Source organism: Pseudomonas sp. CIP-10 (assembly GCF_020911845.1).
Classification (GTDB): Bacteria; Pseudomonadota; Gammaproteobacteria; order Pseudomonadales; family Pseudomonadaceae; genus Aquipseudomonas; species Aquipseudomonas alloputida.
On record NZ_CP087160.1, the window covers coordinates 1,589,199 to 1,646,538 of the forward strand.

The 57,340-nt window shown below is 61.3% G+C and carries 51 protein-coding genes and 6 tRNA genes (2 of these 57 only partly in view); 39 read left to right on the forward strand and 18 right to left on the reverse strand.

From position 1 onward, the window contains the following. Positions 1–1,083, forward strand: the end of a protein-coding gene (gene ydiJ / locus LMH93_RS07210; protein WP_230064954.1) for a D-2-hydroxyglutarate dehydrogenase YdiJ. Its footprint begins 1,938 nt before the window's first position; 1,083 of the gene's 3,021 nt are visible here — the last part of the coding sequence; its start codon lies beyond the left edge, outside the window; the stop codon is at positions 1,081–1,083. A gap of 132 nt (positions 1,084–1,215) precedes the next feature. Here ydiJ and LMH93_RS07215 read toward each other — a convergent pair whose 3' ends face one another. The 6 genes from LMH93_RS07215 to phhA all read right to left on the reverse strand — a co-directional run bounded on the left by LMH93_RS07215 (position 1,216) and on the right by phhA (position 9,958). Then, positions 1,216–2,418, reverse strand: coding sequence for an MFS transporter (locus tag LMH93_RS07215; protein ID WP_003254535.1), 1,203 nt, complete (start codon positions 2,416–2,418; stop codon positions 1,216–1,218). Positions 2,419–2,508: 90 nt separating this feature from the next. Beyond that, on the reverse strand, positions 2,509–6,708 hold the full coding sequence (locus LMH93_RS07220) for a deaminase domain-containing protein (RefSeq protein ID WP_230064955.1): 4,200 nt from the start codon (positions 6,706–6,708) through the stop codon (positions 2,509–2,511). 157 nt (positions 6,709–6,865) lie between these two features. Further along, a complete protein-coding gene (locus tag LMH93_RS29640) occupies positions 6,866–6,994 on the reverse strand; it encodes a hypothetical protein (protein WP_003254533.1) in 129 nt (42 codons plus the stop codon). 258 nt (positions 6,995–7,252) lie between these two features. Continuing rightward, a complete protein-coding gene (locus tag LMH93_RS07225) occupies positions 7,253–8,671 on the reverse strand; it encodes an IS1182 family transposase (RefSeq protein WP_181726247.1) in 1,419 nt (472 codons plus the stop codon). Positions 8,672–8,773: 102 nt separating this feature from the next. After that, positions 8,774–9,130, reverse strand: a complete 357-nt coding sequence (locus tag LMH93_RS07230) for a 4a-hydroxytetrahydrobiopterin dehydratase (RefSeq protein ID WP_003254532.1) — start codon at positions 9,128–9,130, stop codon at positions 8,774–8,776. A gap of 39 nt (positions 9,131–9,169) precedes the next feature. Next, positions 9,170–9,958, reverse strand: a complete 789-nt coding sequence (phhA, locus tag LMH93_RS07235; protein WP_003254528.1) for a phenylalanine 4-monooxygenase — start codon at positions 9,956–9,958, stop codon at positions 9,170–9,172. Between the two features lie 257 nt (positions 9,959–10,215). On the opposite strand from phhA, the gene LMH93_RS07240 reads away from it, so the two are divergent. Further along, positions 10,216–11,775: a sigma-54-dependent transcriptional regulator gene (locus LMH93_RS07240; RefSeq protein ID WP_012051576.1), complete on the forward strand. Its 1,560-nt coding sequence runs from the start codon at positions 10,216–10,218 to the stop codon at positions 11,773–11,775. A gap of 152 nt (positions 11,776–11,927) precedes the next feature. Here the strand turns inward: LMH93_RS07240 and LMH93_RS07245 are convergent, their stop codons facing one another. Further along, complete coding sequence (locus LMH93_RS07245; protein ID WP_003254526.1) at positions 11,928–12,182, reverse strand: DUF2790 domain-containing protein; 255 nt, start codon at positions 12,180–12,182, stop codon at positions 11,928–11,930. A gap of 397 nt (positions 12,183–12,579) precedes the next feature. Between LMH93_RS07245 and acs the strand changes: the two genes are divergently transcribed. From acs to mgtE, 22 genes are all read left to right on the forward strand, one after another. Further along, a complete protein-coding gene (acs, locus tag LMH93_RS07250; protein WP_003254525.1) occupies positions 12,580–14,541 on the forward strand; it encodes an acetate--CoA ligase in 1,962 nt (653 codons plus the stop codon). 536 nt (positions 14,542–15,077) lie between these two features. Next, positions 15,078–15,863 carry an ABC transporter substrate-binding protein gene (locus LMH93_RS07255; RefSeq protein WP_003254524.1) on the forward strand — a complete coding sequence of 262 codons (786 nt, stop codon included), beginning with the start codon at positions 15,078–15,080 and terminating at the stop codon, positions 15,861–15,863. Positions 15,864–15,951: 88 nt separating this feature from the next. Then, positions 15,952–16,641: an ABC transporter permease gene (locus LMH93_RS07260; protein ID WP_003254523.1), complete on the forward strand. Its 690-nt coding sequence runs from the start codon at positions 15,952–15,954 to the stop codon at positions 16,639–16,641. Further along, positions 16,638–17,336: an ABC transporter permease gene (locus LMH93_RS07265; RefSeq protein ID WP_003254520.1), complete on the forward strand. Its 699-nt coding sequence runs from the start codon at positions 16,638–16,640 to the stop codon at positions 17,334–17,336. Before LMH93_RS07260 ends, LMH93_RS07265 begins: the two co-directional genes overlap by 4 nt. Before the next feature lie 22 nt (positions 17,337–17,358). After that, positions 17,359–18,123, forward strand: coding sequence for an ABC transporter ATP-binding protein (locus LMH93_RS07270; protein WP_003254518.1), 765 nt, complete (start codon positions 17,359–17,361; stop codon positions 18,121–18,123). Positions 18,124–18,221: 98 nt separating this feature from the next. Further along, complete coding sequence (gene argR / locus LMH93_RS07275; protein WP_014861200.1) at positions 18,222–19,202, forward strand: transcriptional regulator ArgR; 981 nt, start codon at positions 18,222–18,224, stop codon at positions 19,200–19,202. Positions 19,203–19,767: 565 nt separating this feature from the next. Beyond that, positions 19,768–20,988: an aspartate aminotransferase family protein gene (locus tag LMH93_RS07280; RefSeq protein WP_003254516.1), complete on the forward strand. Its 1,221-nt coding sequence runs from the start codon at positions 19,768–19,770 to the stop codon at positions 20,986–20,988. 147 nt (positions 20,989–21,135) lie between these two features. Next, the gene (aruF, locus tag LMH93_RS07285; RefSeq protein ID WP_012051578.1) at positions 21,136–22,155 is read left to right on the forward strand and encodes an arginine/ornithine succinyltransferase subunit alpha; all 1,020 of its coding nucleotides are present in this window, start codon (positions 21,136–21,138) and stop codon (positions 22,153–22,155) included. A 78-nt stretch (positions 22,156–22,233) separates the two neighbouring features. Next, positions 22,234–23,262, forward strand: a complete 1,029-nt coding sequence (astA, locus tag LMH93_RS07290) for an arginine N-succinyltransferase (protein WP_003254513.1) — start codon at positions 22,234–22,236, stop codon at positions 23,260–23,262. Beyond that, entirely contained in the window at positions 23,263–24,726 is a 1,464-nt protein-coding gene (astD, locus tag LMH93_RS07295) for a succinylglutamate-semialdehyde dehydrogenase (protein WP_004577069.1), read from the forward strand. 23 nt (positions 24,727–24,749) lie between these two features. Beyond that, entirely contained in the window at positions 24,750–26,099 is a 1,350-nt protein-coding gene (astB, locus tag LMH93_RS07300) for an N-succinylarginine dihydrolase (RefSeq protein WP_230064956.1), read from the forward strand. Between the two features lie 14 nt (positions 26,100–26,113). After that, positions 26,114–26,404: a topoisomerase II gene (locus tag LMH93_RS07305; RefSeq protein ID WP_003254508.1), complete on the forward strand. Its 291-nt coding sequence runs from the start codon at positions 26,114–26,116 to the stop codon at positions 26,402–26,404. Positions 26,405–26,414: 10 nt separating this feature from the next. Then, a complete protein-coding gene (gene astE / locus LMH93_RS07310; RefSeq protein WP_003254507.1) occupies positions 26,415–27,422 on the forward strand; it encodes a succinylglutamate desuccinylase in 1,008 nt (335 codons plus the stop codon). Between the two features lie 384 nt (positions 27,423–27,806). Next, positions 27,807–30,431 (forward strand): alanine--tRNA ligase, encoded by a 2,625-nt coding sequence (gene alaS, locus LMH93_RS07315; RefSeq protein WP_230064957.1) that lies wholly within the window; start codon positions 27,807–27,809, stop codon positions 30,429–30,431. A gap of 102 nt (positions 30,432–30,533) precedes the next feature. Continuing rightward, positions 30,534–31,769, forward strand: coding sequence for an aspartate kinase (locus tag LMH93_RS07320; protein WP_003254504.1), 1,236 nt, complete (start codon positions 30,534–30,536; stop codon positions 31,767–31,769). Positions 31,770–31,935: 166 nt separating this feature from the next. After that, positions 31,936–32,124, forward strand: coding sequence for a carbon storage regulator CsrA (gene csrA, locus LMH93_RS07325; RefSeq protein WP_003254503.1), 189 nt, complete (start codon positions 31,936–31,938; stop codon positions 32,122–32,124). A gap of 72 nt (positions 32,125–32,196) precedes the next feature. Then, positions 32,197–32,287: transfer RNA gene (locus LMH93_RS07330), tRNA-Ser, on the forward strand. A 106-nt stretch (positions 32,288–32,393) separates the two neighbouring features. After that, positions 32,394–32,470, forward strand: a tRNA-Arg gene (locus tag LMH93_RS07335). Between the two features lie 71 nt (positions 32,471–32,541). After that, positions 32,542–32,618, forward strand: a tRNA-Arg gene (locus LMH93_RS07340). 74 nt (positions 32,619–32,692) lie between these two features. Further along, positions 32,693–32,769, forward strand: a tRNA-Arg gene (locus LMH93_RS07345). A 73-nt stretch (positions 32,770–32,842) separates the two neighbouring features. Next, positions 32,843–32,919: transfer RNA gene (locus tag LMH93_RS07350), tRNA-Arg, on the forward strand. 396 nt (positions 32,920–33,315) lie between these two features. Then, positions 33,316–34,758 (forward strand): magnesium transporter, encoded by a 1,443-nt coding sequence (gene mgtE, locus LMH93_RS07355; RefSeq protein ID WP_003254500.1) that lies wholly within the window; start codon positions 33,316–33,318, stop codon positions 34,756–34,758. 106 nt (positions 34,759–34,864) lie between these two features. Here mgtE and LMH93_RS07360 read toward each other — a convergent pair whose 3' ends face one another. Next, complete coding sequence (locus tag LMH93_RS07360; RefSeq protein WP_003254499.1) at positions 34,865–35,191, reverse strand: Arc family DNA-binding protein; 327 nt, start codon at positions 35,189–35,191, stop codon at positions 34,865–34,867. 69 nt (positions 35,192–35,260) lie between these two features. Here LMH93_RS07360 and LMH93_RS07365 point away from each other — a divergent pair, with 69 nt between their 5' ends. From LMH93_RS07365 to LMH93_RS07375, 3 genes are all read left to right on the forward strand, one after another. Further along, positions 35,261–35,464, forward strand: coding sequence for a hypothetical protein (locus LMH93_RS07365; protein ID WP_014755754.1), 204 nt, complete (start codon positions 35,261–35,263; stop codon positions 35,462–35,464). A 71-nt stretch (positions 35,465–35,535) separates the two neighbouring features. Continuing rightward, positions 35,536–36,129: a phosphonate metabolism protein/1,5-bisphosphokinase (PRPP-forming) PhnN gene (gene phnN, locus LMH93_RS07370; protein ID WP_054888707.1), complete on the forward strand. Its 594-nt coding sequence runs from the start codon at positions 35,536–35,538 to the stop codon at positions 36,127–36,129. Positions 36,130–36,240: 111 nt separating this feature from the next. Continuing rightward, positions 36,241–36,317 (forward strand) — tRNA-Arg (locus tag LMH93_RS07375). An 82-nt stretch (positions 36,318–36,399) separates the two neighbouring features. Here the strand turns inward: LMH93_RS07375 and LMH93_RS07380 are convergent. Continuing rightward, complete coding sequence (locus tag LMH93_RS07380; RefSeq protein ID WP_019750715.1) at positions 36,400–37,782, reverse strand: amino acid permease; 1,383 nt, start codon at positions 37,780–37,782, stop codon at positions 36,400–36,402. Between the two features lie 312 nt (positions 37,783–38,094). Then, on the reverse strand, positions 38,095–38,622 hold the full coding sequence (locus tag LMH93_RS07385; protein WP_326839529.1) for a hypothetical protein: 528 nt from the start codon (positions 38,620–38,622) through the stop codon (positions 38,095–38,097). Between the two features lie 215 nt (positions 38,623–38,837). On the opposite strand from LMH93_RS07385, the gene LMH93_RS07390 reads away from it, so the two are divergent. Further along, positions 38,838–39,836: a sensor domain-containing diguanylate cyclase gene (locus tag LMH93_RS07390; RefSeq protein WP_014861695.1), complete on the forward strand. Its 999-nt coding sequence runs from the start codon at positions 38,838–38,840 to the stop codon at positions 39,834–39,836. Between the two features lie 272 nt (positions 39,837–40,108). On the opposite strand, the gene lpdA is transcribed toward LMH93_RS07390, so the two are convergent. The 4 genes from lpdA to LMH93_RS07410 are packed head-to-tail and all read right to left on the reverse strand — an operon-like array spanning position 40,109 to position 45,055. Continuing rightward, complete coding sequence (lpdA, locus tag LMH93_RS07395) at positions 40,109–41,488, reverse strand: dihydrolipoyl dehydrogenase (protein ID WP_047604201.1); 1,380 nt, start codon at positions 41,486–41,488, stop codon at positions 40,109–40,111. Positions 41,489–41,490: 2 nt separating this feature from the next. After that, entirely contained in the window at positions 41,491–42,762 is a 1,272-nt protein-coding gene (locus LMH93_RS07400; RefSeq protein WP_230064959.1) for a dihydrolipoamide acetyltransferase family protein, read from the reverse strand. Beyond that, positions 42,763–43,821: an alpha-ketoacid dehydrogenase subunit beta gene (locus LMH93_RS07405; protein ID WP_012051588.1), complete on the reverse strand. Its 1,059-nt coding sequence runs from the start codon at positions 43,819–43,821 to the stop codon at positions 42,763–42,765. It lies immediately after the preceding gene. Position 43,822: 1 nt separating this feature from the next. After that, on the reverse strand, positions 43,823–45,055 hold the full coding sequence (locus LMH93_RS07410; RefSeq protein ID WP_003254486.1) for a 3-methyl-2-oxobutanoate dehydrogenase (2-methylpropanoyl-transferring) subunit alpha: 1,233 nt from the start codon (positions 45,053–45,055) through the stop codon (positions 43,823–43,825). A gap of 198 nt (positions 45,056–45,253) precedes the next feature. Here LMH93_RS07410 and bkdR point away from each other — a divergent pair, with 198 nt between their 5' ends. The 3 genes from bkdR to LMH93_RS07425 all read left to right on the forward strand — a co-directional run bounded on the left by bkdR (position 45,254) and on the right by LMH93_RS07425 (position 48,709). Next, the gene (gene bkdR / locus LMH93_RS07415) at positions 45,254–45,739 is read left to right on the forward strand and encodes a Bkd operon transcriptional regulator BkdR (protein WP_003254485.1); all 486 of its coding nucleotides are present in this window, start codon (positions 45,254–45,256) and stop codon (positions 45,737–45,739) included. Positions 45,740–45,995: 256 nt separating this feature from the next. Continuing rightward, on the forward strand, positions 45,996–47,237 hold the full coding sequence (locus LMH93_RS07420; RefSeq protein WP_230065349.1) for a glutamine synthetase family protein: 1,242 nt from the start codon (positions 45,996–45,998) through the stop codon (positions 47,235–47,237). 131 nt (positions 47,238–47,368) lie between these two features. Then, positions 47,369–48,709, forward strand: coding sequence for an MFS transporter (locus LMH93_RS07425; RefSeq protein WP_064614948.1), 1,341 nt, complete (start codon positions 47,369–47,371; stop codon positions 48,707–48,709). Positions 48,710–48,802: 93 nt separating this feature from the next. Here LMH93_RS07425 and LMH93_RS07430 read toward each other — a convergent pair whose 3' ends face one another. The 4 genes from LMH93_RS07430 to flgA form a co-directional block, all read right to left on the reverse strand. Then, positions 48,803–49,546, reverse strand: a complete 744-nt coding sequence (locus LMH93_RS07430; protein WP_003254481.1) for a flagellar brake protein — start codon at positions 49,544–49,546, stop codon at positions 48,803–48,805. 79 nt (positions 49,547–49,625) lie between these two features. Beyond that, a complete protein-coding gene (locus tag LMH93_RS07435) occupies positions 49,626–50,093 on the reverse strand; it encodes a flagella synthesis protein FlgN (RefSeq protein WP_003254480.1) in 468 nt (155 codons plus the stop codon). A 49-nt stretch (positions 50,094–50,142) separates the two neighbouring features. Then, positions 50,143–50,457, reverse strand: coding sequence for a flagellar biosynthesis anti-sigma factor FlgM (gene flgM / locus LMH93_RS07440; protein ID WP_003254479.1), 315 nt, complete (start codon positions 50,455–50,457; stop codon positions 50,143–50,145). Positions 50,458–50,621: 164 nt separating this feature from the next. Beyond that, positions 50,622–51,374, reverse strand: a complete 753-nt coding sequence (gene flgA, locus LMH93_RS07445; RefSeq protein ID WP_003254477.1) for a flagellar basal body P-ring formation chaperone FlgA — start codon at positions 51,372–51,374, stop codon at positions 50,622–50,624. A 77-nt stretch (positions 51,375–51,451) separates the two neighbouring features. Here flgA and LMH93_RS07450 point away from each other — a divergent pair, with 77 nt between their 5' ends. The 8 genes from LMH93_RS07450 to flgF form a co-directional block, all read left to right on the forward strand. After that, positions 51,452–52,381 carry a chemotaxis protein CheV gene (locus LMH93_RS07450; protein ID WP_003254476.1) on the forward strand — a complete coding sequence of 310 codons (930 nt, stop codon included), beginning with the start codon at positions 51,452–51,454 and terminating at the stop codon, positions 52,379–52,381. A gap of 51 nt (positions 52,382–52,432) precedes the next feature. Then, positions 52,433–53,260: a protein-glutamate O-methyltransferase CheR gene (cheR, locus tag LMH93_RS07455; RefSeq protein WP_003254473.1), complete on the forward strand. Its 828-nt coding sequence runs from the start codon at positions 52,433–52,435 to the stop codon at positions 53,258–53,260. 472 nt (positions 53,261–53,732) lie between these two features. Further along, positions 53,733–54,143, forward strand: coding sequence for a flagellar basal body rod protein FlgB (flgB, locus tag LMH93_RS07460; protein ID WP_012051595.1), 411 nt, complete (start codon positions 53,733–53,735; stop codon positions 54,141–54,143). Between the two features lie 2 nt (positions 54,144–54,145). Then, positions 54,146–54,589, forward strand: a complete 444-nt coding sequence (gene flgC, locus LMH93_RS07465; RefSeq protein ID WP_003254469.1) for a flagellar basal body rod protein FlgC — start codon at positions 54,146–54,148, stop codon at positions 54,587–54,589. A gap of 12 nt (positions 54,590–54,601) precedes the next feature. Then, entirely contained in the window at positions 54,602–55,303 is a 702-nt protein-coding gene (flgD, locus tag LMH93_RS07470; RefSeq protein WP_003254468.1) for a flagellar hook assembly protein FlgD, read from the forward strand. A gap of 28 nt (positions 55,304–55,331) precedes the next feature. Next, positions 55,332–56,654 (forward strand): flagellar hook protein FlgE, encoded by a 1,323-nt coding sequence (flgE, locus tag LMH93_RS07475; RefSeq protein ID WP_064614947.1) that lies wholly within the window; start codon positions 55,332–55,334, stop codon positions 56,652–56,654. Between the two features lie 70 nt (positions 56,655–56,724). Continuing rightward, positions 56,725–56,916, forward strand: a complete 192-nt coding sequence (locus LMH93_RS07480) for a hypothetical protein (RefSeq protein WP_003254464.1) — start codon at positions 56,725–56,727, stop codon at positions 56,914–56,916. A 160-nt stretch (positions 56,917–57,076) separates the two neighbouring features. Next, positions 57,077–57,340 carry the beginning of a flagellar basal-body rod protein FlgF gene (gene flgF / locus LMH93_RS07485; RefSeq protein WP_003254463.1) on the forward strand. It continues 477 nt past the right edge of the window, so only the first 264 of its 741 coding nucleotides appear in the window; its start codon is at positions 57,077–57,079; its stop codon lies off the right edge, out of view.

The window sequence follows — 57,340 nt, forward strand, 5'->3', positions numbered from 1 at the left end:
CGCAACCAGGGCCAGGAAGACTTCTCCCATGAAGTGTACGACGCCATGGCTGGCTGCCTGGCGTGCAAGTCGTGCGCCGGGCAGTGCCCGATCAAGGTCAATGTGCCGGACTTCCGCTCGCGCTTCCTCGAGCTGTACCACGGTCGCTACCAGCGCCCGCTGCGTGACTACCTGATCGGCTCGCTCGAGTTCACCATCCCCTACCTGGCGCACGCACCGGGGCTGTACAACGCGGTGATGGGTTCGAAGTGGGTGAGCCAACTGCTGGCCGACAAGGTGGGCATGGTCGACAGCCCGCTGATCAGCCGCTTCAACTTCCAGGCTACCCTGACCCGTTGCCGCGTTGGCATGGCCACGGTGCCGGCCCTGCGCGAGCTGACCCCGGCCCAGCGCGAGCGCAGCATCGTGCTGGTGCAGGACGCCTTCACCCGCTACTTCGAAACACCGCTGCTGTCGGCCTTCATCGACCTTGCCCACCGCCTGGGTCACCGGGTATTCCTGGCGCCGTACAGCGCCAACGGCAAGCCGTTGCACGTACAGGGTTTCCTTGGCGCGTTTGCCAAGGCAGCGATCCGCAACGCCACGCAGCTCAAGGCCCTGGCCGATTGCGGTGTGCCGCTGGTGGGGCTGGACCCGGCGATGACGCTGGTGTATCGCCAGGAGTACCAGAAGGTGCCAGGCCTGGAGGGTTGCCCGCAGGTGCTGCTGCCGCAGGAATGGTTGATGGATGTGCTGCCCGAGCAGGCGCCTACCGCACCGGGCAGCTTCCGCCTGATGGCGCACTGCACCGAGAAGACCAACGTGCCGGCCAGCACCCGGCAGTGGGAGCAGGTGTTCGCCCGTCTGGGGCTGAAGCTGGTGACCGAGGCCACGGGTTGCTGCGGCATGTCCGGTACCTATGGGCACGAAGCTCGCAACCAGGAAACGTCTCGGACCATATTCGAGCAGAGCTGGGCGACCAAGCTGGACAAGGACGGGGAGCCGCTGGCGACCGGTTATTCGTGCCGTAGCCAGGTCAAGCGCATGACCGAGCGGAAGATGCGTCACCCGCTTGAGGTGGTGTTGCAGTACGCTCAGCGCTAAGTTTGAGGCCTTTTGGGGCTGCTTTGCAGCCCTTCGCGGGTGAACCCGCTCCTACGGGGGGATCGTGCACGCCAGGCTGGCGCGTCAACCCTGCAGGGGCGGGGTGGGCCGCGAAGAGGCCGGCACCGGCTTTCAGGCTGCTGTTGTACGGTCCCTGTCCCGACGCCCCTGGCGGTACAAATAGAGGCTCAATACCAACCCACACGCTGCCGCAGCCGCCGCGAACAGAAACATCGAAGCGAAGCCGAACCCCGCCGCCACCGCACCGACCAATGGCCCGGTCACCCCCAGTGACAAGTCGATGAACAGCGAATACGCCCCCACCGCTGCCCCGCGGTTAGCTGCCGACACTTGGTTCACCGCCTCCACGCCCAATGCCGGAAACACCAGCGAGAAACCAAACCCACTCAGTGCAGCCCCCGCCAAGGCCAGTTCGGCGTTGGGTGCCAGCCACAGCATCAACAGCCCAAGCGTTTCCACCGACAGGCAGGCGATCGCCACCCTGAAGCCACCGATGCGATTGATCAGGTTGCCAAAGAGCAGCCGTGCGCTGATGAAACTGGCGCCGAACAGGCTCAGGGTCAGCGCCGCATTGGCCCAGCCACGGCTTGCGTAGTAAAGGGTGATGAAGGTGGCGATGGTGCCAAAGCCGATCGAGCCCAGGGCAAGCCCTGAGCCATGCGGGAATACCTTGCCCAGCACCCGCAGGAACGGCAGGCGTACACCGCTGACGATGGGGGCGGCCTGCTTGGGCCAGGCCAGTAGCAAACCGAGTATGCACAGCAGGATGATGCTCACACCCATGCTCCACAGCCCGAGGCCTTTGACCATCAGCACGCCCAGTGGGGCGCCGATGGCCAGCGCACCGTAGCTGGCGATGCCGTTCCAGGAGATGACCTTGGCCGTGTTTGCGGCACCCACCCGGCCAATGCCCCAGCCGATCGCACCCGAGCCTACCAGGCTTTCGGCGCTGCCCAGCACCAGGCGACCGACCAGCAGGCAAGCCAGGCTCAGCCAAGGTAGGTGAGTGAGGAAGGCGCAGGCCAGCATGAATACCCCGCTGAGCCCGCAGCCAGCCAGGCCGTACATGACCGCCTTCTTGCTGCCGTGGTTGTCGATGATACGGCTGGCGCCAGGGCGGCTGAGCAGCGTCGCGAGGTACTGCACGCTGATCACCAGGCCGGCGACCACGGCACTGAAACCCAGGTCGTTGTGCACATAGCCGGGCAGCACGGCCAGGGGGATGCCGATGTTCAGGTAGCCGATGAAGGTGAACAGGACGATGGAGACGACTTGCCCAGTGACGGCAAGGGATGTGGGACTGCGTGCTGGCATTGGGGACCCGTTGCTGCGGTAAGGATGGCAGTGTGTGCCGCCATCTTAACCACAGCAAGGGTGTTTGCGGGCGAAGCTGTCAGGCTGTAGTCAGTTGGTGTAATCGAGCATCCAGGTCACACTGAACTCGGCTTGCGGGTAATCCAGCCGCAAGCGCGGCAGGACGAAGCCGCCACAGGAGCGACAGGCGTCGAGCATTGTGAAGACATCGATACGCTCGACCTCGGTGTGGCGGTGAAGCAGTCTGCGGTTCAGCGCGCTGGCGATGTGTCGTTCGGCATCGAGATGTCGCTTATGGACGCGCGTCCACAGGAAATCTGCGCGCCGCAGGATTGGCAGCTCGGTAAACCGCGGGTCTGGTGGGAAAAACTGGTTAACCTGGCGTGCATCGACGTAGTCCACTGCCGGTGTGAGGCGGGGCGTCGGGATAATATGCAATGCGCGCCGGCCAGGGCTGCCTGACAGGGCGAAGAACACCACGCGGCTATGGTCCCTTAGCGTGACACTGGCAAAGGCCAGGTTGACTGGATACAGGTGCTGACGCAAGGCGGCCATCGCGTTGTCGTCCAGCGACTGTGCACCTGCTGTCGGTGTGTAAGGGTGAGTGGCGCCGCGCGCGGGTAGCAGATCGTCCAGTATGCCTAGCATGTGTTGGCGGTCTGCGGCGCTGGTGCCGTGGAATTGCCTCCAGATCGGGATTATCTCCCGGTTCAATGCTGCGATGCCGCGACTGGCGGGGCCCGCCAAAGCGTCCTGGGCCGCGCTCTGCGTGAGGATGTTGCGCGCGTATTCCGGGAGCAGGCGCGACTCCATGGCTTCGATGAACTGCAGGAATCGCGAGGGGTGGCGGAGTTGCCATGTTCGCCCTTGTTCTATCCAGTCGCGCAGCAATCTGACCACGTTATCGACATCGCGCTGCAGGTTGGGGCGCTCGGCGACGATGCGGTAGGTTTCGCTGATTTCCAGGTACCGCTCGATGGCCTCGTGGTCGGTGATTCTCTCGAACCTGCGACGCAGCCCTCTGGGCGGATGTGGCAGCGAAGCTGGCAGTGCCGGGGCATCCAGCAGCCTTGTCTGCCACGCCCAGGGCTGATGAGGGGCTCCATAAAAAACTCCCAGATCGGCCTCGACGATCAACCACTGCTCACCGCGCCAGTCGATCAATGCGCCGCGCAGGGTGCGGCGGTCGGGGATGGTCCGTGCCAGCCCGCCCAGGCGCACGGGAGGGCAGTAGTCGGTAATCTGCCTGACTTGCTCGATCGGCATGTCCGCAGGCAAGCCAAAGCGTAGTTCAGGCGATGGGTCGACCACGATGCGCCTGTGGTACACGGGAGGCGAGATGACGCCAAGGCGTAACTGGGTTTCTTCGACGGGCAAGGCTTTCAATCGCCTGGGGTGATTAGGGGCGTGTACGACGACCTTGCCCTCGCGCACCATGACCTGCGCCCAGATGTCGAAGCGTGTGTGCTGGGGGCGATAACGAATCGGTACCGGCTCGATCCGCACGGTTTGGAAGGCGTGACTGACGTGTTGTCCGAATACGGGTGTGCCGGCGTCATTGGGCAAGGGCGAGAAGTTCAGGGCTATTTGCGCTTCGCCGCCGGTGTAAGGCGGCGGCACCTCGGTGGGTGGCTGGCCGAGTAGCGGCTCATGCGCAACCCGACGTAGCAGCCCCGAGGTGTTCGGTGTTTGAAGGCGATAGGCGGCGCCATGAATGATTGCATCGACCGTGGCATTGTCGCGGGGGATCAGTGTGGCTGTTTCGGGTAGCTCGCGTGGCACCGGACCATGGCTGTCGGGTATCTGGTCAAGTAGCACGGCATCGGGCGTCTGGCCCGGCAGTACCCTTCGCTGCGTCATGAGTTCCCGGGATTCGGGGGCGACCGTCGTCAGTTCGGGCGCGCTGCGCCAGCGCTTGGGCGGGGTAAGGCGCTCGCTGAAGTCGGGCGTGACGGGGATGCTGCTCCAGCGTCGGGCGGCGCGCGCGGCGTTCAGGCGTGCGGTGTTGGCGCTTTGGCCCAGCACGCCGGGAAGCTTGGCCAATGGTTTGAAGGCCCGTCCACCAAGCGTGACTGCCGCGCCTTTCAGCGCGGCGATGTCCAGGACACAAGCCAGTGCATCGCTGCCATCCTCTGGGTTCAGGCAACTCAAGCCCGGTATCAGGTTGGAAAACAACCGTTGCAAGTAGCGCCCAGTGCTCACGGACTGGCGCCTGGCCAGGAATTGTTCATGCGGGGTAGCGCCTTTGCCCAGTGCATGCAAAGCATCCCGATTGCCCAAGGCGATATCGCTGGCGTAATGCCTGGCCAGTGAGTCGAGGCGATCTTGCGTGGGGGCGATGAGCACTTGTCGCAAGGCGGGAAAGTCGGCAGCGATCCACGGCAGTTGTGATTGGTTGTATTCGCTGTAGAGCAGCGTCAATTGCTCGGCCAGGCGCGTCGGCGCTGTGTGGGCAATGAAGTGCGCTTGCCAGTGCAGCCGTTCGGGGAACAGCTCGTAAAGCCAATCGCCCTCTGTGCCCGGGGCATGTACGACGAAACCCTGGGTGGCCGTCTGCATGTGCCAGTCCGCTCTGGGGCTGGAGCCGTACTCAGGTCGGTTATCGTGGCCCACGTAGATCGGCCAGGTCACGGCATAGGCGGTCCAGGGGCCATCACGCAGGCGGTCCTTGATATCTTCCGGCAGGTGGCTCAAGCAGCGGTGCAGGATAGCTTGATAGACGTTGGTGGCACGCTGTTCCCAAGCGCCGAAGGCCACTTCATACCAGGCGGTCACGTCCGGCAGGCGGGGATTGCTTCGGTAGCCTGCGCCATGGTCAAGGTACATCAGCAGGTGCACTTGGCCATCCGCGTTGCGCGACTCGGGCGCTATCCGGCTCTGGAGCAACTGACGACGCGCCTCCTCGAAGCGGTCCGGGAGATCGTTGAGGCTTTCAACGTCCCTGACCGCCAGGTAGCGATGCAACGCCAATTGCCATTGCTGGTGCGACCAGGGCGGGGGGAGTTCGAATGATCCGCGCAAGGGGGCCCACACCGCCAGCGTCTGGCGCAGTGCTTCTTCGGGAGCAGGGTCATCCTCGTGCAGGGCCTGGCGCATGACCTGTTCTGCGTTGTCGAAGGTCATCGGTTGCTGGCGGGCGCTGAGTATCAGGGCTCCCTGGCGGATGCTGGCCCAGCGCAGGTCGGGCTCGAAGCTGAAATCGGCCGGGTAGCCACTGAGCAGTAGTTCGGGCGCGAAGCGGCGCATCAGCAGTTCACCGGCCAGTTGCGCAATCGCCGGGGTGCAGGCGAGACGGATTTGCACACTGTTGATCAGGTCAAGGCGGATTTCCTCGACGGGGAGCGTGGCATTGTCCGGGCTGAACAGCTCGAAAGCCATGATCAGCCCCGGCTGGCGGTCATCGGGTGGGTACAACACGTCGATCAAGGTTTGTTCGGCCAAGGCCAAGTGATCGGAGCTGGCATCCCATTCTGCCGAGGCGGCCAGTTCGCCGGCCCATCGGGTGAACATGGACGAATGCAGCACGGCGTCGAGCGCTTGAGCGGCTGGCGCATTCAATGCCGGGCCTGGGAGAAACGCCTTTCCATTTTGATCAGGGGTTATGCCTGCCTCCCGTTCGCGGGCAGTGGGCGGGCGGTAACGCCTGCCTTGTGCATAGACTGTCGCACCGAGGGCGTTGAACAGGTGGACGGCAAGGTGAACACCGGCTGGAGGCTTCAGCAGGTGTCTGGCCAGTGTGTGGAGGTCCAGGTAGTTGTCCAGCACCAGTGGACGGGAGGCCGATCGTGGGGGCTGGGGGGGAGTTGGCAAACTGGGGTACAGCAGCAAGGCGGCCGCTACGAAGCAGTCACGCTGGGTCAGGCATACCCGGCGAGCCCAGAGTGCCTGGGCAAGGCTGCAACTGGCATAGGGCCATGGATTGGGCAGGCCTTCGTTCAACCCGGCGATCAGTGAGGCATCGGTTGCCGTGATCACGATATGGGCCAGTTTTGCCTGAAAGGTCGCCACCAGGTTCGCCTCCACTTGGCTGCCGACGGGGCGTCGCAGGATACGGTTGAAGTGCTCATGCGCCGGTTCACGGGCGAACGCTTCGGTCAGCTGCTGGCGCAGGTCATGATCGCTCAGGTCGACGGGGAACAGGTCTGTGAAGCCCAGTGCCTGGTTGAAATGTTCGTGCAGCGATGTGGCCAGGTCCATTGGACCGGACAGGTCGCTGTGCAGGCGCACGCTTTCGGCGTCCAGGGTGTCTATACGGGCGAGTAGGTCGGCGGCGTCAGTGATGGATGACATGGCTCTGCCTCTTTGCGGTAGGAGGCACGAGTCTGTGTAGGGCAGGGGCGGGGCAGGTGGTAGTGGGTTGTTACAACGTTGATTTTAGACGGTGTGAAAACGTGATGACGGGGGTAGCCCGCAGGTCAGCCGTTTTCACACAGTCGGGGATGCGCAGTTATTCCTGGTCAGCGCTGGATTGATCGTCACCATCCTGCTCGGCGGCAGCTGCCGGTTCGGCGTGAACGGTCACGGATGGCTCTTCTGGGTTCAGGCTTGGGAAGGGAAGATTCGGGATTTCATGCATCTCGTCGTTCCTCGCAAGTGTGAGTGAAAAGTCTGCGCCAGGCGCGTTCGTAGCTTCAAAAAGCTCGGGCAGGATACACAAGTCTGGATGACAGTTTGGTTTTTTTCCCGGTCGTTTGTCGGTTTTGCGGGCGAACAGCGCACATATGCCCCATGAAAAAAGGGGCCTCTGCAGATTGTGTGAAAACACACTGATAGGTCCTAGACCAAACGCCCCGACTTGTTCGGGGCGTTTGTTTTTGTGCTGAAAAAAGGCTCCTCAGCCCATCAACTGCATCATTTTCTTGGTACCCAGTACGCTGATCGCCCGCTTGAGGTTGTATGCGGTCACGGCCAAGGCCATTTCGGCTCTCGTCCCTTCGAGTTGCCGTAGCAAGAACCGTCCGTTCCCAAATAGCCATTGTTTGAGATTACCAAACGGGTGCTCCACGATGGATCTGCGTCGTTCCATCATCTCTGGATGCAGTTGCATCCGCTTCGTCATTCGTTCAAAGGCTTCTTCTTGTGCGTGACGCGAGACGTAGCGGCGCTTGGCCGTCGTACATTGGGCTTTCAGCGCACATCCAGCGCAGTCGCTGATTGCTGCCTGGTAGATCCGGTCGCCTTTGTAACGCTGCTTCAGGGTTAGCCACTGGCCTGCTGGACATTGGTACCGATCGTGGTCAGAGTCGTAGGTAAAGTCTTGGCGTTCGAACAATGCCTCTCCGCCTGGGTTCGAGGTTCGGTTTGGCGGCACGTAAGCGGTAATGGAGGCTTCCTCACACGCCTGGAACTGTTGGCCGTTTGAGTAGCCCATGTCCGCAGTCACGGTCAGAGCGTCTTGCCCAAGTTCGGCTTTGGCTGCTTTAGCCATGGGTTCGAGCTGCTTACGGTCATCACCCTCTTGCGTCACCTCGTGATGCAAAATCAGGCAGTGTTCTGCGTCGACGGCAGTCTGCACGTTATAGGCAACACGCGCCCCCTTGGGCGTGCGCATCATCCGGGCATCGTTTTCGTGCGTGTTGAACTGCTCCAGCCCCATCGATTTCATCAAGGCTTGGCAACTGCGATTGTCTTGCTGCTTGGCCTCAAGTTTCGCCAGGGCCGCCTTGATCGCAGTGCGATCTATCACTTGCTCGCCCTCAGACTTGTCTGCGGCATCCAGGTCCGCCAGGTATTGGGCAATCCGCTTCTCCAGCTTCTCGTCCTGACGCTTGAGCTGGTTCAAGTTCAGGTGGCGTCGCGCGGAAGCGACTGCCTGAAACTTGCTCCCGTCGATGGCAACCAAGTCACCGGCAATCAAACCGGCAGCTCGGCAGAACTGTACAAAGGCTCGGCATGTCGCGACGAACGCAGCTTTGTTGTTCTTGCGGAAGTCGGCGATGGTTTTGAAGTCGGGTTTGAGCCGATTGATCAGCCACATCACTTCGATGTTGCGCTGGCATTCGGCTTCCAGGCGCCGGGACGAGCGAATGCGCTGGAAGTAACCATAAAGGTAGAGCTTTAGGTGATCGGCGGGGTCGTACGCGGGGCGCCCGGTGGCCTTGGGCTGAGTTTTCTCAAAGCCGAGTTGACCCAGATCCAGCTTGGCGACATACAGATCAATGACCCGTACGAGGTGATCTTCAGGGATCAATTCCTCCAACGAGACCGGGAACAGGCTGGTCTGGCTGCGGGACTCTCCTTGTATGTAGGCCATAACGAAAAATGCTCCATATCTTTCGATACGGAGCATTCTCTTAAAGGGCCGGGCAGATTGCTAGGTTTTCACACAATCTGTCTGGCCCCTTCTTTCTGGTGATTACTTCCGGCCTTCAGCCGTTTCCGCCACCTTGTCAGTGCGTGCGCACATGATGAAGTCGTTGCGGTGCAGGCCTTTGATCGAGTGGCTCCACCAGGTCACGGTGACCTTGCCCCATTCAGTCAGCAGCCCTGGGTGGTGGCCTTCGGCTTCGGCAATTTCGCCCACGGCATTGGTGAACGCCAGGGCGTGCTTGAAGTTCTTGAACAGGAACACGCGCTCCAGCTCCATGTGGCCGTCACGTACTTCGATGTTCCAGTCCGGGATTTCGCGGATCAGCTCGGCCAGCTCTTCGTCGGTGACTTTCGGTGCGTCGGCGCGGCAGGCTTCGCAATGGGCTTGGTTCAAGGCATTCATGAGGTGTTTTCCGGTTCGAGTTGTTATCGGCAAGGTCGCTCAGGCAGCGACCTTGGGTGGAAATTTCGGGGCGTGCAGACCCAGCTGCATGGCTTTATGGACCATGCCCATGATGTCCTCGTGGGCCAGGTCGAACAGGCGCTTCATGTTCGGCAGCACGAAATACACCGGTTGCAGAATGTCGATGCGGTAGGGCGTACGCATGGCCTCGATCGGGTCGAAGGCTTGGTGCTCAGGCTCGTCAGACAGACTGTAGACGGTCTCTTTCGGCGACGAGAGGATGCCGCCACCATAGATTTTGCGGCCTTGCGCGGTTTCCATCAGGCCAAACTCGATGGTCATCCAGTACAAGCGCGCCAGGTACACACGTTGTTCCTTGGTCGCGGCGAGGCCGAGCTTGCCGTAGGTGTGGGTGAACTCGGCGAACCAGGGATTGGTCAGCAGCGGGCAGTGGCCGAAGATCTCGTGGAAGATATCCGGCTCTTGCAGGTAGTCCAGCTCTTCCGGGGTGCGGATGAAAGTGGCGACCGGAAAGCGCTTGCTGGCCAGCAATTCGAAGAAGGTCTGGAAGGGGATCAGCGCCGGTACCCGGGCAACCTGCCAGCCGGTGGTGGCACCCAGCACCTTGTTGATCTCGCCCAATTGCGGAATGCGGTCATGCGGCAATTTCAGCTGGTCGATGCCGTCCAGGTATTCCTGGCACGCACGGCCTTCGATCACTTTCAGCTGGCGGGTGATCAGGGTGTTCCACACCGCATGCTCTTGCTGCGGGTAATCGATAAAACCATGCGCATCGGGCTCGCGTGCCACGTATTGCGTCTGTTTCATGAGGCTCTCCTGGTGAGGGCTTTTCTTGTTATGTGCAGGACATGCCTAAAGGAATATCCCTTCGCCAGCGGTTTTGCACGGGGGTGGGCCTCGGCCGCGAAGGATGCTGACGTGGGTTTTCGTAACGATAATTTTACAAAACTCGGCAAGTGTCGGAAAATTCGAGGCATCTGGTTGATAGAAACCCGGTTTTTGTCAGCTTATCTTTACGACTTTTCCGCGCGGTGTTGAAAAACATCAGCGCTTCGAGAGCCCTCATGCGTATCAAAGTCCATTGCCAGAACCGCATTGGCATCCTGCGCGACATCCTCAACCTGCTGGTGGAGTACGGCATCAACGTGCTGCGCGGTGAGGTTGGCGGTGACCATGGCAACGCCATCTACCTGCACTGCCCGAACCTGATCAACCTGCAATTTCAGGCCCTGCGGCCGAAGTTCGAGGCGATTGCCGGGGTGTTCGGCGTAAAGCGTGTGGGCCTGATGCCCAGCGAACGCCGGCACATGGAGCTGAATGCGTTGCTGGGGGCGCTGGACTTCCCGGTGCTGTCGATCGACATGGGCGGCAGCATCGTTGCGGCCAACCGTGCTGCCGCGCAGTTGCTTGGCGTGCGGGTTGATGAGGTGCCGGGCATGCCGCTGGCGCGCTACGTAGAAGACTTCGATCTACCGGAGCTGGTGCGGGCCAACAAGTCGCGCATCAACGGCTTGCGCATCAAAGTCAAAGGCGATGTGTTCCTGGCCGATATCGCACCGCTGCAGTCCGAGCACGATGACAGCGAAGCGCTGGCCGGCGCGGTGCTTACCCTGCACCGCGCCGACCGAATCGGCGAGCGTATCTACAATGTGCGCAAGCAAGAGCTGCGTGGCTTCGACAGCATCTTCCAGAGCTCGCGGGTGATGGCTGCCGTGGTGCGTGAAGCGCGGCGCATGGCGCCGCTGGATGCACCGTTGCTGATCGAGGGCGAAACCGGTACCGGCAAGGAGTTGCTGGCGCGTGCCTGCCACCTGGCCAGCCCGCGTGGACAGTCGCCGTTGATGGCGCTCAACTGCGCCGGGTTGCCCGAGTCGATGGCCGAGACCGAGCTGTTCGGTTACGGCCCAGGGGCATTCGAAGGGGCACGGGCCGAAGGCAAGCTGGGGCTGCTGGAGTTGACTGCAGGCGGCACGCTGTTCCTTGACGGGGTAGGGGAGATGAGCCCGCGCCTGCAGGTAAAGCTGCTGCGCTTTCTGCAGGACGGCTGCTTCCGTCGGGTAGGTAGCGATGAAGAGGTCTACCTGGATGTGCGGGTGATTTGTGCAACCCAGGTGGATTTGTCCGAGTTGTGTGCCCGTGGCGAGTTTCGCCAGGACCTGTATCACCGGCTCAATGTACTGTCGCTGCACATTCCGCCTTTGCGCGAATGCATGGATGGTCTGGAGGGGTTGGTGCAGCATTTTCTCGATCAGGCCAGTCGACAGATTGGCTGTGCCATGCCGCGCCTGGCACCGGCGGCAATGGACAAACTTGGGCAGTACCACTGGCCAGGTAATGTAAGGCAGTTGGAAAACGTTTTGTTCCAGGCGGTTTCGTTATGTGACGGCGGCGTGGTTAAAAGCGAGCATATCCGCTTGCCGGATTATGGCGTGCGGCAACCGTTGGGTGAGTTTTCGCTAGAAGGGGATCTTTCGCAGATAGTAGGGCGCTTTGAAAAGGCGGTGCTGGAAAGTTTGATAGGTGAGTTTCCCAGTAGTCGGGCCTTGGGCAAAAGACTGGGTGTTTCGCACACGACAATTGCCAACAAGTTGAGGGATTACTCGCTTAACAAGTCGGCGGATTAGTTGTTGGGCAAAGAACCTGGGACTGCGTTGCAGTCCTTTCGCGACACAAGGCCGCTCCCACAAGTAATACGCTGTGCTCTGGCTGAGCGCATTACCTGTGGGTGCGGCCTTGTGTCGCGATAGGGGGCCGCAGGGCCCCCGATTCCAAGGTATCAGCCGTTAGAGCAGCCGTTCCCCATCACGCGGTATTCGAGAATGTGCTTCTGGCCCTGGGAGTCCTCGTAGGTCATGCGGGCGGGCACGACTTCGCACACATTGGGCACTTCGCTCATGGAAATGACGCGAGCAATGTCCAGGTGCTGCGAGTAACTGTACTGTTCAACCGGAATCTGCTCGGCATCTTTGGCTTCGCCGGCCATTGCCGCGCCGCAAAGACTGCCAAGTACCAATACCAGTAAAGCTTTCATTTTCTATTTACCTGTCTAAGGTCGTGAGGGGGCACGCGGCGCTTATGGCGCCGCGAGTACAGCGAGTGTTAACTATCGGGATTAGAGGGGGATTAACGTTTGCCTTCGTGGGGGCTGTTACCAGTTGTTAATCGCCTTGCCGTTGCTGGCGAGGTGAATTTTATGGCGGTGGCCAATGCTGAAACAGTGGGTGTTTTGATAAAGTGTTTTGACAGAATCTGTAACAATCCTGTGGCAAACCCCTCGTTTTTTCGTCGGCAAGGCTGTAATGCCCGCGCCAGAGCGTTTTGCCGGAACGGGTGTACCAAATTACTACCAACGTCGAATGGCTTTTGTCGCTCTGGTACAGTTACAAACGGTTCCATACAAAAACAACTATTACACCGAGGTAACACAGATGAGTGCGGCTCCACTGTATCCCGTTCGTCCCGAGGTTGCGGCCACTACCCTGACCGACGAGGCCACCTACAAGGCCATGTACCAGCAATCGGTGATCAACCCGGACGGCTTCTGGCGCGAGCAGGCCCAGCGTATCGACTGGATCAAGCCGTTCACCAAGGTCAAGCAGACCTCCTTCGACGACCACCATGTCGATATCAAATGGTTCGCCGACGGCACTCTGAACGTTTCCTCCAACTGCCTGGACCGCCACCTTGAAGAGCGCGGTGACCAGTTGGCCATCATCTGGGAGGGTGACGACCCTTCCGAGCACCGCAACATCACTTACCGCGAGTTGCACGAGCAGGTCTGCAAGTTCGCCAACGCCCTGCGTGGCCAGGATGTGCACCGCGGTGACGTGGTCACCATCTATATGCCGATGATCCCCGAAGCGGTGGTCGCCATGCTGGCCTGTGCACGCATTGGTGCGATTCACTCGGTGGTGTTCGGCGGCTTCTCGCCCGAGGCGCTGGCTGGCCGTATCATCGACTGCAAGTCCAAGGTGGTGATCACGGCCGACGAAGGCGTGCGTGGTGGCCGCCGCACACCGCTCAAGGCCAACGTCGACCTGGCGCTGACCAACCCTGAAACCAGCAGCGTGCAGAAAATCATCGTGTGCAAGCGCACCGGTGGCGACATTGCCTGGCACCAGCACCGCGACATCTGGTACGAAGACCTGATGAAAGTCGCCTCCAGCCACTGCGCACCCAAGGAAATGGGCGCTGAAGAGGCGCTGTTCATCCTTTATACCTCCGGCTCCACCGGCAAGCCGAAGGGCGTGCTGCACACCACGGGCGGTTACCTGGTTTACGCCGCGCTGACCCATGAACGCGTATTCGATTACCGCCCGGGCGAGGTGTACTGGTGCACCGCCGACGTCGGTTGGGTCACAGGCCACAGCTATATCGTCTACGGCCCGCTGGCCAACGGCGCTACCACCTTGCTGTTCGAGGGCGTGCCGAACTACCCGGACATTACCCGCGTATCGAAGATCGTCGACAAGCACAAGGTCAACATCCTCTACACAGCGCCAACTGCCATTCGCGCCATGATGGCTGAAGGGCAGGCAGCTGTTGAGGGCGCCGACGGTTCAAGCCTGCGTCTGCTGGGGTCGGTGGGTGAGCCGATCAACCCTGAGGCCTGGAACTGGTACTACAAGACCGTCGGCAAGGAGCGTTGCCCGATCGTCGACACCTGGTGGCAGACCGAGACCGGCGGCATCCTGATCAGCCCGCTGCCTGGCGCCACCGGCCTCAAGCCGGGTTCGGCAACCCGTCCGTTCTTCGGTGTGGTGCCTGCCCTGGTCGATAACCTGGGCAACCTGATCGACGGTGCTGCCGAAGGCAACCTGGTAATCCTCGACTCCTGGCCGGGTCAGTCGCGTTCGCTGTACGGCGACCATGACCGCTTCGTCGACACCTACTTCAAGACCTTCCGTGGCATGTACTTCACCGGCGACGGTGCGCGCCGCGACGAGGACGGCTACTACTGGATCACCGGCCGTGTGGATGACGTGCTCAACGTGTCCGGCCACCGCATGGGTACTGCCGAGATCGAAAGCGCCATGGTTGCGCATTCGAAGGTTGCCGAGGCCGCAGTGGTTGGCGTGCCGCATGACATCAAAGGGCAGGGCATTTATGTGTATGTCACCCTCAATGCCGGCATCGAGGCCAGCGAGCAATTGCGCCTGGAGCTGAAGAACTGGGTACGCAAGGAGATTGGCCCGATTGCCTCGCCGGATGTGATCCAGTGGGCGCCAGGGCTGCCGAAGACCCGCTCGGGCAAGATCATGCGCCGCATCCTGCGCAAGATTGCGACCGGTGAATACGACGCCCTGGGCGATATCTCGACCTTGGCCGACCCAGGTGTGGTGCAGCACCTGATCGATACCCACAAGGCGATGAACCTGGCTTCGGCCTAATTCCCTCCCCGGCAATACCCCCTGTAGGAGCGGGCTTGCCCGCGAATGCGTCAGTTCAGGCTAAGCTGTCTCCTGACCTCATGCATTCGCGGGCAAGCCCGCTCTTGCATTGTTACCCGACAATCATCGGTTACTGTTCTGTCACCGGCCCCGCACAGGTTCGGGGCGCCAGGAAACAATTCCGGCCCGTTTCGGTGCATCGGGGACAGCATTTTGTGCATCAAGGCACGCTGCACTTGCCGTCGTACAAGGGTTTGCCAATAATAGGCCCAGGAATTGCTAGGTCTATAGGTTCTATTTCATGCGCCATTGCATATTCTGCACTGGCTGTCAACATCGCCCGCGGCGGTTTCAAGCGCTTCTATAAGTAGTTGTCGCTTTGAAGAAATATCGACTACCGGGCTGTCGTTAAAATGCCACTCACTCGCTCGTGGTATGCGGCCTTGGTCGAACCCTGCGCGGCTCGCGTTGTACTCATTCGCATATCGGGCAGCCGTTACCTGCCTTGTATTGCCCCGTACCGATGGAGTTACCTGATGAAGAAGCTCGCACTGCTTGGCGCCCTGGCGCTGTCTGTGTTTTCCCTGGTGTCGCAGGCTGCTGAAAAACCGCTGAAAATCGGCATCGAAGCGGCCTACCCACCCTTCGCCTTCAAGCAACCTGACGGCAGCATTGCCGGCTTTGACTACGATATCGGCAACGCGCTGTGCGAAGAGATGAAAACCAAGTGTACCTGGGTCGAGCAGGAGTTCGACGGCCTGATCCCGGCGCTGAAAGTGCGCAAGATCGACGCCATCCTGTCGTCCATGTCGATCACCGATGACCGCAAGAAGTCGGTCGACTTCACCAAGCGCTACTACCTGACTCCGGCGCGCCTGGTCATGAAGGACGGCACCACCGTCAGCGACAGCCTGGACGAACTGAAAGGCAAGAAGATCGGTGTGCAGCGCGGCTCCATTCACGACCGCTTCGCCAAGGAAGTGCTGGGCGCCAAAGGTGCCACCGTGGTGCCTTATGGCACCCAGAACGAAATCTACCTGGACGTCGCAGCTGGCCGCCTCGACGGCACCGTGGCTGATGCCACCCTGCTGGAAGACGGCTTCCTCAAGACTGACGCCGGCAAGGGCTTCGCGTTCGTAGGCCCGGCCTTCACCGACGCCAAGTACTTCGGTGACGGTATCGGTATTGCCGTACGCAAGGGTGACAAGGCCAATGTCGACCGCATCAACGCGGCGATCGACGCCATCCGTGCCAACGGCAAGTACAAAGAAATCGAAAGCAAGTACTTCAATTTCGACATCTACGGTCCAGACTCGAAGTAAGACGTCGGGTTTCACCTGTGCAATGGTGCAAACAGCAGAGGCTCTGAGGTTTGCACCATTTTTCATTCTCTAGGTCGAGGACCTCATCATGTTGAAAGGCTACGGGGCAGTCATCCTCGACGGGGCGTGGCTGACGCTACAGCTCGCCCTGTCGTCGATGGCCTTGGCCATCGTGCTCGGCCTGATCGGTGTGGCGCTGCGTTTGTCGCCAGTGCGCTGGCTGGCCTGGCTGGGCGATCTGTATTCCACGGTGATCCGTGGTATTCCGGACCTGGTCCTGATCCTGCTGATCTTCTACGGCGGGCAAGACATCATCAACCGGGTGGCGCCGCTGCTCGGCTATGAAGACTATATCGATCTGAATCCGCTGATTGCGGGTATCGGTACCCTGGGCTTCATCTTTGGCGCCTACCTCTCGGAAACCTTCCGCGGTGCCTTCCTGGGCATTCCCAAAGGCCAGGCCGAGGCGGGCGTGGCGTATGGCATGAGCCCCCGCCAAGTGTTCTTCCGCATCCAGGTGCCGCAAATGATTCGCCTGGCCATTCCGGGCTTCACCAACAACTGGCTGGTGCTGACCAAGGCCACTGCGCTGATTTCGGTCGTCGGCCTGCAGGACATGATGTTCAAGGCCAAGCAGGCGGCTGACGCCACCCGCGAACCCTTCACCTTCTTCCTGGCAGTGGCGGCGCTGTACCTGGTGCTGACCAGTGTTTCGCTGCTGGCCCTGAAGTATCTGGAGCGCCGCTACTCGGTGGGCGTCAAGGTGGCTGAACTATGATCTTCGACTATAACGTCGTCTGGGAAGCGCTGCCGATGTACTTCGGCGGTTTGCTGACCACCCTGAAACTGCTGGCGATTTCGCTTTTCTTCGGTCTGTTGGCAGCCATTCCGCTGGGCCTGATGCGGGTATCCAGGCAGCCGGTGGTCAACCTTGCTGCATGGCTGTACACCTACGTCATCCGTGGCACGCCGATGCTGGTGCAGCTGTTCCTGATCTACTACGGCCTGGCCCAGTTCGAGGCGGTGCGCGAGAGTATCTTCTGGCCGCTGCTGTCCAGCGCCACCTTCTGCGCCTGCCTGGCGTTCGGCATCAATACCAGTGCCTACACGGCCGAAATCATTGCCGGCAGCCTCAAGGCGACGCCGCATGGCGAGATCGAAGCTGCCAAGGCCATGGGGATGTCGCGCATGAAAATGTACCGCCGCATCCTGCTGCCTTCGGCACTGCGTCGGGCACTGCCGCAGTACAGCAATGAAGTGATCATGATGCTGCAGACCACCAGCCTGGCGTCGATCGTCACCCTGATCGACATCACCGGTGCTGCGCGCACGGTCAATGCCCAGTACTACCTGCCTTTCGAGGCCTATATCACGGCGGGCGTGTTCTACCTGTGCCTGACCTTCATCCTGGTGCGCCTGTTCAAGATGGCCGAACGCCGCTGGCTCGGCTACCTGGCGCCGCGCAAGCACTGACCGCTTTGTGAGAATCGACAGCATGTACAAACTCGAAGTCCAAGACCTGCACAAGCGCTACGGCAGCCACGAAGTGCTCAAGGGCGTGTCACTGGCGGCCAAGGCCGGCGACGTCATCAGCATCATCGGCTCCAGCGGTTCGGGCAAGTCGACCTTCCTGCGCTGCATCAACCTGCTGGAGCAGCCGCACGCCGGCAAGATCCTGCTCAACAACGAAGAGCTGAAGCTGGTGGCCGGCAAGGATGGTGCGTTGAAGGCCGCCGACCCGCGTCAATTGCAGCGTATGCGCTCACGCCTGTCGATGGTGTTCCAGCACTTCAACCTGTGGTCGCACATGACTGCGCTTGAGAACATCATCGAAGCGCCAGTGCACGTGCTGGGCGTGAACAAGAAGGAAGCCCTGGAAAAGGCCGAGCACTACCTGGCCAAGGTGGGGGTTGCCCATCGCAAGGATGCCTTCCCCGGGCATATGTCGGGGGGGGAGCAACAACGTGTGGCAATTGCCCGGGCATTGGCCATGGAGCCGGAGGTCATGCTGTTCGACGAGCCGACCTCGGCGCTCGACCCTGAGCTGGTGGGTGATGTGCTGAAGGTGATGCAGGCGCTGGCCCAGGAAGGTCGGACCATGGTGGTGGTGACCCACGAAATGGGCTTTGCCCGCGAGGTGTCCAACCAGCTGGTGTTTCTGCACAAAGGCCTGGTGGAAGAAACCGGCTGCCCGCGTGAAGTGCTGGCCAATCCGCAGTCGGAGCGCCTGCAGCAGTTCCTCTCCGGCAGCCTGAAGTAAAAGCTGCATTTTTGCACCAGAATAGGGCATGCTGCGCGGCGAGCGCAGCCTGACCCGGCGCACAGACTCGAACGACCTCAGGTTTCGGACCGTACCCTATGACCACCCAGCGAATCGGTTTTCTCATCTGGCCCAGCACCAGGCCTTTGACCCTGGCGTTGGCCGAGGAAGTGTTGCTGGTGGCGCAGCGGGTGCATCCGGATGTGGTCTACGAGTTGGTCTTCCTGCAGGCCGAGCCTGCGCAGGACGGCGCCTGGCGGCTGCCGGGCGAGCCGTGGACCGGCCGCCTGGAGGGTTGCCACAAGCTCTTTCTGCTGGCCGACGAGCCGCCTGCGGCGATGGGGGCTGCCTTTTCAGCGGCGCTCAAGCAACTGGCGCGCAGTGGTTGCCTGATCGGTGGCTTGTCGGCCGGTGTGTATCCGCTGGCCATGCTGGGCCTGCTCGATGGGTACCGGGCAGCTGTGCACTGGCGCTGGCAGGATGACTTTGCCGAACGCTTCCCCAAGGTCATTGCCACCAGCCACCTGTTCGACTGGGATCGTGACCGTCTGACCGCCTGCGGCGGTATGGCCGTGACCGACCTGCTGCTGGCGGTACTGGCGCGCGATCACGGGGCGGAGCTGGCCGGGGCGGTGTCGGAAGAGCTGGTGGTAGAACGCATCCGCGAGGGTGGCGAGCGCCAGCGTATTCCGCTGCAGAACCGCCTGGGCTCGAGTCACCCCAAGCTGACTCAGGCCGTGTTGCTGATGGAAGCCAACATCGAAGAGCCGCTGACCACCGACGAAATCGCCCAGCATGTGTGCGTGTCACGTCGGCAGTTGGAGCGTATCTTCAAGCAGTACCTGAACCGTGTGCCCAGCCAGTACTACCTGGAGTTGCGGTTGAACAAGGCGCGGCAGATGCTGATGCAGACCAGCAAGTCGATCATCCAGATCGGGCTGTCCTGTGGCTTCTCCTCGGGGCCGCATTTTTCCAGTGCCTACCGTAACTTCTTTGGTGCAACGCCGCGGGAAGACCGGAACCAGCGTCGCAGCAGCAGCCCGTTCGAATTGAGCTCGGCGCCGGCTGAAAAGGGCTGAGATTTCGGTTGGGTTCGGGGTGTATGCCTTGGGGTTGGTGTTGGGGCGCAAATCGAGCGCCGCCCACATGGCGCTTCGCGGGTAAACCCGCTCCTACGCTTGTTTCGGGCCAGTTATGCCTGTGGCATTTGCGCGCGAACGCCTTGGCGCACACCTCGATATCCCGTCGAACAAACAAGGCGGTCGCGCGCGCCAGGCGCAGGAGGGACTGGCCCGAAACAAACGTAGGAGCGGGTTTACCCGCGAAGCGCCGCGCGGGCGGCGCTCGATCTCCCCGTCAACACATTAACATCGCCGTACATCCTGCCCCCCTCACAATCCTGTGTGAACACCCGTACATCCCGCCCCCTCACAAACCTGTGTGAACACCCGTTCACCCAGCCCCCTCTCTCCCGTACACTGCGCGATTGCGACAGTGTTTGTCGCATTGCCGAAAGCCTTGTCAAAACTGGGTTTTGCGCTGTAACAAGTTGTCGCTTGGCCGCAAGGACAGGCGCGGATCAGTCCTTACAATCCCCCCATCGCTCGCCACTTCCAGGCCAGCGTTCCTCTTCAGGAGACTCAGATGTCCGTTGAGCAAGCCCCGGTGCAACGTGCCGATTTCGACCAGGTGATGGTCCCCAACTATTCTCCGGCGGCCTTCATTCCTGTGCGAGGCGAGGGTTCCCGCGTCTGGGACCAGTCGGGTCGCGAGTTGATCGACTTTGCCGGCGGCATCGCGGTCAATGCCCTGGGCCACTGCCACCCGGCACTGGTCAAGGCCCTGACTGAACAGGCCAACACCCTCTGGCACGTCTCCAACGTGTTCACCAACGAGCCGGCCCTGCGCCTGGCCCACAAGCTGGTGGACGCCACCTTTGCCGACCGCGCGTTCTTCTGCAACTCCGGCGCCGAGTCCAACGAGGCCGCTTTCAAGCTGGCCCGTCGTGTGGCTCATGACCGCTTCGGTCCGCAAAAGCACGAAATCATCGCCACCGTGAACAGCTTCCACGGTCGCACCCTGTTTACCGTCAGCGTGGGTGGCCAGCCGAAGTACTCCGATGGCTTTGGCCCGAAGATCACCGGTATCAGCCATGTGCCGTACAACGACCTGGAAGCGTTGAAGGCACAGATTTCCGACAAGACCTGCGCCGTGGTGATCGAGCCGATCCAGGGCGAGAGCGGCGTGGTGCCGGCCGACAAGGCCTACCTGGAAGGCGCGCGCAAGCTGTGTGACGAGCACAATGCGCTGCTGATCTTCGACGAAGTGCAGACTGGCGTGGGCCGTACCGGCTCGCTGTATGCCTACCAGCACTACGGCGTGACCCCGGACATTCTGACCAGTGCCAAGAGCCTGGGCGGCGGCTTCCCGATTGGCGCCATGCTGACCACCACCGAGCTGGCCAAGCACCTGGCCGTTGGCACCCACGGCACCACCTATGGCGGCAACCCGCTGGGCTGCGCCGTTGCCTGCGCGGTGCTGGATGTGGTCAATACCCCGGAAACCCTGGCCGGTATCAAGGCTAAGCACGAGCGCTTCAAAACCCGCCTGGAACAGATCGGCCAGCAGTACAACCTGTTCAGCCAGGTGCGTGGCGTCGGCTTGCTGCTGGGCTGTGTCTTGACCGAGGCCTGGCAAGGCAAGGCCAAGGACGTGCTCAATGCTGCCGAGAAAGAAGGCGTGATGGTGCTGCAGGCCGGCCCGGACGTGGTCCGCTTCGCGCCAAGCCTGGTGGTTGAAGACGCTGACATCGACGAAGGCCTGGACCGCTTCGAACGCGCTGTGGCCACACTGACCAAAGGCTGATCTGCCAGCGGTCCTTTCGCCGGTCCCGGCGCAGCCTCAACCCGAGGCTACGCCGGGCCGGCGATACCCGATTCCAGTGCAGGTGCCTGGGTGCCTGCCGTTTTTCCGTGCCGACGTGAATGGCCCGTATTCCAAAGGAGTGACACCATGCTGGTGATGCGCCCCGCGCAAATGGCTGATCTGAACGACGTGCAGCGCATGGCTGCAGACAGCCCCATTGGTGTCACCTCGCTGCCGGACGACACTGCTCGTCTGGGCGACAAGATTGCCGCCTCTGAGACATCCTTCGCCGCCGAGGTCAGCTTCAACGGTGAAGAGAGTTACTTTTTCGTGCTCGAAGACAGTGAAACAGGCAAGTTGGCCGGCTGCTCGGCCATCGTCGCTTCGGCCGGGTACTCCGAGCCGTTCTACAGTTTTCGTAACGAAACATTCGTGCACGCCTCACGCGAGCTGAAGATACACAACAAGATCCATGTGCTGTCGCTGTGCCACGATCTGACCGGCAACAGCCTGCTGACCAGTTTCTATGTGGCGCCGGAGTTGGTGAACAGTGGCTGGGCCGAGCTCAACTCGCGCGGCCGACTGCTGTTCATGGCTGCGCACCCGGAGCGCTTTGCCGATTCGGTGGTGACCGAAATCGTCGGCTTCAGCGACGAGCAGGGTGAATCGCCGTTCTGGGATGCCATCGGCCGCAACTTCTTCGACCTCAACTATGCCGACGCCGAGCGCCTGTGCGGCCTGAAGAGCCGTACCTTTCTCGCCGAGCTGATGCCCCACTACCCGATCTACGTGCCGTTGTTGCCAGACCTGGCGCAGGAAGCCATGGGCCAGGTACATCCGCGGGCGCAGATCACCTTCGACATACTCATGCGCGAAGGCTTCGAGACCGAGCACTACATCGACATCTTCGACGGCGGCCCGACCCTGCATGCGCGCACCTCTGGCATCCGCTCGATCGCCCAGAGCCGGGTGGTGCCGGTGAAGATCGAAGAGGCCCCGGCCAAAGGCGGTCGCCCGTACCTGGTGTGCAACGGCCTGTTGCAGGACTACCGCGCGGTGTTGCTGGACCTGGACTGGGTGCCTGGCAAGCCGGTCAGCCTGAGCGTGGCAGCAGCCGACGCGCTGGGCGTGGGCGAGGGCGCCAGCGTGCGCCTGGTCGCGGTTTGAGGTCTGGCAACAGACGTTTCGGGATTGATGCGTTAGCAGAGTTTCGCGCCGGCCGATGCCGCCGCACAAGGAGATAGCATGATCGTTCGTCCTGTACGCAGCAGCGATTTGCCTGCGTTGATCGAATTGGCACGCAGCACCGGCACCACCGGGCTGACCACGCTGCCGGCCAACGAAGAGCGCCTGGGGCATCGCGTTGGTTGGGCGGAAAAAAGCTTTCGTGGCGAAGCCGAGCGTGGCGACACCGATTACCTGTTCGTGCTGGAAAACGACGAAGGTCTGGTGGTGGGTATCAGTGCCATCGCCGGCGCCGTCGGCCTGCGTGAGCCTTGGTACAACTACCGGGTCGGCCTGACTGTCAGCGCCTCGCAGGAGCTGAAGATCTACCGCGAAATCCCGACGCTGTTCCTGGCCAACGACCTGACCGGCAACTCCGAGCTGTGCTCGCTGTTCCTGCGTAGCGACTACCGCTCGGGCCTCAATGGCCGCCTGCTGTCGCGTGCGCGCATGCTGTTCATTGCCGAGTTCCCCGAGCTGTTCGGCAAGAAGATCATTGCCGAAATGCGCGGCATGTCTGACGAGCAGGGCCGTTCGCCGTTCTGGGAAAGCCTGGGCCGGCATTTTTTCAAGATGGAGTTCAGCCAGGCCGACTACCTCACCGGCGTGGGCAACAAGTCGTTCATCGCCGAACTGATGCCCAAGTTCCCGCTGTACACCTGCTTCCTGTCCGAAGCGGCGCGCAGTGTGATCGGCCGTGTGCACAAAGACACCGAGCCGGCGCTGGCCATGCTCAAGCAGGAAGGCTTCAACTACCAGGGCTACGTCGACATCTTCGATGCCGGCCCGGCCATCGAGTGTGACACTGCCAAGATCCGCGCCGTGCGCGAGAGCCAGACCCTGGTGCTGGCGGTAGGTACGCCAGGCGATGACGCGACCCCTTTCATCATCCACAACCGCAAGCGCGACGATTGCCGCATCACTGCTGCACCTGCACGGTTGGCCGCCGGCACCCTGGTGGTCGACCCGTTGACCGCCAAGCGCCTGCGCATGGGCGTCGGCGACAATGTCCGCGCGGTGCCGCTGTCGGCCAGCCGGGAGGCCCAGTAAATGACCACGCATTACATCGCAGGCAATTGGCAGGCCGGCCAGGGTGAAACCCTGCAGTCGCTCAACCCGGTGACCCAGGCCGTGATCTGGCAAGGGCAGGGCGCTGACGCCAGCCAGGTCGACGCTGCCGTGCAGGCCGCGCGGCAGGCCTTTCCGGCCTGGGCGCAATTGAGCCTGGAGGCACGTATCGATGTGCTGGAGAAGTTTGCCGCCCAGCTGAAAGTGCATGCCGAAGCCATGGCCCAGTGCATTGGCGAGGAAACCGGGAAGCCGCTGTGGGAATCTGCGACTGAAGTCACCAGTATGATCAACAAGGTGGCGATTTCAGTACAGAGCTACCGCGAGCGCACCGGCGAAAAGAGTGGTCCGCTGGCCGATGCCACGGCTGTTCTGCGGCACAAGCCTCACGGCGTCGTGGCGGTGTTCGGCCCTTACAATTTCCCCGGGCACCTGCCCAATGGCCATATCGTGCCGGCGCTGCTGGCAGGCAACTGCGTGGTGTTCAAGCCCAGCGAGCTCACCCCCAAGGTCGCTGAGCTTACCGTCAACTGCTGGATTGCTGCCGGCCTGCCGGCGGGTGTGCTGAACCTGGTGCAGGGCGCACGTGAAACCGGTGTGGCGCTGGCCGCCAACCCAGGTATCGATGGCCTGTTCTTCACCGGCTCCAGCCGCACCGGCAACTTGCTGCATCAACAGTTCGCAGGCCGCCCAGACAAGATCCTGGCCCTGGAAATGGGGGGTAACAACCCGCTGGTGGTGGACGAGGTCAAGGACCTCGATGCGGCGGTGTATACCATTGTCCAGTCGGCGTTCATTTCCGCCGGCCAGCGTTGCACCTGCGCGCGGCGCCTGCTGGTGCCGCAAGGCGCCTGGGGTGATGCGCTGATCGCGCGCCTGGTCGAAGTGTGCAAAACCATCACGGTGGGGGCGTTCGATGAACAGCCGGCGCCTTTCATGGGGTCGGTGATTTCGCTGCAGGCGGCTCGGGCGCTGCTTGCCGCCCAGGTTGAACTGGCCGCCAAAGGTGGCGTGAAACTGCTGGAAATGACTCAGCCGCAGGCCGATGCTGCACTGCTGACCCCGGGCATTGTCGATGTCACCGCCGTGGCTGACCGCCCGGACGAAGAGTTTTTCGGCCCGCTGTTGCAGGTGATCCGCTACGCCGACTTCGATGCTGCCATCGATGAAGCCAATAACACCCAGTATGGCCTGGCCGCCGGCTTGCTGTCTGATTCGCGGGCCCGCTACCAGTACTTCTGGTTGCGCAGTCGCGCTGGCATCGTCAACTGGAACAAACAGCTGACGGGGGCTGCCAGCAGCGCGCCGTTCGGTGGTGTGGGTGCCAGTGGCAACCATCGCGCCAGCGCCTATTACGCGGCCGACTACTGCGCTTACCCCGTGGCTTCGCTGGAGACCGCCAGCCTTGCCTTGCCGGCGACCCTGACGCCGGGCGTCACCCTATAACAACAGGTCACGGAGCCTAGCCGATGAAATCCTATGAAGTGAATTTTGATGGCCTGGTGGGGCCTACCCACAACTATGGCGGCCTGTCTTACGGTAACGTGGCTTCGCAGAGCAACAGCCAGCAGGCGTCCAACCCGCGTGAGGCCGCGCGCCAGGGCCTGGCGAAGATGAAAGCGCTGGCCGACATGGGCTTCAAGCAGGGTGTTCTGGCGCCACAAGAGCGCCCGGACGTGGCGGCGCTGCGCCGCCTGGGGTTCAGTGGTAGCGATGCCGACGTTATCCAGCGCGCCGCCCGCGAGGCCATGCCGTTGCTGGTGGCCAGTTGCTCGGCCTCGAGCATGTGGGTGGCCAACGCCGCGACAGTCAGCCCGAGTGCCGACACTGCTGACGGTCGCGTGCACTTCACTGCCGCCAACCTCAACTGCAAATATCACCGCAGCATCGAACACCCGACCACCAGCCGCGTGCTGGGCGCCATGTTCAACAACGAGAAACACTTTGCCCACCACGCTGCGCTGCCTGCCGTGGCACAGTTCGGTGACGAGGGCGCGGCCAACCACACGCGCTTCTGCCGCGCCTATGGCGAGGCTGGCGTGGAGTTTTTTGTCTACGGCCGCAGTGCCTTCGACAGCCGTTACCCCGCGCCACAGAAGTACCCGGCCCGACAAACTCTGGAGGCCTCGCAAGCTGTGGCCCGGCTGCACGGCCTGAGCGATGACGGTGTGGTCTACGCTCAACAGAACCCGGCGGTGATCGACCAGGGTGTGTTCCACAATGATGTGATTTCGGTCGGTAACGGCGAGGTGCTGTTCTACCACGAGGACGCGTTTCTCGAGACCGACGCGGTACTTGGGCAACTGCGAGCTAAACTGGCCAGCAAGGGTGGCAACTTCCAGGCCATCTGCGTGCCCAAGGCCGCGGTGGCGGTGGAGGACGCGGTGCGTTCCTACCTGTTCAACAGCCAGCTGCTCAGCCGCGACGATGGTTCCATGCTGCTGGTCGTGCCGGAAGAGTGCCGCAACAACGAGCGGGTCTGGGCCTATCTGGGCCAGCTGACCAGCCAGGAAGGCCCGGTGAAGGAGGTCAAGGTATTCGACCTCAAGCAAAGCATGCAAAACGGCGGCGGCCCGGCCTGCCTGCGTTTGCGCGTGGCTTTGAAAGAAGCGGAACTGGCAGCCGTCAACCAAGGCGTTATCATGACGGCCCCGCTGTATGACACGCTGCTGCAGTGGGTCGACAGGCACTACCGCGATCGCCTTGGCGAAGCAGACCTGGCTGACCCGCAACTGCTGGTGGAATGCCGTACGGCACTGGACGAATTGACCCAGATCCTGAAGTTGGGCTCGGTGTATCCGTTCCAACGCCAACCTTGAAGAGAGACTCTGTAATGACCGACGCCTTGCGCCTGATCCTCGAAGATGAAGACGGCACCCAGCTGGAAACTTCCTGCACCCGCTTTGCTGTGGTCTGGCAAGGCAAGGAAGTGTGGATTCAGCAGGATGGCCGTGGCCAGTTGCTGATCGGCGTGGATGTCGAGGAAGACGACACCGAGTATGCCAACTTGCTGCTGCGCCCGATGGCCACCAATCTGGTCAGCCTGCAGCTGGAAATGGAACCGGCAGAACTTGGCGAAGACGACGATCACGTTCATGGCCCTGACTGCGGTCACCACCACTAAGGAAGCACCTATGCTCGCCCTTGGCAAATTGCTTGAGCTGACCCTCACCGCTCACGAACCGGCTGAGAAGACCCAAGTGACACCCGGGGGCGCGCGTTTGCGATGGCTGGGGGAAGGCGCGCTCGAAGTGCGTCCGGCCGAAAGCGAAGATTGCGGGCTGGACTTGCTGTTGTCCGCCGGCATTCATGGCAACGAAACAGCGCCGATCGAATTGCTCGAACGGCTGCTGCACGGCGTGGCCAACGGCAAGATCAAACCCAGGGCACGGGTGCTGTTCCTGTTCGGCAACCCGGCGGCGATCCGCAAGGGCGAGCGCTTTATCGAACAGGACATCAACCGCTTGTTCAATGGTCGCCATGAGCTGTCCAGCGGGTTCGAAGCACTGCGTGCTGCCGAGCTTGAACAGTTCGCCCGGGTGTTCTTCAGCAAGCCGGGGCGCAACCGCCTGCATTACGACCTGCATACTGCCATCCGCGGTTCGAAGATCGAGCAATTCGCCTTGTACCCTTATAAAGAGGGGCGCAAGCACTCCCGTCGTGAGCTGGCGCGCCTGGCGGCGGCAGGTATGGAAGCGGTGCTGCTGCAAAGCAAGTCGTCCATCACCTTCAGTGCTTTCACCTACGAACAGCTTGAGGCTGAAGCTTTCACCCTGGAGTTGGGCAAGGCCCGCCCGTTCGGCCAGAACGAGCAGGTGAACCTCGACAAGCTCGAAGAGCGGCTGATCCGCATCATCGAGGCTACCGAGCCCGAAAACGAAAGTTCGCTGGATGGCCTGCAGCTGTTCAGTGTTTCTCGCGAAATCATCAAGCACAGCGACAGCTTCCACCTGCACCTGCCGGCGGACATCGAAAACTTCTCCGAGCTGAGCAAGGGTTACCTGCTGGCTGAAGACCTGGCCGAGATGCGCTGGGTAGTCGAGGAGGAGGGCGCGCGCATCATCTTCCCCAATCCCAAGGTCAGGAACGGCCTGCGCGCCGGCATTCTGATCGTGCCGGATTCGGGGCAGCGGCTGGGGTGAGAGCGGTGTCGCCTGTTTCGCGGGTGAGCCCGCTCCTACGGGCACGGCGCCACATTAAGGCCTTGCACATACCTTGTAGGAGCGGGTTTACCCGCGAACCAGGCGACACAGTTTCGGATCCTATCCATGATGAAAACCTTTTAATTCACCGCCTGTTCCCTTTTCCCCTCCCTTAAGCGGTAATTGGCTTGCCAGTGGCGAAACACAGGATTTAGCATCCGGTCATGTCGTTTTCGTTTGCATAGCCCGAAAAACCGTCCAAACGATGGCTTCTATCGTATAAACACACTGCATCAAGACTGCAGGACCGATATAATGCGGCCCTTTGCCGTCGTTTCGTCGACGCGTTTGCCCAACAGGGCCGCCGTTTCCGTGGAAGAACCTATGAAAAGCGCAGAAATCCGTGAAGCCTTCCTTCGCTTCTTCGAAGAGCAGGGACATACCCGAGTCGCCTCCAGTTCGCTGATCCCGAACAACGACCCGACCCTGCTGTTCACCAACGCAGGCATGAACCAGTTCAAGGACTGCTTCCTCGGTGCGGAGAAGCGCGCCTACACGCGTGCTGTCAGCAGCCAGAAGTGCGTGCGTGCCGGTGGCAAGCACAACGACCTGGAAAACGTCGGTTACACCGCGCGTCACCACACCTTCTTCGAAATGCTGGGCAACTTCAGCTTCGGCGACTATTTCAAGCGCGATGCCATTACCTTCGCCTGGACCTTCCTGACGTCTGAGCAGTGGCTGAACCTGCCCAAGGAAAAGCTCTGGGTCACCGTCTACGCCACCGACGACGAAGCCTACGACATCTGGACCAAGGAAGTCGGCGTGCCGGCCGAGCGCATGGTGCGCATCGGCGATAACAAGGGCGCCCCGTACGCCTCCGACAACTTCTGGACCATGGGCGATACCGGCCCGTGCGGCCCATGCACCGAGATTTTCTACGATCACGGCCCGGATATCTGGGGTGGCCCACCTGGCTCGCCAGAAGAAGACGGTGACCGCTACATCGAGATCTGGAACAACGTCTTCATGCAGTTCAACCGTACAGCCGACGGTGTGTTGCACCCGCTGCCAGCGCCGTCGGTGGACACCGGCATGGGCCTGGAGCGCGTCAGCGCCGTGCTGCAGCACGTGCATTCGAACTACGAGATCGACCTGTTCCAGAACCTGCTGGCTGCCGCAGCCCAGGCCATCGGTTGCAGCAATGACGGCCAGGCCTCGCTGAAAGTGGTCGCCGACCACATCCGTTCGTGCGGCTTCCTGATTGCCGACGGCGTGCTGCCGTCCAACGAGGGCCGTGGCTACGTGCTGCGCCGCATCATTCGCCGCGCTTGCCGTCACGGCAACAAGCTGGGCGCCAAGGGCAGCTTCTTCTACCAGATCGTTGCCGCACTGGCCGCTGAAATGGGCGAAGCCTTCCCGGAGCTGAAGAGCCAGCAAGCGCACATCGAGCGCGTGCTCAAGGCCGAAGAAGAGCAGTTCGCCAAGACCCTGGAGCAGGGCCTGCGCATCCTCGAGCAAGACCTGGCCCAGCTGAAAGGCGACGTGGTACCGGGCGACGTGGTGTTCAAGCTGTACGACACCTATGGCTTCCCGATGGACCTGACTGCCGACATCGCCCGTGAGCGTGAGCTGACTATCGACGAAGCCGGCTTCGAGCGTGAAATGGACGCCCAGCGTGAGCGTGCCCGTTCCGCCAGCGCCTTCGGCATGGATTACAACAGCCTGGTCAAGGTCGACAGCGCCACCGAGTTCCTCGGTTACGACACCACCGAGGGCCAGGGCAAGATCATCGCCCTGTACAAGGACGGCCAATCCGTTGACCAGCTGAGTGAAGGCGAGCAGGGCGTTGTGGTGCTCGACCGCACGCCGTTCTACGCCGAGTCCGGTGGCCAGGTCGGTGACAGCGGCTTCCTGCAGGCGGGTGCTGCACGCTTCGACGTGCGTGATACCACCAAGACCGGCGGCGCCTTCCTGCACCACGGCGTGGTCGCCAGCGGTGCGCTGCTGATCGGTTCGCCCGTCGAGGCCAAGGTCGATGCCGACGTACAGCACGCCACCTCGTTGAATCACTCCGCCACCCACCTGCTGCACGAAGCACTGCGCCAGGTACTGGGCGAGCATGTACAGCAGAAGGGCTCGCTGGTCGACAGCCAGCGCCTGCGTTTCGACTTCAGCCACTTCGAAGCGGTGAAGCCGGAGCAGATCAAGCAGCTGGAAGACATCGTCAACCGCGAGATTCGCAAGAACACCCCGGTTGAAACCGAACTGACCGACATCGAAACTGCCAAGGCCAAAGGCGCAATGGCGCTGTTCGGGGAGAAATACGGCGACACCGTGCGTGTGCTGAGCATGGGCGGTGATTTTTCGGTGGAATTGTGCGGCGGTATCCACGCCAAGCGCACCGGTGACATCAGCCTGTTCAAGATCATCAGCGAAGGCGGCGTAGCCTCTGGTGTGCGCCGTATCGAAGCCGTAACCGGTGCCGCTGCGCTGGCTTACCTGAACGCTGCCGAAGAGCAGGTCAAGGAAGCCGCACAACTGGTCAAGGGTAACCGCGACAACCTGATCGACAAGCTGTCGGCTGTGCTTGAGCGCAACCGCCAGCTGGAGAAGCAGCTGGAACAGCTGCAGGCCAAGGCCGCCAGCGCCGCCGGGGACGATCTCTCCAACGCGGCCGTTGAGGTCAAGGGTGCCAAGGTCCTCGCCGCCCGCCTGGATGGGCAGGATGGCAAGGCCCTGCTGGCCCTGGTCGATCAGCTGAAGAACAAGCTCGGCCACGCAGTGATCCTGCTGGGCAGCGAGCATGAGGGCAAGGTTGTGCTGGTGGCCGGCGTGACCAAGGACCTCTCCAGCCAACTCAAGGCTGGCGATCTGATGAAACAAGCCGCTGCGGCGGTGGGTGGCAAGGGCGGCGGCCGTCCGGACATGGCCCAGGGTGGTGGCGTCGACGTCGCTGCCCTGGACCAGGCCCTGGCGCTGGCCGTGCCATTCGCAGAGCAGGGACTTTGAGATGAGGGGGTGGAGGGTCTAGTGGCCACACAGGCCACTCCCGTCCACCCCTTCATGTTGGATTGTTTTTTGGGGCCCTGTATGGGCTGAGGCACCATTGAAATGGCGTTGATCGTACAGAAATTTGGCGGCACCTCTGTCGGTTCCATCGAGCGGATCGAGCAGGTAGCCGAAAAGGTCAAGAAACACCGTGAAGCGGGCGACGACCTGGTGGTTGTGCTGTCGGCCATGAGCGGTGAAACCAATCGCCTGATCGACTTGGCCAAGCAGATCACCGATCAGCCGGTTCCTCGTGAACTGGACGTGATCGTGTCGACGGGTGAGCAGGTCACCATTGCCCTGCTGACCATGGCCTTGATCAAGCGTGGTGTGCCAGCGGTGTCCTACACCGGCAACCAGGTGCGTATTCTCACCGACAGCTCGCACAACAAGGCGCGCATTCTGCAAATCGACGACCAGAAGATTCGTGCCGACCTCAAGGAAGGTCGCGTGGTCGTGGTTGCAGGCTTCCAGGGTGTCGACGAGCACGGCAGCATCACTACCCTGGGTCGTGGTGGCTCTGATACCACCGGCGTGGCCCTGGCGGCAGCGCTGAAGGCTGATGAGTGCCAGATCTACACTGATGTTGATGGCGTCTACACCACCGACCCGCGCGTCGTGCCACAGGCTCGTCGCCTGGAGAAGATCACCTTCGAAGAGATGCTGGAAATGGCCAGCCTCGGTTCCAAGGTGCTGCAGATCCGTTCGGTGGAGTTCGCCGGCAAGTACAACGTTCCGCTGCGCGTGCTGCACAGCTTCAAGGAGGGTCCGGGTACCCTCATTACCATTGATGAAGAGGAATCCATGGAACAGCCGATCATTTCCGGTATCGCCTTCAACCGTGATGAAGCAAAGCTGACCATTCGCGGCGTGCCGGATACCCCGGGCGTGGCCTTCAAGATCCTCGGCCCGATCAGCGCTTCGAACATCGAAGTCGACATGATCGTGCAGAACGTTGCTCACGATAACACCACCGACTTCACCTTCACCGTGCACCGCAATGAGTACGAGAAGGCGCAGAGCGTGCTGGAAAACACTGCGCGCGAAATCGGTGCCCGTGAAGTGATCGGCGACACCAAGATCGCCAAGGTCTCGATCGTTGGCGTCGGCATGCGTTCGCACGCCGGTGTTGCCAGCTGCATGTTCGAAGCCCTGGCCAAGGAGAGCATCAACATCCAGATGATCTCCACTTCCGAGATCAAGGTTTCGGTGGTGCTCGAAGAGAAGTACCTGGAGCTGGCCGTGCGCGCGCTGCATACCGCGTTCGATCTGGATGCTCCTGCCCGACAGGGCGAGTAAGGCGCTGCCTGGAAGGGCGCGGCTTGCCGCGCCCTTCGCGTTTCTGCTCGCCGCGCAGGCCCTGTCCTGCCCTGTGCGGCGAGTAACCGGGGCCATGGTCGTCGTCCGCGACCCGGCCCGATATCCAAGACTGTTACCCCTGAATGTTTTGCGTAAGGAGAAAGCTATGTTGATTCTGACTCGTCGGTGCGCCGAGAGCCTGATCATTGGAGACGGCGAGATCACCGTGACGGTGCTTGGCGTCAAAGGCAACCAGGTGCGTATTGGCGTGAGCGCCCCGAAAGAAGTGGCAGTTCACCGCGAGGAAATCTACCTGCGGATCAAGAAGGAGAAGGATGAAGAGCCAAGCCTTTAATTTTTTTGAAGTTTTTTTCAAAAAAAGGGTTGCAAAGGTGAAAGAGGTTCTTTAATATTCGCCTCGTGTTGCGGTGAGGTGGCCGAGTGGCCGAAGGCGCTCCCCTGCTAAGGGAGTATACCTCATAAGGGTATCGGGGGTTCGAATCCCCCCTTCACCGCCATTATTTGCGTAGGGCGCTGTAAACGGTAGGAACGCTAAGTAGTTGTTTTATAACGAAAAGATTCTTGCAAAAATGTTTCAGCGACCTATAATGCGCGGCAAGACACGGACTCATAGCTCAGCTGGATAGAGTACTCGGCTACGAACCGAGCGGTCGCAGGTTCGAATCCTGCTGAGTCCGCCACTTTTGAAGTGGCTTTGTTTGCAAGGCTGCTTCAATCAACCAGCGGTATCTGGTCTAAAACTGCCAATTGCGGACTCATAGCTCAGCTGGATAGAGTACTCGGCTACGAACCGAGCGGTCGCAGGTTCGAATCCTGCTGAGTCCGCCACTTTCTTGAAGTGGTTCTGCTTGCAAAGCCATTTCAGTCAACCAGCGGTAATCTGGTTTAAAACTGCCAATCGCGGACTCATAGCTCAGCTGGATAGAGTACTCGGCTACGAACCGAGCGGTCGCAGGTTCGAATCCTGCTGAGTCCGCCACTTTCTTGAAGTGGTTCTGCTTGCAAAGCCATTTCAGTAAGCCAGTGGTAACCTGGTCTAAAACTACCATCACGGACTCATAGCTCAGCTGGATAGAGTACTCGGCTACGAACCGAGCGGTCGCAGGTTCGAATCCTGCTGAGTCCGCCATACCCCATCAGAAAGCCCGCTCAATAGAGCGGGCTTTTTGTTTGTGCGCCAATGAATTCTTGAGCCTGTCGATCTACGCTCTTCTGTAATGATTGCGGTGTAGTCTTGAGCCGCTGAGCGGCCTCAAAAATCAAATGTGCTTTCCCATCCACAACAACCGTCGCACTGATAGCTTCACGCGTTGTCCCAGCTTTATCGCGCAAACGATTGTTCTGGCCAAAAATTTAAGCGATCTGACAGCTTTAGCAGTGTATGATTGCGCCCGTCAGCCCCGCCGGGGCTTGTGGAAAACCACCATGGACTTACCCAGTAGTTACTCGCTAACACGATTCATACAGAAAGATCTGACCGATTGATTCCCTCGGCGTGCTCCGCTGCTGGGAGTGGAGTTCGCCTATGACCGAAGTAGAAGTTAAAAAAGCGCAAGAAAGCCTGCAGGATCGCCTGGCCCAGGTGGTCGAACTGCTGCAGCGTCAGCGCATGGTCGAAGACCTGACCCATCGCCAGGAAGGCGCGCACAATGACCTGGTGGAAAACCTGGTCCACCGCCAGAACCTCGTCGAGCTGCAGCGCAAGCTCGATGACCTGCACCCCGCCGACATCGCCTACATCCTCGAAGCCTTGCCCCTGGAAGATCGCCTGACGGTCTGGCAGCTGGTGCGCTCGGAGCGCGATGGCGACATCCTGCTGGAAGTTTCCGATTCGGTTCGCCAATCGCTGATCGCCGACATGGACGATCACGAGCTGCTGGCTGCCGCCAAGGAGATGGACGCCGACGAACTGGCCGACCTCGCCCCAGAGCTGCCGCGTGACGTTGTTCACGAGCTGATGGAAACCCTCGATGCCCAGCAACGCGAGCGGGTGCGTTCGGCGCTGAGCTACGACGAGGAGCAGGTCGGTGCGCTGATGGACTTCGAGATGGTCACCATCCGCGAAGACGTCAGCCTGGAAGTGGTGCTGCGCTACCTGCGCCGCCTGAAAGAATTGCCGAACCACACCGACAAGTTGTTCGTGGTCGATTACGACGGCATCCTCAAGGGGGTATTGCCGATCAAGCGCCTGCTGGTCAACGACCCGGAGAAGAAGGTGGCGGAGGTCATGGCGACCGACCCTGTCTCCTTCCAGCCCGAGGAAGATGCCTACGATGCAGCGCAGGCTTTCGAGCGTTATGACCTGGTATCCGCCCCGGTGGTGGACAAGAGCGAACGCCTGATCGGCCGTCTGACCATCGACGAAATGGTTGACCTGATTCGTGAGGAAAGCGAGAGCGAAGTCCTCAACATGGCGGGTCTGCGTGAAGAGGAAGATATTTTCGCCTCGGTCTGGCGTTCGTTCCGCAACCGTTGGGCGTGGCTGGCCATCAACCTGATTACCGCGTTCGTTGCTTCGCGAGTGATCGGGTTGTTCGAAGGTTCGATTGAAAAGCTGGTGGCGTTGGCTGCGCTGATGCCGATCGTTGCGGGTATTGGTGGCAACTCTGGTAACCAGACCATCACCATGATCGTCCGCGCCATGGCCCTGGACCAAGTGTCGCCAGGCAATACCAGCCGCTTGATGCGCAAGGAATTGGCGGTGTCGCTGATCAACGGCCTGGTTTGGGGCGGAGTGATTGGTGCGGTGGCTTTCTGGCTGTATGGCAGCTGGTCGCTGGGGGTGGTGATGACTGCAGCGATGACCTTGAACTTGTTGTTGGCAGCGCTGATGGGCGTGCTGATCCCGATGACATTGGCCCGCCTGGGGCGCGACCCTGCGATGGGGGCGAGCGTGATGATCACTGCTGTGACCGACAGCGGTGGTTTCTTCATCTTCCTGGGGCTGGCGACGCTGTTCCTGTTGTAAGCCGATCCTCCCTGTGGGAGCGTCCCGCAGGGAAATGCCTTTGCTGCCAATCAGTCATCCACAAAAAAGCCAGCTTACGCTGGCTTTTTTGTGTTCGCTGCAGGCCTCAGGAAGCGTCTGCGGCCATTTCCACATCGTGAGCGATGAGGGCGACCAGGGCGTTCTGCTGGCGGTGGGACAGTTGGCGGAAACGCTGCAGCAACTCGCGCTCATGCAGGGACAGCTCGGGGCTGTCCAGGCGCATGCTCAGTTCATCACCCAGCGCACCTTCCTGGATAAGGCTCTGCTCCAGGCGTGCAATGATCTCGGAGTTCATGCTGCGGTGGTGGTTGCGCGCTACCTCGGCAATGCGCTCACGCATTCCGTCTGGCAGGCGGACGACGAACTTGTCAGCGGTGCGGCTCGAATAAATAGCCTGTTTCATTGGGCGCATATAAATTGACCAGAGTTTGGTTCAGGGGAAGCGGTTCTCAAATTGGCCGCACGGGATGGAAGTACGACCGTGGCGACGACAAAATGTTCAACCGCCAGTGAAAAATGGATGCTCATCTTGCCTCATGGTCGCCGTTTGCTTGGCGTCAATTATGTGACAAATAGTGAGCCGGATAAAGGCTTTATGCCAGTACCAATTATCAGAAATGAGCACTGGTTTGAAAAGTTTTACATGCTCTGGCTAGCCTGGCCGTCAGTCTTTTGCCGTCAATAATCGGTAAAACGCAGAAAAATGCCCAGAAAAGCCCTAGAATGCGCCGGTTCTCTCCATAGAGCATAGTGGCTATGCAACATGACGCAAGCGACCGCCGATCAGGGACGGGCCGGTTGATATTTCTGGTTGGGCCGTCGGGTTCCGGGAAAGACTCCCTGATCGACGCTTCGCGTGAGCAACTGGCCCTCGCCGGGGTAGAAATTGCCCGCCGGGTCATCACCCGTTCGGCCGAAGCCAAAGGCGAAGCTGCCCAAGGGGTCACGCCTGAGCAGTTTGATACCTTGCGTGCGCAGGGTGCGTTTGCCATGCACTGGCGGGCCAATGGCCTGGACTATGGCATACCCCGGCAGGTGGACCAGTGGTTGGCGGCGGGGAGGGCAGTGCTGGTGAATGGCTCGCGGGCTTATCTGCCAGAAGCCCGTCAGCGCTACCCGGATTTGTTGGCCGTGTTGGTCGAGGTCAAGCCTGAGGTGCTGCGCCAGCGCTTGCTGGCCCGGGGCCGGGAAACTGCAGAAGAAGTGGAGCAGCGCCTGGCGCGCAGCGCACGCTTGCAAGCTGCAGCCGACCCGTCGGTACATGTGCTGGATAATTCTTCCACACTGGAGGCGGCGGTCGCCGCATTTGTTTCGCTGCTTCGCCATCAGGGCGTGCTACCACGGGGATAGCAGCGGCAGAAAAGGATTACGCGAAAAAGCCCAGTTGAGGCATGACAAACGCCAGCATGCTGGTTAACATGCTGGCCATCCCGCTGTGCAGCGCTCGCTGCCGGTCGTAGCGTCTCAGTAGCTCAATTGGATAGAGCATCCCCCTCCTAAGGGGAAGGTTGCAGGTTCAATTCCTGCCTGGGACGCCATTCTCGTCATTCCCATTATTGTCTCCGTCGCCTTTGTCGCCGTCGTGCTGCTGTTGACAGCACCTGCGCTTGGCCAGCGCTGTCATGCATCACGTTCGTGGGCTAACGCCGCGCTTGGGGCCAGCCGCTGACGCATCAGGAAGTACCCCGCCACCACCAGCAGTACCGTCAGCACCGTGAACCAGAATTGGAAACGCGATGCCGGGTCGAACGCCTGGGTGCCGATGACTGCCAGCAAGGCGAACAGCGCAATGATATTGGTGTAGGGGAACAGCCAGGCACGGAAGGCGTTTGGGGCGACCGCTTCGTGGCGGGTTTTCCTGCGCATGGCCACGTGGGCGATGATGATGAAGATCCATACGACCATGACCAGGCTGCCGGTACTCTTGGCCAAGGTCATGAACAGGTCGCCGCCACTGACAAAGTGCACGGTCAGGATCATCGTGCAGATCGACAGGCTCAGCAGCAGTGCATTGATCGGTACGCCCTTGGCACTGGTGCGTGAGAACAGCTTGGGCGCGTGACCGCGCTGGCTCAGCGAGAACAGCATGCGCGAGTTGGAGAACATGAACGAGTTCATCACCGACATGAACGAGACGAACAGCACCAGTTTCATGGCCACTGCAGCACCACCGAACCCGGCCAGGCTGAACAGCGAAACATAGGGCGAGGCCAGGTTGGCCTTGTCGGTCCAGGGCAGGCAAAGGATCAGGATCGACACAGAGCCTACGTAGAACAGCATCACCCGCAGGATCACGCTCTTGATCGCACGGATCACGTTCTGTCGCGGGTTCTCTGACTCACCCGCGGCCACAGCGGCAATTTCGCTGCCGCCCAGGGAGAAAATCACCACGATAACGCCGGCCATCACCGGTGACAGGCCGTTGGGCATGAAGCCGTCATGGGCGGTGAGGTTGATCAGGCCGGGGGCGGGAATCTCACTGTGCAGGCCGAGCAGGATCGAGACGCCCAGCAGCATGAAGATGAGGATGGTGGCGACCTTCATCGCGGCCAGCCAATACTCGACTTCGGCAAACGAACGCACCGAGTAGGCGTTGCTGGCCATGAGTGTCACCAGCATCAGGAAGGCACCTGCCCAGATCGGTAGCCAGGGCAGGAAGTCATGCAGGATGGCGCCCAGCAGTACCGCTTCCAGGGTGATGGTCATCATCGACTTGAACCAGTACAGCCAGCCGACCGCAAACCCTGCCCAGTCACCGAGGTAGGTGTTGGCGTAGGTCGAGAACGACCCTGCATCCGGGTTGCGGCAGGCCATTTCGCCCAGCATGAACATGACCAGGGTGACCACCAGGCCACCAATGAAATACGACAGTATGGCCGCGGGCCCTGCCGATGCGATCAGTGAGCCCGAGCCCATGAACAGCCCTGCACCGATCACCCCACCCAGCGCGATCATGGTGATATGCCGCTGCTTGAGGCTTTGCTTCAAACCGTGTGATTGCATTTCCTTGTCCTCTCTTATTTTAGGAGGGATCCGACATCGTCCCCCTACGCAGGCATCGTCATGCGCCTGCGTCCACGCGTGGCAAATAGCTACCAGCCTGCCACCCTGGACAATAAGGCCAAGGACCTCAAACGAATTCTCTGCACAACATCCTGCCGATTTTTCCTGAGACCAGTCATGGCGCCGGCAGCGTTGCAGTTGACGAAGCCATGCACCACCTGAACATCGACGCCACCGCACGCCTTCAAACCGCTCAGGCTGGGGCGCCTTGGACGAACCGCGGCGCTCTCCTTACCGGCCGCTGGCATTCCCTCACACCGGGCTTGCCGCTTGTTGCTCTTCATCCACGCCGCCGTCCACCTTGGCGACCTGCTCTTGCGCTTTCTCCTCGATCTTGCGCTTGATGTCTTCTTTCATGCGCTGGGCGATCAACTCGTCGACCTTTGCTTTCATTTCGGGCGGCAGGGCGTCGTACTCTTCTTCGGTCAAGCCTATTTCACGCAGCAGTTTTTCCTTGATCATCTCGCCGGGCGACTTGGACATGAAGTCATGAAATTCCTGCCGGGCAGTCTTGGACGGCAGGGGTTCTCCGATGACCGGCTCGGTGGTCGCAGAACCCAGGTTTTGCAGCATCACCTTGAATTTGGCAAAGGCTTCTGCACGAGCATCCTCTGCGTTTTGCTGAGCGGTGCTGCCTCCATTCTGCTGTTGGCTCGCCGTGTTGGCGGTGGATATTGGCGTGCGGACCGGTGCAATCTGGGCCACTGCCTGCTCATCGCTGGTGGACCGAGGCTGATGGAGCGTAGGCTGCCAGCTGACGCCGTTAGGGGCGATTATCATGTTTCCTCCTTGGAAATCTCGTTGGCAGGTACCAAGCGCAAAAGCCATGCCAGCGCTGTGCCGGTCGAAATCAGGGCGTTGGCACTATTTCGGTTGCACGCGGGTGGGCATATGCTTGCCCGTGATAGGCATCATCTTGCCGCTCGCGGCAATCAACACCACTGTCGGCAGCCCCTTGATCGGAGCGCAGTTGCTGGGCATCAGGGAGAGCGTCCATGAGTCAAGACACCAGGCCGGTACCTGCCGGCTTCAGTGAACAGCAGTTGCACACCTTGTTCGATTTGATCAGCGACGGCATCTGGGACTGGAATGCCAATACCGGCTACGTTTATCGCAACCCGGGCTGGTACAACATGCTGGGTTATGCCAGCCACTCCATGGCCAACTCGGTATTTACCTGGGAAAGCGTGATCCATCCCGAAGACTACCCCCGGGTAATGGCCCATTTCGAGGCCTATATCAATCAGCGCAACGAGCGCTACCGCATTGAATACCGTTGCCGTTGTCAGGACGGCAGCTACATCTGGATCGAAGACAGCGGCTACGTCATCGCGCATAACGAGGACGGTTCCGTGGCACGCATGCTGGGTGCGCATCGCAATATCGACGCTGGCAAGCGCTTGGTGACGCAACTGGAACAGAAGAACCAGTCGCTGGAATTTCAGGTGGCCGAACGCACCCGTGAGTTGTCCTGGGTGAACCAGCAGTTGCAGCGGCAACTGGACGAAAACCGTGAATTGGCCGAACGCGATGCGTTGACCCGTGTCGCCAACCGTTACCGGCTGGAGAGCGCGTTGCAGCGGGAGTGCCAGCGCGCCCAGCGCTTCCGCCAGCCGTTGTCGCTGATCGCCATGGACATGGATGATTTCAAGCCGATCAACGACCGCTACGGTCACGCCCGTGGCGATGCGGCACTGGTCCGGGTGGCCGAAAGCCTGCGCACCTGCTTGCGCGAACTGGACCTGCTGGCGCGCTGGGGCGGCGACGAGTTCGTCATCGTGCTGCCGCAGACCGCGCTGGGGGAGGCGCTGGATGTGGCGGCGCGCTTGCGCCAGGTGCTGGAGCAGGTGGAGCCGGTGGGTGATTGCCGGCTGACCATGAGCTATGGCGTGGTGCAATGGCTGGAAGGGGAGGACCAGCACGCGCTGCTGGCGCGTGCCGACAAGGCGCTCTACAGGGCCAAGGGTACAGGCAAGAACGCAATTGCCGAGTAGCTAGTGTGGTGTTTCACAAATAACGACCATAATTCGCGGCGCTTTTTGCGCTCATGCGGCGTTGTCGCTCCTCGCCGTAGCTGGGCTACGACTCGTCGCGACGCCTTGCCTGAGCGCAAAAATCGCTCGCGAGTTATTGGCCGTATTTGCAAAACACCACACTAGCCCCTCAAAGAGCGCGCTGTTTTCTGAAGGCTTAGATGGCCTGAATGAAAAAAGACCCGCAGCGCCTCTCGGCGCAGCGGGCCAAATCGGCCTCGGCCGCTTCAGTGTCAGATATGCAAGGCGTGGCCCAGGGCGCGCAGTGCGGCTTCCTGTACCGCTTCACCCAGCGTGGGGTGGGCATGAATGGTGCCGGCCACATCTTCCAGGCACGCGCCCATCTCCAGCGATTGGGCAAACGCTGTGGACAGTTCGGAAACCGCCACGCCAACCGCCTGCCAACCCACGATCAGGTGGTTGTCACGGCGCGCCACCACCCGCACGAAACCGCTTTTCGACTCCAGGCTCATGGCCCGGCCATTGGCGGCAAACGGGAACTGCGCGACGATGCAGTCCAGGCCCTGCTGGCTGGCTTGTTCCGGTGTCTTGCCGACCACCACCACTTCCGGGTCGGTAAAGCACACGGCGGCAATCGCTGCCGGCTCGAAGCGTCGGGCCTTGCCGGCGATGATTTCGGCGACCATCTCGCCTTGGGCCATGGCCCGGTGCGCCAGCATCGGTTCGCCAGCGACGTCGCCGATGGCCCAGACGTTGTGCATGCTGGTATGACAGCGCTCGTCGATGGCAATGGCGGCGCCGTTCATCTTCAGGTCCAGGCATTCCAGGTTGAAGCCTTTGGTGCGTGGCCGGCGGCCCACGGCCACCAGTACCTGGTCGGCCTCCAGGCGCAGTTGCCCACCCTTGCCGTCGCTGGCCAGCAGGCAGCCATTTTCGTAGCCCTCGACGCTGTGGCCCAGGTGCAACGCTATGCCCAGTTTCTTCAGCGACTCGGCCACCGGGGCGGTCAATTCGCTGTCGTAGGTCGGCAGGATGCGTTCGCGCGCTTCCACCACACTCACCTGTGCACCCAGCTTGCGATAGGCAATGCCCAGTTCCAGGCCGATATAGCCACCGCCGACCACCACCAGGTGTTGCGGCAGGGCTTTCGGCGCCAGGGCTTCGGTCGAGGAAATCACCGGGCCACCCAGCGGCAGCATCGGCAGTTCGACACTGCTGGAACCGGTCGCCAGCAACAGATGCTCGCACTGGATACGCTGGCCATCGACCTCGACCTGCTTGCCGTCCAGTACCTTGGCCCAGCCATGCACTACTTTCACCCCGTGCTTTTTCAGCAGGGCGGCAACACCGGTGGTCAGGCGGTCGACAATGCCGTCCTTCCAGGTGACGCTCTGGCCGATGTCCAGGCGCGGCGAAGCCACGCTGATGCCCAGCGGCGAGGGTTCGGTAAAGCGCGAGGCCTGGTGAAACTGCTCGGCCACGTGGATCAGCGCCTTGGACGGGATGCAGCCGATGTTCAGGCAGGTGCCGCCCAGTGCCTGGCCTTCCACCAGTACGGTAGGAATGCCCAGTTGCCCGGCGCGGATGGCTGCTACATAGCCGCCAGGGCCGCCGCCGATGATCAACAGGGTAGTCTGGATAATCTGTTGCATGCTCACTCCACGAACAGGCAGGCGGGTTGTTCGAGCAGGCCACGCACGGCCTGGATGAACAGGGCGGCGTCCATGCCATCGACCACGCGATGGTCGAACGAGCTGGACAGGTTCATCATCTTGCGCACGACGATCTGGCCGTCGATCACCACTGGCCGTTCGACCATGCGGTTGACCCCGACGATTGCCACTTCCGGGGTGTTGACCACCGGCGTGCTGACAATGCCACCCAAGGCGCCAAGGCTGGTCAGGGTGATGGTCGAGCCGGACAGCTCTTCACGGCTGGCCTTGTTGTTACGTGCAGCGTTGGCCAGGCGCGAAATCTCGCCGGCATTGGCCCACAGGCTGCCCGCTTCGGCGTGGCGCAGCACGGGTACCATCAGGCCGTTGTCACCCTGGGTGGCAATACCCACATGCACCGCGCCATGGCGGGTGATGATCTGCGCTTCGTCGTCGTAGGTCGCGTTGATCTGCGGGAAGTCACGCAGCGCTACGACCAGGGCGCGCACCAGGAATGGCAGCAAGGTCAGCTTGCCGCGGCTGTCGCCGTGCTTGCTGTTGAGTTGCTGGCGCAGGGCTTCCAGGGCGGTGACGTCGATTTCCTCGACATAACTGAAGTGCGCGACCCGGCGTTTGGCGTCCTGCATGCGCTGGGCGATCTTGCGGCGCAGGCCGATCACTGGCACCTGTTCGCTGTCGGTGCGCTTGGCATAACCATCAGGTGCTTGCCCGGCATTGCTTTGCGGCTTGCTCATGAAGGCGTCGAGGTCTTCGTGCAGAATGCGCCCGGCCGGGCCGCTACCATGCACATAACGCAGTTCGATACCGGCGTCCAGGGCGCGTTTGCGCACGGCCGGCGAGGCCAGCGGCTTGTCGCCCGGCTGGCGCGGCACGATGGGCGCAGCTTCGTGGTTGACGGGCGCCTGGTACACGGCGGGTTTTACGTCTTTCTGCGGTTCCGGCTTGGCTGCAGTGGGGACCGCCGGGGCCTCTACCGGTTTTGGCTGAGGCACATCCACATGGTTGCCACTGCCTTCCACTTCGATGCGGATCAGTTCGCTACCGACCGCCATCACTTCCCCGGGCTGGCCACCCAGGGCCAACACCTTGCCGCTGACCGGCGAGGGGATTTCCACGGTGGCCTTGTCGGTCATGACGTCGGCCACCACCTGGTCCTCGGCGATGATGTCGCCGACCTTGACGAACCATTCCACCAACTCGACCTGCGCGATGCCTTCGCCAATGTCCGGCATCTTGATGACGTGCGTGCCCATTCAGACCTCCATGACCTTTTTCAGTGCCGCACCTACCCGCGAAGGGCCTGGGAAGTAAGCCCATTCCTGTGCGTGAGGGTAGGGGGTGTCCCAGCCGGTGACGCGCTCGATCGGCGCCTCCAGGTGGTGGAAGCAGTGCTCCTGCACCAGCGACACCAGCTCGGCACCGAAGCCGCAGGTGCGGGTGGCCTCGTGCACCACCACGCAACGGCCGGTCTTTTTCACCGACTCGACGATGGTGTCCAGGTCCAGCGGCCACAGGCTGCGCAGGTCGATCACTTCGGCATCGACGCCGCTTTCTTCGGCGGCCACCTGGGCCACGTACACCGTGGTGCCGTAGGTCAGCACGGTCACGTCATTGCCAGGGCGGGTAATGGCGGCCTTGTCCAGCGGTACGGTGTAATAACCGTCGGGCACGGCGCTGTGCGGGTGCTTCGACCACGGTGTTACCGGGCGGTCGTGGTGGCCATCGAACGGGCCGTTGTACAGGCGTTTGGGCTCCAGGAAGATTACCGGGTCGTCGCATTCGATCGAGGCAATCAGCAGGCCTTTGGCGTCATAAGGGTTGGACGGCATCACGGTGCGCAGGCCGCACACCTGGGTGAACATCGCTTCCGGGCTCTGGCTGTGAGTCTGGCCGCCATAGATGCCGCCGCCGCAAGGCATGCGCAGGGTCAGCGGGGCAATGAACTCGCCGGCCGACCGGTAACGCAGGCGTGCCAGCTCGGAGACGATCTGGTCGGAGGCCGGGTAGAAGTAGTCGGCGAACTGGATCTCCACCACCGGGCGCAGGCCATAGGCACCCATGCCCACGGCGGTACCGACGATGCCGCTCTCGGAGATTGGCGCGTCGAACACGCGCGATTTGCCGTACTTGTTCTGCAGGCCTTCGGTGCAGCGGAACACGCCGCCGAAGTAACCGACGTCCTGGCCGTACACCACCACATTGTCGTCGCGCTCAAGCATGACATCCATGGCCGAGCGCAGGGCCTGGATCATGGTCATGGTAGTGGTGGCCATGGCGGTTTCCGGGTTGATGCTGTTGTTGTGGTCGTTCATCTCAAACCCCCAGTTCCTGGCGTTGACGGCGCAGGTGTTCGGGCATCTCCTTGTACACATCCTCGAACATCGAGGCGGCGCTCGGGATGTGCCCGTTGGCCAGGGTGCCGTACTGCTCGGCTTCTTTCTGTGCGGCAATCACCGCAGCTTCGAGCTCGGCCGTGACGGCCTGGTGTTCTTCCTCGGACCAGTGGCCGATCTTGATCAGGTGCTGCTTCAGGCGGGCGATCGGGTCACCCAGCGGGAAGTGGCTCCAGTCGTCGGCAGGGCGGTACTTGGAGGGGTCGTCCGACGTCGAGTGCGGGCCGGCACGGTAGGTGACCCACTCGATCAGGCTTGGGCCCAGGCCGCGGCGGGCGCGCTCGGCCGCCCAGCGCGAGGCGGCGTACACGGCGACGAAGTCGTTGCCGTCAACCCGCAGCGAAGCAATACCGCAACCCACGCCACGGCCGGCAAAGGTGGTCGACTCGCCACCGGCGATGGCCTGGAAGGTGGAAATGGCCCACTGGTTGTTGACCACGTTGAGGATGACCGGGGCGCGGTATACGTGGGCAAAGGTAAGGGCGGTGTGGAAGTCTGACTCGGCAGTAGCGCCGTCACCGATCCATGCCGAGGCGATCTTGGTATCGCCCTTGATCGCCGATGCCATGGCCCAGCCGACCGCCTGTACGAACTGGGTCGCCAGGTTGCCGCTGATGGTGAAGAAGCCAGCTTCGCGCACCGAGTACATGATCGGCAACTGGCGGCCCTTGAGGGGGTCGCGCTCGTTGGACAGCAGTTGGCAGATCATCTCGACCAGCGACACGTCGCGGGCCATCAGGATGCTTTGCTGGCGGTAGGTCGGGAAGCACATGTCGGTGCGGTTCAGCGCCAGCGCCTGGCCGCTGCCGATGGCTTCTTCGCCCAGGCTTTGCATGTAGAAGGACATCTTCTTCTGGCGCTGGGCAACCACCATGCGGCTGTCGAAGATCCGCGTCTTGAGCATGGCGCGCATGCCTTGACGAAGGATCTGCGGGTCAATGTCTTCGGCCCAGGGGCCTTGCGCGTCGCCTTGCTCGTCGAGCACGCGGACCAGGCTGTAGGACAGGTCGGCAGTGTCGGCAGCATCGACATCGATCGCGGGTTTACGGGCTTGACCTGCATCGTTGAGGCGCAGGTAGGAAAAATCGGTCTGGCAGCCTGGCCGGCCGGTGGGCTCGGGCACATGCAAACGCAGGGGGGCGTACTCGTTCATGCTTTTTACGCTCGCTCGGGTATTTGTTTTTGTGAGCTCTGAAGCGGCCGCCGCTGAGTACCGGCTTGTGACTGGTAAGTCAGCGTCACCTACATCTTAGTGGCCCGGCAGGAGAATTTTTCTCTCAAGTTGATTGCCTTTGCTGAGCGGGGCAGATAAACATTCCGCATAAACACAAAAAACCGGTGATTTTGTCTTATGCGCAAACTCGATCGTACCGATATCGGCATTCTCAACAGCCTGCAAGAGAACGCCCGCATCACCAATGCCGAGCTGGCACGCTCGGTGAACCTGTCGCCCACGCCTTGTTTCAACCGGGTGCGGGCCATGGAAGAGCTGGGGGTGATCCGCCAGCAGGTGACCTTGCTGTCGCCTGAGGTGCTGGGGCTGGATGTGAATGTGTTTATCCATGTCAGCCTGGAAAAACAGGTGGAGCAGTCGTTGCATCGGTTTGAAGAAGAGATCGCCGAGCGGCCCGAGGTGATGGAGTGCTACCTGATGACCGGGGACCCGGATTACCTGTTGCGGGTGCTGCTGCCGAGCATCCAGGCGCTGGAGCGGTTTCTCGATTACCTGACGCGCTTGCCGGGGGTGGCCAATATTCGTTCGAGTTTTGCCCTGAAGCAGGTGCGCTACAAGACGGCGTTGCCGTTGCCGGCCAATGGCATGACCTTGCGAGAGTAGGGGGGGGCTGTGCCGGCCTCTTCGCGGGTGAACCCGCTCCTACACGGGTCGCCCCCACCTGTAGGCGCGGGGTCACCCGCGAAGAGGCCGACACAGGCACCTATATAGGCTGCTTGATATTTTAAACACCCGCAGCCTATGTTGTTGTCAGCCTACAACAACAAGGACAAGCGTCATGAGCACCGCTCAGCTCCAGGGCATCGATGAAATCGAATGCGTCACCCCCGACCTCAACGGCGTCCCGCGCGGCAAGGTGATGACCGCCGACGGCTTCCTCGAAGGCCGTCGCCTGCAGATGGCCCGGGGTGTGCTGCTGCAGTGCATTATGGGCGGCTACCCAGCGGCGAAATTCTACGGCAGTGATGACGGCGACCTGGCACTGGTGGCCGAACCCAGTCAGGTCCACCGCCTGCCCTGGAGCAAGGACGGCCGCGCCTTGGCCATCTGCGATGCCAACGAGCTGGATGGCCGGCCCTCGGCACTGTCCACCCGGGGCCAGCTGAAGGCCGTGATAGCCCGCTATGCGGCACTGGGCCTGGCGCCGGTAGTGGCAACCGAGCTGGAGTTCTTCGTCTTTGCCCCCAACACCGACCCGCAGCAACCGTTCCTGCCGCCTGTAGGCAGCGATGGCCGCCGCGAGCTGGGCCATTCGGCGTTCAGTGTCAGTTCCAACAATGGCCTGCGCCCGTTCTTCAAGGAGGTGTACCACTGCATGGCCGCGCTCGGCCTGCCACGTGACACCTTCATGCACGAAATGGGTGTCAGCCAGTTCGAGATCAACCTGCTGCACGGCGACCCGCTGCTGTTGGCCGACCAGACCTTCCTGTTCAAGCACCTGCTCAAGGAAGTGGCGCTCAAGCACGGGCTGACCGTAGTCTGCATGGCCAAGCCGCTGGCGCGTACGCCCGGCAGTTCCATGCACATTCACCAGAGCCTGGTCGAGGCCGGCAGCGGGCGTAACGTGTTCAGTGACGAGCAGGGCCTGCCGACAGACACCTTCCACCACTTCATCGGTGGGTTGCAGGCGTGCATGGCCGACTTCACCGCCCTGTTCGCGCCCAACGTCAATTCCTACCAGCGCCTGTGCCACCCCTATGCCTCGCCGAACAATGCGTGCTGGTCCGAGGACAATCGCGCTGCTGGCTTGCGCATTCCGGCCAGTGCACCGGTCGCCCGACGGGTGGAGAACCGCCTGCCTGGCGCCGATGCCAACCCGTACCTGGCCATTGCTGCCAGCCTGGCCGCCGGGCTGCATGGCATCGAGCAGCGCTTGCAGCCATCGCCGGCCATCCAGGGCGAATTCGAAGTGCCCGAGCACCTGAGCCTGCCGTGCACGCTGCACGCGGCCCTTGAAAGGCTCAAGCGCGGCACGCTGGCGCGGGAACTGTTCGGCAGCGAGTTCATCGAAGGCTACATTGCCAGCAAGACCCTTGAGCTGAGCGATTTCTTCGACGAGATCACGCCGTGGGAGCGCCGGGTCCTGGCGGCACAGGCCTGAGCGCGACACAACCTGCACCGGGCACGCCCCCGCAGTGCCAAATAGCTGTCGGGGGCCTGCGCCAGGCGGTTTTTGCCTTTATGCTGCTAGCACCCAAAACTGCCACCTGACCAGGGAGCTCCACGGGACGTATGCGAAATGTATGGAAGCCGTTTCAGTCGTTGTATTTCGCCGCGCTGATGATGTTGATCGGCTCGGGCCTGCTCAGCACCTACCTGGCCCTGCGCCTGGCTGCCGACCACGTCGACAGCCTGTGGGTGGGTGCGTTGATGGCGGCCAACTACTTTGGTCTGGCGGTTGGCGGCAAGGTTGGCCACCGGCTGATAGGACGGGTAGGGCACATACGCGCCTATGCCACCTGTGCCGGTATCGTCGGCGCTGCGGTGCTCGGTCATGGCCTGACCAGTTGGCTGCCGGCCTGGGTCGGGCTGCGCATGATCGTCGGCCTGGGGATGATGTGCCAATACATGGTCATCGAGAGCTGGCTCAATGAGCAGGCCGATGTGAAACACCGGGGCGCGGTGTTCAGCGGCTACATGATTGCCTCGTACCTGGGGCTGGTGCTTGGCCAGTTGATTCTGGTGGTGCACCCGCAGCTCGGCCCTGAGTTGCTGATGCTGGTGGCGATGTGCTTTGCCCTGTGCCTGGTGCCCGTGGCGATGACCCGGCGTATTCACCCGGCGCCCTTGCGCCCGGCACCGATGGAGCCGAAGTTCTTCATCAAGCGCGTGCCGCAGTCGCTCAGTACGGTTTTGGGCTCGGGGCTGATTGTCGGCTCGTTCTACGGTCTGGCGCCTTTATATGCGTCAAGCCAGGGGATGAGTACCGAGCAGATTGGTCTGTTCATGGGTAGCTGCATTTTTGCCGGCCTGCTGGTGCAGTGGCCGCTGGGCTGGTTGTCTGACCGTTATGACCGGGCGGTGCTGATTCGGAGTGTGGCAGTGGGGCTGGCGCTGGCTGCTGCGCCATTGGCGATACTGCCCAGTGTGCCGCTGGAGTTGCTGTTCGGTATCGGCTTCCTGATCTCGTTGCTGCAGTTTTGCCTGTACCCGCTGGCGGTTGCCTTTTCCAATGACCACGTGGAAAGCGAGCGCCGGGTATCGCTGACGGCGATGCTGTTGGTGACCTACGGTGTGGGCGCATGCGTCGGCCCCCTGGCGGCTGGGGTTCTGATGAAAGTGCTGGGCGCGCAGATGCTGTATGCCTTCTTCGTATTCTTTGCCCTGGTGCTGGTCTGGCGTATTCGGCCGAAAGCGGTTACCGGCCTGCATCAGGTGCAGGACGCACCGCTGGGCCACGTGGCGATGCCGGCGGCCGGTTCGCCGTTGTCGGCGGCGCTGGACCCGCGGGTGGATGAGCAGACGGTGCAGGACGTGATGCAGGCGCCGGTGGCGGCTGAAGACACCGAGGATGAAGAGAAGGGCGCGCAGCAACAGGCGCCTGAACCTGAAGAGGTCAGCAAGTCGGTGTAGGAGCGGGTTTACCCGCGAAGAGGCCAGCCCAGCAGAAACACAAATGAAAACGCCACCTCAGCAGGTGGCGTTTTCTGTTTTACCGACCGACGATCAATAATCGTCCTTGTCGAACCGCCGCGCCTCACGCTGCAGCTGGTACACAAAACTCTCGATCTTGCGTTGAGCCTGCCCGCTCAGGTTGTGGAAGCGTACGCCGGCAAAGGTGGTGTTGATGCGCTCTTCATAGTGCAGATGACGCAGCTCGACCATGGTGTCCACCAGGCCCAGTGGGTTGCCCGCCTTGAAACGCTCATACACCTGGCCCAGTTGCAAACGGTCTTCGACATTGCCTTCAAAGCGCAGTTTGCAGCCAGTGGCCGAGATATCCAGCAGCTTGCCTCGCATGGCGCCGTTGCCCTTCAGGTGAGCACCGTCGAGGATGATGTCGACCAGCTGCGATAGCTTCAGCGCGGCGCGGAAGGCGTTGCGGCGCTGGTGATAGGTCATCTCTTGCGGCAGGGCGCCGCTGTAGCAACGGTGGCCGTCGACTTCGCTGATTTTCAGCGTGTGATCGCATTCCCAGGCGATGCGTACACCATCGTGGAAGCCTTCGACACGGAAGTGCTCGCCGTTCTCAATGAATTTCTCGCCGTCACGGGGGATCATCTCATCCAGTGCCAGGGTGTTGCTTTCGCGGTCCACGTGCACCACATAGCTCTGGAAGCGCTGGCTGCGGTCGTGGAAGGTGATGATCAGGGGGTCGTGGCTTTCCTGCAGCTGCCGCAAGTTGGCCGCAATCTCCAAGGGGGTGCTCAACACCTTGGGTGGTTGCGGGGCATCGGATTCATTGAACACAGCTTATCGTTCTCCAGGCAAAAGCGACACACGCAAGTAACGGCATTTTGCCACTATGTTCTGTGCCTTGATAGAAAAATCACACTTGGCTGAGCGCGCGCGGCTTGGCCAGCGGCGAGGTGCTGCCACGGCTGTCGTAGAGCGAAGGCGAGTCGCCGCCCTGAAGGATGCGAATCTGGTTGTTGGTGACGTGTTGCTGCACCTGGATGATCCGGCCATTGGTCTGGTTGACCTGCTGGCACTCGTCCATCAGTTGCGACAACATGTCGAGCCGCTGCAGCATCACATCACCATGGGGTGACTGCGCGGCTACAGCCTGCACGCCGGTGCGGTCGGCACTCAGGCCCAGGCTGCCGAGCAATTGGCTGCGGCGCTGGCCGTGCTGCTCGAGCAAGATGATCAACGACTGCTTACGCGCCAGGATTTGCTCCAGCAGCGGCATGTCGCGGCCATGCAGGGCGATTGCTTCCTTGTGCAGAAGGTCGAGCAGTTCCTGCATCGGGGCAATGTCATCTTCGATCAGTTGCAGCAAGGTGGTGTCGTGCATGGCTAACTCTTGGCTTTTCTGGCGTCCGTGAAGTCAGCGCGCCGTACGGTCAGCGCTGGGCTTCGAAATCAAGCAGTTTGCTGGCGACCCGGCCGGCATCGACCTGGTAGCTGCCGTCGGCGATTGCCTGCTTCAACTGGGCCACACGGGCGCTGTTGACCACGGGCTCGTCGCGCAGCTTGTCGCTGATTTTCTGCAACTGCTGTGCCTCCTGGCTGAGGTGTACCGCCTCTCCGCTGGCGCTGGTGTCTTTCACCGCTTCCTGGCTGGCTGCCGGTTTTTCGGCGCTGCCGGACGCGGTGTTGCCGCGCACGCCGCCCGTGACGGACGGAGAGTTATTCAAACGACTGAAGTCGATGACCATGATCAGAAACCTCTGGGTATTTGGACGCTTGCCTTGTTTTCGGCCAACCCGATATAAACTTTAGGCACAAATGCATTGCCGCCTGTCGGCAAGCCCGCGAACCCGTGTTCTGACACAGTTTAGGAAAAGCGGTTCCTCACTGCCAGCGCAATCTGGTGGCTGGCCTACATACTGACCTCGACTTGGCCCGGGCCGGTCACCCTGGCCTTGACCACGCGTTTTGAATTGAGGTTGCGTACCCGGATCTGCTCGCTCAGGCCGCCCTTGCTCAGGGCTTCGCCCGGCATGCGCACACTCAGGCTGCCACTGCGGGCAATGATCACCACCTGGTCACCCTTGCGCACTACCTCGGCCTGTTCCAGGTGTTGCGGGGTGAGCACCTGGTCGATCACCGTGGGGCGCAGCATCTTCATGCCCACCGCCTGGTCCAGCTCGGTCAGAAAGCCCTGGCCCAGGGTGCCGACATCGCGCTCGCGCAGGGCCACGTCACCTTCGCCGACCGTGTTGTCGCGCTTGAGCGGGCGGGTCACCACCACCACGTCGCGGAAAAGTCGCACGGTGGCCGGCACAAATACCGTCCACGGTGCTGCGCCGTTGCAACGTACCCGTACCGTCACCCGGCCCAGCGGCTGGGCCGGGCTTTCCAGTGAGGCGTCCAGCTGCTGGCTGCACAACGGCATGCGCAGGCGTGGGTCCAGCGGGTTGACCTGGATTTCATAGCGGCCGGCGGTCTGGGTAGTGGACAGATAATCTTCAACGGTGAATTCAAGAAACCCTTGGGTGACACCGATAAGCTGTTCAGGCAAGGTGAACGCGTTCGCCACCGTGCGAACGCCGGGCATCAGCAGGCACAGCGTGGCCAGCGGGCCAGTCAGCAGGCGTGTCAATCGTCGGGAAAATGTCGTTTTCGTGTGCATGACACTCAAAAAAGCAAAGCCCGTGCCGACTCGCTACCTGAGTTGCAACGAAAGGCTGAAACGTTAAGGAGTCTGGCATGGCGGGTGTTATGGATTCGGTCAACCAGCGCACGCAGCTGGTGGGGCAGAATCGCCTGGAATTGCTGCTGTTCCGCCTCAATGGCGAACAGCTTTACGGCATCAATGTGTTCAAGGTCAGGGAAGTACTGCAATGCCCTGCGCTGACCCTGCTGCCCAAGGCGCACCCTGTGGTGCGTGGCGTTGCCAATATTCGTGGGTCGACCATCCCGATCCTCGACTTGTCGATGGCCACCGGGTTGCGACCGCTGCAGGAAGACACACGCAACAGCTTCGTGATCATCACCGAGTACAACACCAAGACCCAAGGCTTCCTGGTGCATTCGGTGGAGCGCATCGTCAACATGAACTGGGAAGAGATCCATCCGCCACCCAAGGGTACTGGCCGTGATCACTACCTCACCGCGGTCACCCGGGTGGACAACCGCATGGTCGAGATCATCGACGTGGAGAAGGTGCTGGCCGAAGTGTCGCCGTCGTCCGAGTCGGTATCGGCCGGTGTGATCGATGCCGAAGTGCAGGACAAGGCGGTGTTGATGCGGGTGCTGACCGTCGACGACTCGTCAGTGGCGCGCAAGCAGGTCAGCCGTTGCTTGCAGACCGTTGGGGTCGAGGTGGTGGCGCTCAATGATGGCCGTCAGGCACTGAACTACCTGCGTCAGCTGGTGGATGAGGGCAAAAAGCCGGAAGAAGAGTTCCTGATGATGATCTCGGACATTGAAATGCCGGAAATGGACGGATATACGCTGACCGCGGAGATTCGCAGCGATCCGCGCATGCAAAAATTGCACATCTGCCTGCATACTTCGCTTTCCGGGGTGTTCAACCAGGCAATGGTCAAGAAGGTCGGCGCCGATGACTTCCTGGCCAAGTTCAAGCCGGACGACCTGGCCCAACGGGTGGTCGACCGGATCAAGGCAGCGCATTGAAGCAGCCGGGGGCATGCCCCCGGCACCAGTGATTGAAAAGAGGCGGCAGTAGTGTCTACGGGTAATTTGGATTTCGAACAGTTCCGGGTCTTCCTGGAGAAAGCCTGTGGCATCCTGCTGGGCGAGAATAAGCAGTACCTGGTTTCCAGCCGTCTCAACAAGCTGATGGAACAACAGGGCATCAAGAGCCTGGGTGAGCTGGTGCAGCGCATTCAGGCCCAGCCGCGCGGTGGTTTGCGCGAGCAGGTGGTCGATGCCATGACCACCAACGAGACCCTGTGGTTTCGCGACACCTACCCCTTTGAGGTGTTGAAGAACAAGGTGATCCCCGAGTTCATCCGCAGCAACCCCGGCCAGCGCCTGCGCATGTGGTCGGCGGCCTGTTCGTCGGGGCAGGAGCCGTATTCCATCTCGATGGCGATCGACGAGTTCGAGCGCAGCAACCTCGGCCAGTTGAAGATGGGGGCGCAGATCGTCGCCACCGACCTCTCCGGCACCATGCTGACCAACTGCAAGACCGGCGAATACGATAGCCTGGCGATTGCCCGCGGCCTGTCCCAGGAGCGCCTGCAGCGCTACTTCGACCCCAAGGGGCCGGGGCGTTGGGCGGTCAAGCCAGCGATTCGCAGCCGTGTCGAGTTTCGCTCGTTCAACCTGCTCGACAGCTATGCCAGTCTGGGCAAGTTCGACATCGTGTTCTGCCGCAATGTGCTGATCTATTTCTCGGCGCAGGTGAAGAAGGACATCCTGCTGCGCATTCACAGTACCCTCAAGCCAGGTGGCTACCTGTTCCTCGGCGCCTCGGAAGCGCTGAACGGCTTGCCGGACCATTACCAGATGGTGCAGTGCAGCCCGGGGATCATCTACCAGGCCAAGTAAGCACGAAGGCCGGTATCGAGAGATGCCGGTCTTTTTGTTTGCCTATCCGCTGTTCCTGCCGAGCTCCCCGTAGGACCGGGTTTACCCGCGAAGAGGTCGGCCCTGCTGGCCAATCTTCACCCGCCGTTCACCGTTGCTGCCGCTACCGTATTCGCGGGTAAACCCGCTCCTACGACGGATCGGGGGTGGACATAGGTCGGTGGTTGGGCACAGGCCGCGTGTAGGAGCGGGTTTACCCGCGAAGAGGCCCGCACAGGAAAACACTGACGTCAATTTTTTGTTTTGCCGCGTTTGCCGCCCATCAATTGCCGCTTTTGTCACCTCAGGCGGAAGGCCTTTGCCGCTTTTCTGGCATCAACCTGACAGTACTGCGCCGCAATCCTCCCTAAACACGGGCTTTTCAGTGGTTGGCACAGCCCTTGCTATACCTTGCTCAACGAAATTCCGGTCAACCTCTGAAGGTTTCCCCGACATGAGCATCAGTTTCGACAAGGCGCTTGGTATCCACGAAAAGGCCCTGGGCTTCCGCGCTCAGCGCGCCGAGGTGTTGGCCAACAATATCGCCAACGCCGACACGCCCAATTACAAGGCGCGTGACATGGACTTTTCTTCGGTGCTCGCCGCCGAGACCAGCAAGCAGCAAGGCGGCCGCTTCGCCATGGACCGTACCAACAGCCGGCATATCGAAGCCGAAGGCCTCGCCATCGCGGCTGACGATACCCTCAAGTACCGCACGCCGCTGCAGCCCTCGATCGACCAGAACACCGTGGATGCGCAGATCGAGCAATCGAACTACACGGAAAACGCGATTGGCTTCCAGGCCAGCTTCACCTTGCTCAACAGTAAATTCAAAGGGCTGGTTTCCGCCCTGCGGGGAGAATGACCATGTCCCTTTCCAGTGTCTTCAACATTGCCGGTAGCGGCATGAGCGCACAGAACACGCGTCTGAACACCGTGGCGTCCAACATCGCCAACGCCGAGACCGTGTCTTCGAGCATCGACCAGACGTACCGCGCCCGCCACCCGGTGTTCGCCACCACTTTCCAGAATGCACAGGCCGGCAGCAGCCAGTCGCTGTTCGAAGACCAGGGCGAGGCAGGGCAGGGCGTGCAGGTAAAAGGCATCGTCGAAGACCAGAGCACGCTGGAAGCACGCTACGAGCCTAACCACCCGGCGGCGAACAAGGACGGCTACGTCTACTACCCGAACGTCAATGTGGTCGAGGAGATGGCTGACATGATCTCCGCCAGCCGCGCGTTTCAGACCAACGCTGAACTGATGAACACGGCCAAGAACATGATGCAGAAAGTGCTGACCCTGGGGCAGTGATAGGAAGCCGACATGACCACCACCAATTCCACTACAGACGTCGGCAGCGCATACCTGACCTCGCTGCAGAAGCAGACGTCCAAGACTGACAGTTCTACCGGTGCCGCCGGCAGCGCGCTGGGCAAGGACGCGTTCCTGCAGTTGCTGGTCACCCAGATGCAGAACCAGAACCCGCTCGACCCGCAGGAAAACGGCGAGTTCGTGGCCCAGTTGGCGCAGTTCAGCAGCCTGGAAAGCATGCAGTCGTTGAACGACGCAGTGACCTACATCGCGGCCGGGCTGCAATCTTCCCAGGCCTTGCAGGCCTCCTCGCTGGTCGGGCGCAATGTCATTGTCCAGACCGACAAGGCCGTGGTCGATACCAGCAAGGACATGAAGGGCTCGGTCAACCTGACGTCGTCCAGTACCTCCACCTCGGTGGGGATCTACGACAAGGACGATAAGCTGGTGCGCACCATCGAGCTCGGTACCCAGAAGTCTGGCAGCATCGACTTTACCTGGGATGGCCTGAACGATGACGGTGAAGTCGCGGCCGCCGGGACCTACACCTTCAAGGCCACCGCCTCGATCGATGGCAAGGCCACGGCCATGACCACCAACCTGCCGGCCTCGGTAACCAGTGTGACCATGGGTAGCAACGGTTCGGAGATGACGCTCAACCTGGCCGGGCTGGGCAGTGTTGCGCTTTCCAAAATCCAAAGCATCGGCATCTAGGGCCTGAGCAAAACGACAGGAGTTACACATGTCTTTCAATATCGGCCTTAGCGGCCTCTATGCAGCAAACAAGGCCCTGAACGTTACCGGCAACAACATTGCCAACGTCGCCACCACCGGCTTCAAGTCGTCGCGTGCCGAGTTCGCCGACCAGTATTCCAACTCCATTCGCGGCACCAGCGCAGGCAAGACCGTGATCGGCACCGGGGTAAAGACCGCTGCGGTTTCGCAGTTGTTCACGCCAGGCAATATCAATGCCACCGGCCAGGCGCTGGACATGGCCATTGATGGCAACGGCTTCTTTGCCCTGAACGACAACGGCTCGAAGATCTACACCCGTGCGGGCGCTTTCTACAGCGACAAGGCCGGTTATGTGGTGAATGCTTCGGGTGCCAACCTGCAGGGTTATGCGGTCGGCGAAGATGGCAAGATCATCCAGGGCATCCTGACTGACCTGCAGATCGATACTTCCAACCTGACGCCGAAGCCGACCAGCCTCATCACCGAGAAGATCAACCTGAACTCGGCCGCGACCTCCCCGTCGGTGACGCCCTTCGATCCCACCAACGCCAGTTCGTACAACTTCACGTTCAATACCCCGGTGTTCGACAGCCAGGGTAACGAACACCAGATGAATCAGTATTTCATCAAGGACGACACGACCAATACCTGGTCGATGCACACCACTATCGATGGGCGCAACCCGGCTGACCCGGCTTCCACCACGCCGTTGGTCAACGCCGTGCCGTTCAAGTCCGATGGTACGCTGGACAAGGATGCAATGACTGCGGGTGACGTCGCGGGCGGCCTGAGCATTGGCGAAGACAAGATCTTCCAGCTCAACGACTGGATCCCGGCACAGAAAAATGCCGCCGGAGAGTGGTCGGCCAATGGCGCCATCGCCAACGCGGACGGTGTGAAGCTGGACATGCTGGGTGCCACCCAATACAACGCGTCGTCCGCAGAAATCGCCAAGACCCAGGATGGCTTCGCCACCGGTGAGCTGTCGGGGCTGAGCATCGACCAGAGCGGCTACCTGTTTGCCAGCTTCACCAACGGCAAGGACAAGGTGATCGGCCAGGTGGCGATTGCCAGCTTCGCCAACCTGCAGGGCCTGACGCCGATTGGCGGTACCAACTGGAAAGAGTCCTATGCCTCGGGCGTGCCGGTGGTCGGCGCTCCGGACACCGGTACCCTCGGCCAGATTTCCGGTGGTGCCCTGGAAGACTCCAACGTCGACCTGACCGGCGAGCTGGTCAACCTGATCAAGGCGCAGAGCAACTACCAGGCCAATGCCAAGACCATTTCCACTGAAAGCACCATCATGCAGACCATCATTCAGATGACCTGATGATTGTTTTGGCTGTGGTGTTTGTAATTGGGGCCGCAACGCGGCCCCAAGAATGTGAAGGTTCACGCCAATGAAGCGGCTGTCGTTACTGGCCTTGTTCCCCTTGCTGGTGCTGGTTCTGCCGGCCCCCGCCGCCCCCGCCCCGTTCTATCAATGGCAAAGCCTGGTCACCGGCCGCTACCTGTGTTCGGCCCACAACCCGGGCAAAGGCTGGGTGCGCCATTCCGGCCCCTACAACAACGCCGCCTGCCGCGCCCATTGAGCAAGCCTTTGCCGCAGGCGGCAAACATCCGCCGACAAACTGACGGTTATTGCCCTTTGCCGCGCTGAAAGCCCCGTAAAACGGGTGTTTCAGACTTGGTTCAATTATTGCTTGGAACCTGCCCAGTGACAGCGCGGCAGCTACGCGCAGAGGAGAAACTGTGGACAAGTTGCTTTATGTGGCCATGACCGGCGCCAGCCAGAATGCGCTGGCGCAGAAGGCCCACGCCAACAACCTGGCGAACATTTCCACCAACGGTTTTCAGCGCGACCTGGAGCAGGCCCGCTCGATGCCGGTGTTCGGTGACAGCTTTCCGGCGCGTGCATTCGCCATGACCGAGCGCCCGGCCACCGACTTCAGTGAAGGCCCGTTGGTCGAAACTGGCCGCGACCTTGACGTGGCGGTGACCGGCAAAGGCTTTATC

Coding starts and splice junctions, on each gene's coding strand:
- LMH93_RS07410 (WP_003254486.1), bottom strand. CDS start 45,055: ATGAACGAGTACGCCCCCCTGCGTTTGCATGTGCCCGAGCCCACCGGC.
- LMH93_RS07360 (WP_003254499.1), bottom strand. CDS start 35,191: ATGCGCCCAATGAAACAGGCTATTTATTCGAGCCGCACCGCTGACAAG.
- LMH93_RS07270 (WP_003254518.1), top strand. CDS start 17,359: ATGTACAAACTCGAAGTCCAAGACCTGCACAAGCGCTACGGCAGCCAC.
- astE (WP_003254507.1), top strand. CDS start 26,415: ATGCTCGCCCTTGGCAAATTGCTTGAGCTGACCCTCACCGCTCACGAA.
- LMH93_RS07245 (WP_003254526.1), bottom strand. CDS start 12,182: ATGAAAGCTTTACTGGTATTGGTACTTGGCAGTCTTTGCGGCGCGGCA.
- LMH93_RS07240 (WP_012051576.1), top strand. CDS start 10,216: ATGCGTATCAAAGTCCATTGCCAGAACCGCATTGGCATCCTGCGCGAC.
- alaS (WP_230064957.1), top strand. CDS start 27,807: ATGAAAAGCGCAGAAATCCGTGAAGCCTTCCTTCGCTTCTTCGAAGAG.
- LMH93_RS07255 (WP_003254524.1), top strand. CDS start 15,078: ATGAAGAAGCTCGCACTGCTTGGCGCCCTGGCGCTGTCTGTGTTTTCC.
- bkdR (WP_003254485.1), top strand. CDS start 45,254: ATGCGCAAACTCGATCGTACCGATATCGGCATTCTCAACAGCCTGCAA.
- flgB (WP_012051595.1), top strand. CDS start 53,733: ATGAGCATCAGTTTCGACAAGGCGCTTGGTATCCACGAAAAGGCCCTG.
- aruF (WP_012051578.1), top strand. CDS start 21,136: ATGCTGGTGATGCGCCCCGCGCAAATGGCTGATCTGAACGACGTGCAG.
- LMH93_RS07400 (WP_230064959.1), bottom strand. CDS start 42,762: ATGGGCACGCACGTCATCAAGATGCCGGACATTGGCGAAGGCATCGCG.
- LMH93_RS07420 (WP_230065349.1), top strand. CDS start 45,996: ATGACCGCCGACGGCTTCCTCGAAGGCCGTCGCCTGCAGATGGCCCGG.
- LMH93_RS07305 (WP_003254508.1), top strand. CDS start 26,114: ATGACCGACGCCTTGCGCCTGATCCTCGAAGATGAAGACGGCACCCAG.
- flgC (WP_003254469.1), top strand. CDS start 54,146: ATGTCCCTTTCCAGTGTCTTCAACATTGCCGGTAGCGGCATGAGCGCA.
- astA (WP_003254513.1), top strand. CDS start 22,234: ATGATCGTTCGTCCTGTACGCAGCAGCGATTTGCCTGCGTTGATCGAA.
- LMH93_RS07480 (WP_003254464.1), top strand. CDS start 56,725: ATGAAGCGGCTGTCGTTACTGGCCTTGTTCCCCTTGCTGGTGCTGGTT.
- LMH93_RS07225 (WP_181726247.1), bottom strand. CDS start 8,671: ATGGCCTACATACAAGGAGAGTCCCGCAGCCAGACCAGCCTGTTCCCG.
- LMH93_RS29640 (WP_003254533.1), bottom strand. CDS start 6,994: ATGCATGAAATCCCGAATCTTCCCTTCCCAAGCCTGAACCCAGAAGAG.
- LMH93_RS07220 (WP_230064955.1), bottom strand. CDS start 6,708: ATGTCATCCATCACTGACGCCGCCGACCTACTCGCCCGTATAGACACC.
- flgM (WP_003254479.1), bottom strand. CDS start 50,457: ATGGTCATCGACTTCAGTCGTTTGAATAACTCTCCGTCCGTCACGGGC.
- flgE (WP_064614947.1), top strand. CDS start 55,332: ATGTCTTTCAATATCGGCCTTAGCGGCCTCTATGCAGCAAACAAGGCC.
- LMH93_RS07320 (WP_003254504.1), top strand. CDS start 30,534: ATGGCGTTGATCGTACAGAAATTTGGCGGCACCTCTGTCGGTTCCATC.
- phhA (WP_003254528.1), bottom strand. CDS start 9,958: ATGAAACAGACGCAATACGTGGCACGCGAGCCCGATGCGCATGGTTTT.
- LMH93_RS07260 (WP_003254523.1), top strand. CDS start 15,952: ATGTTGAAAGGCTACGGGGCAGTCATCCTCGACGGGGCGTGGCTGACG.
- LMH93_RS07265 (WP_003254520.1), top strand. CDS start 16,638: ATGATCTTCGACTATAACGTCGTCTGGGAAGCGCTGCCGATGTACTTC.
- argR (WP_014861200.1), top strand. CDS start 18,222: ATGACCACCCAGCGAATCGGTTTTCTCATCTGGCCCAGCACCAGGCCT.
- LMH93_RS07215 (WP_003254535.1), bottom strand. CDS start 2,418: ATGCCAGCACGCAGTCCCACATCCCTTGCCGTCACTGGGCAAGTCGTC.
- LMH93_RS07405 (WP_012051588.1), bottom strand. CDS start 43,821: ATGAACGACCACAACAACAGCATCAACCCGGAAACCGCCATGGCCACC.
- LMH93_RS07390 (WP_014861695.1), top strand. CDS start 38,838: ATGAGTCAAGACACCAGGCCGGTACCTGCCGGCTTCAGTGAACAGCAG.
- flgA (WP_003254477.1), bottom strand. CDS start 51,374: ATGCACACGAAAACGACATTTTCCCGACGATTGACACGCCTGCTGACT.
- LMH93_RS07230 (WP_003254532.1), bottom strand. CDS start 9,130: ATGAATGCCTTGAACCAAGCCCATTGCGAAGCCTGCCGCGCCGACGCA.
- mgtE (WP_003254500.1), top strand. CDS start 33,316: ATGACCGAAGTAGAAGTTAAAAAAGCGCAAGAAAGCCTGCAGGATCGC.
- acs (WP_003254525.1), top strand. CDS start 12,580: ATGAGTGCGGCTCCACTGTATCCCGTTCGTCCCGAGGTTGCGGCCACT.
- LMH93_RS07280 (WP_003254516.1), top strand. CDS start 19,768: ATGTCCGTTGAGCAAGCCCCGGTGCAACGTGCCGATTTCGACCAGGTG.
- lpdA (WP_047604201.1), bottom strand. CDS start 41,488: ATGCAACAGATTATCCAGACTACCCTGTTGATCATCGGCGGCGGCCCT.
- LMH93_RS07435 (WP_003254480.1), bottom strand. CDS start 50,093: ATGCACGACACCACCTTGCTGCAACTGATCGAAGATGACATTGCCCCG.
- LMH93_RS07385 (WP_326839529.1), bottom strand. CDS start 38,622: ATGATAATCGCCCCTAACGGCGTCAGCTGGCAGCCTACGCTCCATCAG.
- astB (WP_230064956.1), top strand. CDS start 24,750: ATGAAATCCTATGAAGTGAATTTTGATGGCCTGGTGGGGCCTACCCAC.
- LMH93_RS07450 (WP_003254476.1), top strand. CDS start 51,452: ATGGCGGGTGTTATGGATTCGGTCAACCAGCGCACGCAGCTGGTGGGG.
- csrA (WP_003254503.1), top strand. CDS start 31,936: ATGTTGATTCTGACTCGTCGGTGCGCCGAGAGCCTGATCATTGGAGAC.
- LMH93_RS07380 (WP_019750715.1), bottom strand. CDS start 37,782: ATGCAATCACACGGTTTGAAGCAAAGCCTCAAGCAGCGGCATATCACC.
- phnN (WP_054888707.1), top strand. CDS start 35,536: ATGCAACATGACGCAAGCGACCGCCGATCAGGGACGGGCCGGTTGATA.
- LMH93_RS07425 (WP_064614948.1), top strand. CDS start 47,369: ATGCGAAATGTATGGAAGCCGTTTCAGTCGTTGTATTTCGCCGCGCTG.
- astD (WP_004577069.1), top strand. CDS start 23,263: ATGACCACGCATTACATCGCAGGCAATTGGCAGGCCGGCCAGGGTGAA.
- flgD (WP_003254468.1), top strand. CDS start 54,602: ATGACCACCACCAATTCCACTACAGACGTCGGCAGCGCATACCTGACC.